The organism is Confluentibacter flavum (genome assembly GCF_002843175.1).
GTDB lineage: Bacteria > Bacteroidota > Bacteroidia > Flavobacteriales > Flavobacteriaceae > Confluentibacter > Confluentibacter flavum.
In genome coordinates, this window is sequence record NZ_PJEO01000031.1 from 1 (window position 1) to 54,479 (window position 54,479).

Sequence of the window (54,479 nt, forward strand, 5' to 3'; positions counted from 1 at the left end):
ACCCGTTGTGCATTATGATTTAAAAGAAAAAAGTTGTCCATATTACTGATAATCAGTAAATTGTTTTAGCGATAAAACATTAATTATGAACAACTTAAATGCAAATTACGAAAGAATATTGGAAGTATTACAAAAAATATCAAAAGAACAACTTTTGGACTATCAAAGACGTCGACCGAAGCTGAGTGATTTGGAACTGATTTGTTTAAGCTTAACAGCTGAATTTATGGGAATAGATAGTGAGAATGATTTATTTAGAAAGCTCCCTGTCATTATTGCCTCAAAAATAGACAGGAGCGTCTACAATCGAAGAAGACGGAAATTAGTAGGTTACATGGATGATATCCGATTAAGATTAGCCTCTCATTTTAATGAATTTGAAGATTATTTTATAGTGGACAGTATGCCTTTAGAGGTTTGTAAATTATCACGAAGTTCCCGTTCGAGAGTCTGTAAAGAGGATGCCTATGCTTTTCCTGACAAAGGCTATTGTGCCTCCCAAGGTTCCAATTATTATGGTTATAAGCTGCACGCCGTCTGTTCTATTAAAGGTGTTTTTCAAAGTGTCGATTTGAGCCCTGCATCGGTACACGATGTCAATTACCTTAAGGACATTAAAGCACAAATGGGCGATTGCACTTTAATTGGAGATAGAGGGTATCTATCAGCAGAAATACAGCTCAATTTGTTTGAAACCTGTAACATAAAGCTAAATACACCTATGAGAAGCAATCAAAAAGATTATAAAAAACAACCTTACATTTTCAGAAAAAAGAGAAAAAGAATAGAGACATTGTTCTCACAATTATGTGACCAATTTATGATAAGACGTAATTATGCCAAGTCTTTTCGAGGATTTAAGACTAGGATCCTATCTAAAATAGCGGCCCTTACAACAATTCAATATATCAATAAGTTTATTTTTGATAGAAACATCAACAATATTAAAATTAGCATTATTTAAAATGCACAACGAGTAATTTATATTTATTTTTTATAAAATTTCACCTGTTGAATTCCATCTACTCAGTTTATCTTTTTAAACTCTCTAATATTTTTGCTTAAATCCCTTAATCCCACAGTTTTTGACTTTATCCGACATGATCCATTAGTTGGTTTTATTTGATAATGTCAAATAAAAAGATTGATATGCTTTTATTTCGGGAAGGAAGGATTACTCCCTGCGGTCGTGATCCTGAATAGGGGGTGTTGCTCACCAAAATCCTTTGAGCTACGCTCTGAGTTATTATTTGTTTTCTAAACTTTATGAGCTAGCTCAACGGTTTAAAAACAAAAAATCCCTCCCACAAAGTGGAAAGGATTATGGTGGTCGGGGTGGCAGGATTTTCAATAAATCCATAACCCGTTTATTATCAGCATTATAAACACTTTTAATTTAGTATGGTTCACCGAATTGCACACTAAAGCCAAAAAGAACTATTTAAAAACAAAATTTGTTTGTTTTTGAGTTTGTAAATATACAATTAAACTTAAAAATATTATTTAAATTAGTGTTTTTTGATATCACAAAAACTGAGTTAAAAACAATATTTTTAGCGCAGCTCTTTACTGTAAGTTATTTTTTAAAAGGTCATTGTTATCCCAATTCCTTTTCCGTTCATTATAATTTTAAAATTTAGCGTAAATTCATTGTGTGTTGTTGAAGTCAGAGACGAATTATATAACTCCACAGCTTGTTTCCTTTTTTTATCAGCACTCAAAGAAATTGGAATTCCAACGGCGATCTCTTCCGTAAGCCAACCACTTGGGTCTGTACACTTGGACGGGAGTCGGAGACATTAGTACAGCAATCTCTAGTTTTAATAACGCTTTCCTTTTAAGGAACTCTTCGTAGAGTGGGGTGATACTAGCATTGGACAAAGCATTAAAAATAATCAAAGCCAATAAAAACTATAAAAAGGTCTTCTTATAGTTTTCGGGATTAACTCTGGGCTACGTATTTCGGACATTTTAAAACTTAATCATAAAGATTTAAAATGTGATTCGATTCTTTGGTGGAGTCAAAAAACCAACAAGAAAATAATAAAGAGGAGAAGAATCGAAAAAATCACCTTTTTAATGAAAAATGCCCCTTAATAACCCTACCGCCTTCCAGTTGTATGGAATACCAATAATCTGTTGCAGGCATCTGTTGTCCATTAAATTTTCCATCCCAGCCTTGGGTTAACGGACTGATTTGTTTAACTAATTTTCCATATCGGTCAAAAATGTAGATTATTGTTTTGGCATTGAAGGAAGCATTTATGCCTTTAATGTTCCAATAGTCGTTATATCCGTCTTCGTTTGGAGTGAAAAAATTCGGTATTCCCAGCACTGCCACTTCTTTGGGAACCACGCCACAGCCATTCAAATCTTTTACATAAACCGTGTGGATTCCTGCCGAAACATTGGTAAAAACACTTTCTTTCTGATAAGTTCCAAATTCACTATCCAAACTATAAACATAATCCCCATTTCCAGTTACGCTAATTGAAATACTGTTGGATTCTGCCAAGTCCACTATAGTCACATCCGTGATTTTGGCACTATCTGAAGCCGTAACCGTAATGGTTCTCGTACTGGAACATCCTTGATTGTTGGTTACTTCAACCGTATAAAGTCCCGCGGTGTTTACCGTTAAAGTGTAGTTCGTTTCTCCTGCAATTGGATTTCCATTAAAAGACCATAAGTAACTATAATTTGCTGTTGGTGAACCATCCAAAAGCCCTGCATCCAATACTTTGGTAAAAGTGGGCAAGTTGCTGCAGACCAATTCATCGCCAGTTAAAACAATTTTGGGCACTGGATTTACAACAAACGGAAGAACCACCATTGCATTACAAGTTGTGTTTATTGGATTAACAACTTCAACTTTCACGTTTTGGGTTGCGGTAACAAACGGATTAGGTAAAGGACTGGGAAGCAGATTATTATTTCCGTCAAAATATTTGACCAACATTCCGGTTTGTGTTCCTAAAATAGTTTTTTCGAATGTTGATGTGTCAAACGCATACTTTCCGTCTTGGTTTAAAGGATTTGGTTCGTCGTCACACACGGTCGTTAAAGCTGCCGAAACAGCGAAAGCTTCCGGCAAGTCATCCACGACAAATGCAATAGTTGTAGTATAAGAACAAGCTTCTGGCGTATTATTGGTCACAACCGCTGTGAGGCTTTGTGAAGCAGTCACAAAAGGATTGGGTAACGGACTTGAAAGCGCGTTGTTATTTTGGTCAAAATAAGTCACGATGACATTGGTCAATCCATTCAATAAATGGGTTTGGATTTCTGAGGTATCAAAGCCAAATTTTCCATCCTGATTGTCGTCACAATGATTTATTGTTATCGGTTGAACAATAGGTATTTTTTCGACATTCAGCGTGATGTGGCTTCCCAGTCCCAAGCAATCGTTGTTCAATCTGCTGTCCACCCGAATGTAGATATTTTGGGTATTAGGATAACCAATGTTTCTGTAATTCGAAATATCAGTAATGGCATTTTTTTCGGCAAGGGCATCATTCAAATTGCGATAATACGTGATGTCCAACTGCTGTCCTGCCGGGAATATGTCTTGGATTTGATTCGTCACGGCACTAAAATCAAAAGAGGCAATACCGTCCGTATTTGTGCCTAATATGGCATCGTCACATGCGGTAAATGACCTTGTGTAAGTCTGGGGAATTTGCGTGGTGGAAACAGTCAAATTGAGTTGTGCGATCCTAAAACATCCATTGCCGTTGGTGACTCTTGCATATGCCTCATCGTTGCTCACGGTTTGATTCGTGTAAGTGGTGGTATTTACAATGGGATTGCTGTTGTTTTGCGCCTCAGTTAGGGTTTTAAAAAAAGTAATGGTTTCGGTAGCAGCGTTTGTCGTTATTTTGTTTATGGCTTCTTCCAAATTAAATGCGCTAAAACCGTCAATATCATCGTCGCATTGTTGCAAATCAACAACATTCGTGATGACGGGCAAAGCCAAAACTTCGATTGGAAAGGAGGTCGTGGCAAAACAAGACGCATTGTCCTTTTTTTCCATTTTTACATAAATGGTTTCCGAAGGATTCGTGTTTTGATAAACCGTTGGCGTTGCAATAATTTGGGTTAACGCTTCATCTTTATAGTAAGAAAGTAAAAACTGGCTTGCCGATTGACCGTTTAAAATAGTTGTGGCTCTTTGGGTCAAATCAAAAGCCATGCGACCATCAGTATCCGTTCCCACACTGGTATTATCGCAACTGCTTATTTTTGGAACAATAGTATTTGGTTTTGGCGAATCGAAAACATTAATTACAAAATTAGTACTGCTTTTGCATTCGGAATTCGCATTATTACTTACTTCTGCAATAATGGTTTGAGATTGATAATCCGTTGTATTTATATAATTATTGGGAGATGCAATGGCAACATTATTGGCATATGCCGTTGCATTGGCAAAATATTTTATCGTGTATAAATTTGGATCTTGACCGTTGAGAATTACTGTGTTTTGAGTTGTCAAATCAAAATTGTACAAACCGTCATTATTGGTGTCGCAAACCAAGATATCTTGAGGTTTTGTAGCGGTGGGAACTTCTGAAATAATAATATCTCTGGTTTTTACACCAGTGCCACTTGCTCCGGTTGCCGTTACCGAAACGGTATAAGTTCCTGCATTTGCATAAGTATGTGTAGGACTTATATTTGTTGATGTGTTGCCGTCTCCGAAATTCCAATTTGCCGACGTGATGTTTTGTGTAGCTGTTAAAGTAAATTGGGTACTTTGATTGGAGCAAGAATTAGTTAACTGAATTTCTGGATTAAAGAAAAAGGAACTTACAAAAGGAGGCAAACCCATATTACACATTCGACCAGCTAAATCGACTGCATCCATTTGGAGATCACATCCAGCACCTATGGTATTTGGATTATTAATAACTCCTAATTTCAGTTTTCCATATTCAGCTATATAAATCTTGCCATTGGGACCGAGTTGGAGTGCGCAAGGAAATATACTTGGAATTAAAGTCGTAAATGCTGAACCAACAATATTACTTGATGTCAAATCATATTGTATTACTTTATAAGGTGAAGGATTGGTTACCGAAAGATATAAAACAGCACTATTTGTCGAAAATTCAACACCATACATACCATCCCCCGTTCTTAATACTAAAGGGTTCGAAACCAAACCTGTGGCATTATCAAAATCTAATAATTCAAAGTTTTGTAAAGCGTGACAAATCGCTAATTTTGACCCATCAGGGGATATTTTCATGTAACCCCAAACATTTTCGGCTGAACCACCCACAAATAGACCTACGTTGGATGGTACAGGACTTGCACTTAATCCTGAAGAAGACAACAGGTAACTATAAAAAGTATTACTATTCCAACCGTGGGTAACTACCCAAAAATCAACCCCGTTTTTGTGCTTTACTATTGATAACTTTTCATCAGAAGGAGTATAGATTAATACATTTTTATCGGAGGTAACAGCTCCAAGACCGCCATCTAAATTAATATCAACAATAGAATATCTAAAACCATTGGGATGCACTTCATAGTCTAGTGTGAAAACATAAAATAAATTGGAAGAGCCAGGTTTAGGAACTATGGTTGCCGATTGGGTACTGGAACTATGCCCCATTAAACCTGTACCATTTGGCATCACTTGATGGTTCTTGTTCCAAATAGTTAATCCATCCGTATAAAACAACAAATCTCCATTGCTATTTGACAAACTGGCACAGCCTTCATTTGTTTTTAATTTTCCGTCACTTAATGGTGTTACTGAGCCATCTGGATGAAATTTAAGCCCTGCATGGTCCCCAAAATACCAATTACTCGCTTCTTGTTGCGAGAAAGCAAGTGTACTGCATAAAGCAATCAAAAAAAATAGGATAAGTTTCATAAATTTATGGGGATTCAAAAAATAGTCATGGCCATTCCACCGTCAAGATAAATTGTAAATTTACGTCAGGTAAAGAATAAGTTTTAGTATTGAGTTTAGAAACCAGATAATCAGCAAATGAAAAGTGCTTACTCTAGCTGGCGTATCTGGCGAGTTGTTAGGGGTCACAGCCCAACAAACCAAGGCAAAAGACACTGATAATTATAACATTTTTCATTTATTGTTTTTTATATTTATTTTAACCCGTTGAGTGAAATTATCAAAAACGTCAGTTCGCTTTCTATGACACTACAAAATCTTTTTAATAAATAGTTTCATTTTATTTTCAACTGAAACAAGCGTGAAATCGGAGACATTCGTACAATTTCTAGTTTTAATAGCATTTCTCTTTTAAGGAACTCTTTGTAGAGTAGGATATTGCCATCTTTGACCCCAAATCTAATAACATCAAATTTTTCAGCGAGATCCCTCAAATTTTATTTTAGTTCAAAGGCACTTTATTAGTACTTATTTGTCCTCTAAAAATTGTATAGTTTTCTTTACGCATTTTAGAAAGAATCTTCTTTTTCTTGATATTTAAAGAACCTGATTGATAAAAATTTAAACTAATACTTAAATCACTATTTAAAAGCATTACCATTCCTACCCCTATTTCTTCTGCTACTGAAAGATAGTCATTTAAACAAAAACTAATAGTTTCACTTGTATTGCTTTTAATAAAAAAAACATCATACTTTTTTATATTATTGTTTCGTTTTGGTAAATTTTCAAATTTAACATCCGCTATTCTTATTGCAACGGAGTCATCTTTAAATATATTAACTTTTGTATAAGAACCAGAAGAAAAGTCTGGAGCCTTGTTTTTAAAAGTAAAGTTTTTATTAATCACATAATTTTCATTTGTTTTATTGCTCAAAACGATTTCTAAAATTATTTTTTTATTTTCATCCAACTTTGCATTTAAAATCTTGTATTCAATATTTTGAGCATAACCCATACTAAAAACAAACAGTGCAATTGATAAGAATTTCAGTTTCATATATATTATTTTTTAAGTAAGTTTTGATAATAATTTATACTTGCTTGAGCATTTGGGTCCCCGCTAGCGCGGATTTGTAATCCGTGCCTACCACTATTATCAAAACAAATTAAGCACTAAAACCTCCAATTCATAATCTAAATTTAACAGCAAATATAAACAAGTGTATCACTTGTAAATGCATTTTCTTTGAGGGCACGGACTACAAGTCCGCGCTATCAACCTTTGAACATATCCGAGCTATCGGGTCTGTATAACTTAAAAACCTTTAATTTCATCAAAAAAAGAACATAATAGACTATTATGAGGCGTCTCTGAAAAAACAAATATTAAGCTATTTTCTTTTTCTAGAAAAATAAATTTTGTTAAAACTTTTAGTTTGAAATTAGTTCTTTTTGATTCTTCAACAATTCTTTTAGCATTTTTTAAATCAAAACTAGAATTAAAAGTAATTTCAATAATTCCCAATTGTAAAGAGTTTTCTGAATACTTTACTTGAAAATTACATCTTTTTAAAGAACAGAACTGACTAAAAGCATTAGTATTAAAATCATTATTAAGAAATTCTAAATTCAGTTTAGAAGTAGTCTCATTATCAACAATATCATATGAATTTAATTTACTTAAATATTTTGTTGTAAAATCGTTTAATATTTCTTTTGTATAATTTGATGGGACATCACATTGGTAATTAATACTATTAATAATCATTTGACTATTAGCATAATTAACTGTAAATAAAAGAAATAAAAAAATAATTATTATTTTCAAAGTATAAATGTTTTATGGGTTATATAGTCCGCGCTATTCAACCTTTGAATATATCCGAGCTATCGGGGTCATACGTTTTTAAAAGTCAATATTCCAATTAGCATAAAACCACTTATAAAAACCAACAAATAGAGAAACTTATCTATATCCTTTAAGGATTTGCCTTCTTTCAATATCAGCTTACTGAAGTCTTTTGAAATTAATGAAAGTATTGAGATAAGAAAGAGTGTTGCAAGTGCGATTGTCGCTCCATTACCCAATGGCATAACTTTCTTGTCAGAGGCAGAAAAATTAATAAAGTCTGAGAGTAACAATAAGTTCAATAAGACAATTACTCCAATTGCAACGGATTTCTTTATTGGAAAACCTCCTGCCTGTTGTTGTTTGATGACCAATGTGTCATTATCAGAAATTTTGCCGTCAATATTCTCAAAGAAACCTGTCTGCTTTATTTGATTTACTAAAGTTGAAGGGTCTTTAAATGTCCAGAAAATAACTTTCCTATTGTAATTTGCAATTCTGTGATTTATTTTTATTCCTTGTCCCAGTAGGGGGATCTGTGTGTAGGTTTCAATTGAAATAATGTCCTTTGGTTGGAAGACAAGATTTCCAGCAATTGAAGCATTCAATTCCAATTTATCCTTACTTACTTTCAATGTCGCAAAGGGCCAAGTTGCATTTGCCATTCCTATTCTTGCTCCGCCAGTAATTTCTAATTTATCCATATTTACGTTGTCTTTTACTATGCCCTATAACGTTATTGTAATTTCGAGTGTTCCGTTATTGTACATCTTCCAATTGAAGCCTTTTTGTGGAGATGATGCATTCCAAAAGTATGCACCATTAGAATAATCTGTACCACTTAAAGCCATTATTGCCCCTGAAATTCTATTGGCATACTGGTTGTTTGGGTTAAGAATATCAGTCCAAGAGCTATTCATAATCGAATTATATATTTTACCACCTATGGCATCGTATTGATCAGCACCGCCAATTTTATTAACGAAGCCATCAGATAGTGTTTCATTTTATAATTTAATCTATTCATCATCACACTTCCAATGATATAAACCCCATATTTAATTTCAACAACTAGGCTATCATTATTAAAAACAATTCTTTAGTCATCTGAAGCGTCTCTTGGGGAATCATAATATTGTACAAATTTTAGTTTTAATAACGTTTATTTTTTAAGGAACTCTTTGTTGAGTGGGTTTTATCGTTTTTACTTAACCAATATAAATGTTTAATTTGACAAAAGTAATGAGATTTTGCTCCCATATTTTTCAACAAATATAGTATCGCTATTTCTGTTCTTACTAATTGTGAATGGTGGTTTAATATCAGAAATTTTAGGATAATATTTTTCACTATTAGGTCTCCAAATTGCTTTGTCTTCTGCCAATCCATCATCCGAACCCAAGACATAGGCAGCACCTTGTATGAAATATTTATTGTTTAGAATATAAATGCCTCTTTCATTATATGCCTCTTCTACATGAATATTAATAATGCTTTCTTTCTTTATTTCAATTAATTGTGATTGAAATTTCAAATCTTTAGACCCTAGATAAATTGATATTAATAACCCCAAAAACATCATAATAATAACTAAATAATAATTTTTCCAACGTATCATTTTATTTATTTTTTTAAATTTATCTTCTAAATGGAGTTTGGTCTTCTTCTAGCAACGCTCCTTTATTAATATTTCCAGAGAGCCCAAAGGCACTAAAACCTATTCCTAAAGATATTCCTTTACCATATACAAAATTTCCATCAGGGAATGTAGAATATGATACTGTAATACCTGCGTGTCCTAAAGCTTTCATACCAAAATTAGCTTCAATTCTATTCCCATAAAAAACATCTTTTGTTACAGTACTACCAGAATAATATAAAGCAACTGCTTCTACTGCTCCTGAAAATTCTACACCTCCTAAGCCTATGCCAAAATCATCAGCGCTATAAAATCCTTTATCTTTACCCCTTAAAATTACAATTACTCCTTTTTCATAACCCTCTCCTAAAAAAACAGACACATCCTGAGTAAATGCGAAATATAACGCATCCGGGTGAATTAAATGTCGTAAAAATGCCAGCGGATCTGGACCCTCTTTTTTACTATCCCTTATCTGATTCATCCCGTAATTCAACCCATTATTATACTCATCCCGATTTTGATTAACATAGCTATTATACATCTGGGAAGTTATTCCCGCTCCTCCCAGGTTCGCCCATTGCTGGTTGGTCAGCCCATCTGCGCCAGCGGCTAACTGCTGTCCATACCATTGAGCATACCCTTGGCCATAATCTCTTTTTATTCGCTCTTCTTCGTCCCTTTGTGCTTTCTCTGCTTCCGTAAGCCAACCACTTGGGTCTGTGTACTTCAATGGGTTGTTCAATACATAGCCATACCTATTATAGTTCTGGGTATTACCAGGATCCTGCACATAATTATCCGTTTGCAGGAAACGATGCAACTTAGGGTCGTACAAACGCCCGTTCATGTGTATGAGTCCTACGCTTTGTAAATGTTCGTGGCCTGTGTAGCCTCTATCAAAAGCCCCCCAACCCCCAAAGGGGGCGCCACTGGCGCTGTAATAATTTATCAAAGAACCCCAGGCATCAAAAAGGCGTTTTTCTACAACTGCTCCTGCGGCATCCGTTATTGCCAGGATACTGCCTTGGTAATCCCTGTGTAAATATAAATAATTTTGGGTAGTGCCGTCGCTTTTTATTATAACAGGTGCACTGTAACCATTTCCTCCTATATAGGTGACAAATTCTACGGCACCTGTTAATATATTGTGCTTAATTTCCATACTGCCATCGGCACTGTAGTGTTTACGGTATTGGCGTTGTAGTTTATTGGTTTGCAAGCCGCCGTAAAACATGGTACTTCGGCTATTGTTATCATTGTAGGTAAAACCTATTTTATCCTTTCCTACTTCCTCTATTTGGTAGGGACTTTTAAAGGCGTTGTAGCTTATGTTTTGTGTTGGGTAAGCTTGATAATGCGTTAAAGCCCCTGGAGTTGCCGTTATCGAGGTATTTTGGTACGCCTTAGCGGTATTGGTGTAATTGTAAGTGCCCAAATCATTTTGGGTTATCCTGCCACGGCCATCATAAGCTTGGGTCACCACACTTCCGGAACCATCTTTATAACTAGTCAGGCGATCCAAGGCATCGTAGGTAAAAGGTTCGTTCCAATTAAACAGACTGTTGTAACGAAAGGTCAGGTTTCCTTTTTGTGCGTCAAACGCAGTGCCAAGTATCATTATATTCACACCTGTACTAGTTTTGTCGTGTTTGAACGAGGTTAAAAAACCATATGTATCATAACTATTGGTTATGGCAATGCCATTGCCTAAATTGGCCGTTAGCAACTGCCCACGAGCATTAATAGTATTGGTTTGCCATAACACTTGTTGTGTCGTATTATCTTTTAACTGCCAATGCGAACCATTTTTATAAGTATGGAGGATGGTTTTACTACTTGTTTTTCCAACTGCACTGGCTATAGAAGTTTCAGTATTCACTCTGCCAAAAGCATCATAAGTGAATTGTTTGGTAAAAGTGGCATAAGGTGTGGTTTCAACAGAACTGGCCAGTCTTTTACTGCTATCATAAGTATAGTTTGTTGTTGTAGTCGCATTACTTTCTAAGGCATCCAAAAAAGTACTGGACGTTAGTAATTTAGTGGTGCTGTTATACACATAGGTCGTCGTGCTATTGGTATTGGTTCCAGTAATTTTTTTTTGGGTTAGCTTCCCTATGGCATTCAAAGTATACGTTGTGGTGCCATTGGGCGAGGTTTCCGTTAAAACTTCCCCAAAATCATTGTAGGTATACGTATAGGTTCCTGCCGATGGGTCCGTTAGTTTGGTTTTCCTGCCCCAACCGTCCTGCTCAATGGTTGTGGTTACGCCATCATAATTTGATGATTTGAGATTACCATTGGCAAAATAGGTATAAGTAATAGTTCCTCCCGGAGTATCGGTTAGGCTTACCACATTCCCTATGGCATTTTTGGTTGTAATTTTGGTTTTAGTACCGTCATTTACCGTAGTGGTCAATCCGGAATAACTGATATTAGTGGTTTTACCGGTAAAGCTGATATTTTGGGTTGGCCTTCCATAGACATCGTATTTGGTTTCATTCCACTGGCTAGGGCTACCTCCAGAATATGGTTCGCTTACTTTTATATTGCGACCATAAATATCGTATAAATAAGATACACTGGAGATATTCCCATTGAGATCTTTAACACTAGCCGTTAGTTTTCGTCCCAGATCATCATAGAGTTCTTCGCTATAGCTGCCGTCATCTCCGGTTACTGTTGTTTTTGATTTCTCATTACTTCTGGTATAGCTGTACGTATTGCTTTTACCTAAATAATCGGTAGTTTTTGTTTTTTTTCCCCAGGTATCATACGCATAACTCGTTTTGATAGCATTGTTCCAGGAATTCAATTCGGTTTGCTTATTTTTGAAACTTAAAGTTCCATTCATTAAGTTGTATTCATATGCTGTTTTAAACCCTTCTACATCTGTGCTTTCGGTCAGGAAACGCCCGTAATAGGGCATCATTGTTTCGTATTTATAATATGTGGTTCTTGGGTTTGATCCAGCAGTGATGGTTTTTTGGATAATGTTTCCAAGGCCATCATATATATTGTCTTCAGTGATATAATTGGTATTATGTCCTTTCTTTTTGATTTGAGTCAACAAATTATTGGTATAGGTATATAATTCCTCGCTGGTCATCGTGTCACCAAACGCCGTAACGCTTGTGGTTTTACTTATAGGCCGCCCAATATAATAAGTGGTTCCTGAGGGTTGGTTATTATAACCCACATTGTTTACCGTAGTTTGCTGGGTAGTTCCTCCGTTTTTTAGATAGGTTGTAGATGCCGTGGGGTTATTATAACTATCATAAGTTGTAGTGGTTTCACTACTGGTATTGTCTAAACCATTATACTGCTTCGCCATGGTGTTTTTGAGTTTGAAAACCTTATTCGCCAACAATTGGCTTTCATACGTCAGCACCGATTTTGTTATAAAAGTAGTGGGTGTATTGGAGGAAGGGGATGCGTATCCCAATGCCGTATAGTTTTCAATATTTGCCCCTCTCAAATTGATGTCGTTTTTAGCTACGCTGGAAATAATGGGGTTGCTGTCATCATGCCAATTGGTACGCATGGTAGCCCGAAAACCAAGAAAACCTAATCCTTGCACATTGGAAACGGCACCGTAATAGCTAAACAATTGTTTTTTATAATCGGCGGCACTTTGTTTTTCGAGCTTGGTTACTACGTGAACTGATGAGGCTGACTGGATATCTGTATTGGGATAATTTTCGGTAGAGCCGCTAGGACTGTATATTGTATTGTTGTTCTCGTTAGAATCGGTATTCAACGGTTTGTACGTAATCGATTCTTTTACACCGTTGCCTGTGGTAATCGATTTGAGTAATTGCTCTTTAGTATTGTCCTTATTGGAATTAAAATAGAAAATTTTATTATTACCCAAAAAGGCAATTTCCAAGGCTGGATTATAGGGTTTGTCTTTGCTTGTAATTCCCTTACCAGTAGGCAAATAAATAGGTAATGAATTGAGATTAATATCAGCCACATAAGGACTACTAGCTGTAATATAGTAAGCGCCATTAAAAATTCCATTTATGTTTTTATAGGATGTAATTGTTAAGCTCCCTGCCGTGTTGCCTGTATTTCGGTTGCTTTTTATTTCAATTAAATCCGATTTTCCGTCTTTGTCATAATCGGATGCCATATAACTATACGTATTTGTGGAGTTATTCTGCCTATAATCTAATCCATGATAGATTTCTGTTTTTATAAAACCGGTTCCTGTTGAAGTGTATTTATACCAATTATTAGATCCATATCCACTAGGAATAATAAAATCGGTCTTAGCATCTCCATTATAATCTCCTAATAGAATTGTTTTACTGCTATCTATCGAGATGTTTGTATCTGAATAATTCCATAATAAAACCAATTGATTGGCATCATTCAGGGTATAACTAGTTACCTTCCCGTTTTCAAACACCATAAAATCTGATTTTCCGTCTCCATTCACATCGGCTACTTCTACTTTTGAAGAGGCAGTTATTACAGCTGATAATTCCCCCGAATAGGTTAAAAAATTAGCAGTATTGTCTCTTTTTAAATCTACAAAATAGACTTTTTTAGAGCTGCATGTATTATCAATAGCAATCACATCAGTAAGTCCATCACCATTAAAATCTCCTGAAAGAATGTTTTTTGGAATAATTTTATTAGCGTAACAGCTGCTCCCGGATGGCTGAATTGGAAAATTTACCATTCTATTATATTGTTCAAGTACAGTATATACCGGATCAGCTGAATAAATGGTGAAAGTATAATTGGTATCTGTTTTTTTAGCGACAGTCCATCCTTGTTTAGGCATCAATTTGTTATCCGAACTCAACAAGGTAATAGGGAAAATTGATTCAAAGGCACCTACATTATGTTCGTAACCTATGTTTGAATTACTATTTGAGAACAACCAATATTTTGCTTTACTGCTCGTTCCTGTAGTAGGATAGAGTATAAACTCCATTTTTTCATCCCCAGAAAAATCCCCGGAAATAGTTCCGGTATTTAATGACGTAATATTTCCAACATTTAAGTTTGCTGTAATAGTAGTATAAGACATGGAATCAGGTGTGTCTTCATAAGCAAAAACTGTGGGATTATAGCTGATAGAACTGCCCCCTGCTTTTTCGGTTACACTTATTAATCGTTCGTAACCTAAAGGATTGCTGTTATATGCCAATTGATAAGTCCTGTAAAGCGGACCCAGACTGTATATCTGAATTTGATCAAGTATTTTATCATTAATAAAACTCTGGCCTCCTATATAGTACTGCTCTGGTCTTAGACGCGTTTTATAAATAAACTTTGCGAAATTTATGGACGGAGTTGTATTTTGGGATCCATAGCCTATAGTAGCTATATTGAGAACATTATTGGTCAATAAATAGGTGTAATTTACTCTCAATCCCTGTGGGTTTTCCCAATAGGTTACCCCATATTCCATTATACTTATCGAATCTGTTGAATTACCATAATAGGCTTTAGAGCCATCAGGGTATTCTACTAAAAAGTATGCAGGCCCATAAGCAGCTCCGCTGGGATGTACACCATAAGAGGTAATTTTTATATTTGAAAAATTTTCCGTTTCATATATGGCCCCATTTGCTCCATAAGTTCCAGTTTTAACCATCAATCGTTGTCCGTCTAAAGCAAAGCGATCTAAATTGTCAAAATCAACCGGATCTATGGTTCCATCATGGTATTTTGTTGAGGCTATTCGGGTAATTTTAGAAACTCCACCAATGTTCCAGCCATATCCTGCCATTCCATTGCCTCCCTGGCTATTGTAAGTTAAACTTATCTGAGGGGTAACCCCATTAATCCCGGGGGGAACCACAATTGGAATAACATAAGTCGCTGCGCCAGAAAGCGAAACCGATAATTGCCCATCTGTAATACCAACTTCTGCTGAAGATCCAGTAGGAGTTTGAGCGTTTGTAAACAAACTGAATCCTAAAAATAAGAATGCAAAGTAAAATTGTTTCATAAATGTGAAATTTATTTTTTAATGATTTTAATCGATTTTTGTTCGCCATTTTTATAAAACAATACCACCGCATACATTCCTATAGGATACGTTTGAAAAGCAATGTTTTGGTTGTTTTTCCTCTCTAGATTAGAGAATGATTGAAGTACTTGCCCATTCAATCCATATACTTGTATTGAGGAAACATCATTGTCCTCAATTAACTCCCATTGAAGATAGAGCTCTTCTTTCACGGGATTTGGATAATAGGAAATAACATCTTCGGAGGAAAATTTTTGCAAATCTTCTTCTTCCAAAGCAGTTATCTCTTTCGTTTTCTCATTAGCTGTTTTGGATGTTGAGCAATTAATGCATAACGATCGTTGTATTTGGTTGCCTGCCAAATCATATTCAAATTTAATTTTGTCTTGAGCCTTAGCCAAAATAGAGCACCCAAGTAGTAGGCATAATATAAACTGTTTCATGTATTTTGTGTAAAAAAATTTGACGAATGTAATAATAAAAAAATTACAAATAGAGTACGATTTGTATCAAATTACTGTACGAAATGTTGTAATCGGTCTGATTAACCCAATAAAGCCACCTTGTTTATTTCATTATTGCTATTATTAATGGAACAAACAATCATTTTAATAATAAAGATTTTTGTGCTTTTTTTACAGATTAAACAGTGATACTGATTTGCCTGTCTTAAGATACCTTCAGAACCTGTCTGTGTGAGAAAATGCAATGACAAGGTTTGGAGGTTCATTGCAAGTGCTTTACAAAACAATATCATATAAAAATGCTCTAAGTCTTTTAAACCAATAGCGTGAAATGGCACTAAAAACCTGATCTCTATCATTAACTGTTCGATACTCAAAAGGCTTTGTTGTTTGTGCCCCCTATCCTGTCATCAATCCTTTTTTTAAAGAAAATAATAGCCCGAGCCAACTGCCCAATCATTAGATCTGATTTTTGAGATGGAGAATCAAAAAAACATTTTCAATCAAAAAAGAATGTGGGATATTTGATGAGTAGAAACAAAATGAGTATTTTTAACCTGAGCCCTATTAAAACAGACAACTGATCAATATACCTGCTTGTTATTTTTTAATTGAACTCAAGTTTATATATTTAGGGGTTAGCTCATTGATCCTGCTCCTGATGAGTCCTATCATCACTATCAAAATTTTGTTGCCATTTCAGTGGACTTATTGCTAACTCCATTCTATCCTGTGGCAACTCAGTACGCACAGCAAGAGGGTAACACGCTGCGCGATGTTACGTTAATACAACTTTCTGTTTTTCAATAACTTAATCATGTATGGGATTATGTTTTTCCGTGAATTTTTAGTAAAAAAGCTTTGTAACCCCCATAAAACCTAGAATCTTTTAGTAAAAAATCACGGAATTCCTAAAATTTGACCCTATTTGGTATCTTTTGATAGTATTGAAACCGAAGGTTAAAGGCTACCGCACTCGCTTTAGGGCGAGCTTGGTTCATTTTTAAAGTGATGGATTCCCCTCGCTCAATCTTGAACTAATACAAAGAATCGTTTTTAGAAAACCAGCCCCTGAATCCATCGCTTTAAAAACGTAAGCCCATACATGCTGCTGAACACTTTACCCCTTGCCGAACATGGGCAGTGCCTTACTCGGTGTCCGTTGGCACTCTTGTGATGATTTTCTCTTGGCTAATTTTAATTATCTGGCTTTTTATCCTTTGAAAGGATTTCGGTGATCTTGTCCAAGCAAAACATCTGGTCATGCGGCAAGAGGTCAATGACCATTTCCAGTACCTTGGTCACACTGGTTATCGGTGTCTTATTGCTATGTTTGGGATAAATGAAAGTACCATTGCCATCAAGGGCGAAATAGCACACTTCCAAGAGTGCCGAAATACTGCTGGTGATGTCCTCATGGTCAAACACCTCAAAACCGATGGTCTTTCTTGTCCTGGTCCCATGGGATTCCGTGCTTAACCCAGGGAAGTTTTCAAAGTGCTTCTTGATTGCCTTTAATTTGTCTTTATGTTTCTTTTTCCCTTTCATTGGCTGTTTGTTTCTGGATATAAAGCTAAATCCCTGATGGTGTCCAATAGTTCCATTTCGTTATGGGGTATCATGTCCAAGATATACCCCAAAACTTCCTTAATGTTATGTTCCGGTTCGGGAATGGAACGTGTTGAACAGTCCTCTGCTTCCATGGCGATGATGCAAACCTTTAAAAGGTTCGATATCATAAAAGAGGTTTCCAAATAGCCTTCCGTAACCATTCCTATATTATAAAGTCCTTTTTTAAAGGGATAAGGCTTTAAGGATGAAAAATCCTTTTCGGACAGTGATTTTATGAAGTTCAATACCTCTGTGTCATTTGGTTGGGAACTTTGATGTTTTGGAACTTTGATTTCCCTTGGTTTTGAAGCTTGAACGATGCAGGCATTCAATTTGCTTTTAAATAATAATGTAGCCAATGATTCCATTGTATTGGCTTTCTCCTTTATTTTATGGATTTGTTCTAGGTTGATATGATAATTGTTCTCATAGCGGGTAGATATATATGCATCATCCAGTAATCTCAAAAGGGATTGCTCCTCCTCTATTTCGGCATTGAAAAGGTTGCCTAATTCTGGTGCAAAAGATTTTATATAGGTTTGGAGCTCCTTAATGCTATGGCTTTTACGTTCCTTGCCCATTGTAAAAAGAGCGGCATACCTAAACCACAGTTCTATATATTGGTGCAGCATATAAGCAGCATGTGAAAGATTATTTTTTTCGATAAAAAATGTAGCACCATCTAAAAAGGCGTCCATTTTATGGCGCTCTCTTTCAAAAACGGATTGAATATTGCTCAAGATTTTTTCTTGTATGTAGTACTCCTGAAAGAAGTCCAATTCAACATCAGTATTATGAAAGACTATTTTATCCCAAGCGCAACCATGAACAAAGAATAAATTTTCTTCTCTTAACTGTTGATGGGCATATTCAGAAGAGAATATTCGGTACAGAAACTCCGTTTCTTCCTGAAATATTTTAGCAACCATAGAAGATAATTCATGTGTTAACGAAGAACAGTTTCCTTCTAATAAAACAATAAATAAGACTTGATTATTTTCAGTAGTTTCTGAAATTGATTTATAAACATATTTTACTTCAAGAAGCATAGTAAGTTTATTTAGAATATTGTGTTCTGATTTGTTTGTTTGAATGTTCATGTATTAACAAATATTTGATTTCTTAACATTTCTTTAGAATATCTAAACAAATCTATATATAATCTATCAAAATTCAAAATAAAACTTTAGAAATTCTACAATTTTCTATATTCAAAGTATATTTATCTATATATATTCGAAATATTTATGACATCATTAGGTTTATATCTTACAAAGAAATCTGTGAATAGAGCAATGGTTTCAAGGCGTACTGGAATAAGTCAGGCTAGACTTTCTCAATTGAGTTCTAATGAATCAACTAAGCTGCGAGCTGATGAACTTTATTTAATTGCTTTGGCTATTGATGTCGATCCGGGTGAATTATTAAAGGAAGTTTATAAAGATCTTGAGTTACCTAAAGAATAAATTCCTACCAAGCTTTTATGGTTTCGGTTGGAATACATTTTTAAGAGTAGTAATTTCAATTTTAGCATTTCTCCGCCAACCCTTCGAACCATAAGAAAATGACTAAACAAATTGATTTAATTGGAAATCATCCAAACGCAGAACATCCTCTTGGAGCTTGGCTAAAAGCGAATGACATTCCTGCTACTGCTACCAAATGCCATAGAGAATTAACTGAAATAAATAATGAAGAAAATGAAGATTTAATTTTATGGATGGCAAATAAATTAATCAGTCATCACTATTCTACTTTTCGACTAGAACAACTCAAGAAAAAATATGGAGAATTAGGTTTTCCAAAATACGCTGAACAAAATAGAAAACTACCAATAGTTGATAAAGTAAAAAAAGGAAATGCAACAGAAATTTTACTTACCGAATACATTCAAAGTACTTTAAATCGAGAATTAATTAAAGTTTTTAAACTTAAGTACAATCCTAATGTTGACCAAGCAATTAAAGGAGATGACACATTAATGGTTGACCTAATAGAACAAGAAGGCGGAGATGATTTAAAAATTTATCTAGGAGAGTCCAAATTTAGAGGCACACCTTCAAAGCAAGTTGTTGATGATGTTTCTTCATCTTTGGAAAAAGAAAAGATGCCTCTTTCCTATTCTTTTTTAGTTGAAGAAATAGCTAAAAATGATAATGAGTTAGCATCAAAACTGGACGATTTTATAGTACAAGATATAAAAGACAAAGGACAATTAATTTACACAGGTTTAATACTAAGCAATGAACATACTTCAAGGTTCGTAGAGAATAATCTTAATAATGATAATCCAGAATTAATCTTAATTTCTATCGGTATTCAAAATCCAGAAAATTTCATAAATCTTGTTTTTGATAAAGCAAATGAACTAATTGCTAATCCATCAGCTTTATGACAATTGACCAAATTCAAGAAAAATTAGATAGAATTGAAAAAGACTCGACTCTTCAAAATCTAATTGCTCAAGCAAATGCTAGATACATTCTTTATAATACTGCCGAAAGTGTAGATAACTATCCCAAATACACTATTAAAGATGACAAGTTAAATCTTCTCGCATTTCATTATCTTAATTTAGGATGTAGGTTTATTGAAAATGAACATTTAAAAAATGGAATATTCCCTTTAGAAAAAGGAGCCTCAATATTAGAAAACATTCACGGATCGCCTGAAGTTAAAACTAATCTAGGCAATTACTATGGTCTTATTTCAGCTTTGTCTTATTACGTTTGTTTTCAATACTCAAAAGCATTCATATTAATTAAGAAAATTGAAAATGATACTGTTATTTCAAAAATCGTTTCATTATTTATTAGCCGAAATTATCAAGAACTTCAGGAGATAATAAATAGTATGATGGTAAATAAAATTTATACTGACGACTATTTATCAGAAAATAATGAGGAGATAGATTCAAGTAAAAACATCTATGAAATAACTATTGCAAAATCTTTAAATAACTTCATTAAATACTTCTACACAGGAGATAAATATCTTTTAGAGTTAGCCAAAATCAATCTTAAAAATTTAAAAATAATTGCAGAGATTAAAAACGAACCTGATGTTTGGTGGGTAGTTAGATTATTGATAATAATAACAGATGGTATTTCAGAAGCTTCTTTATGGGATTCACTTGAAAAATATTTCGACACTAGCGATGAACTAGTTCGCAATTATATCCATGCGTTAACGTATAAAAAATATGGAAGGATTTATGAATTATTCATAACTCAACGCAATTCATTATATAAAGTAATTAGCGAAGAAAATAATGGATGTGTGGTAAGTATACCAACAAGTAGTGGGAAAACAAGAATTGCAGAAATAGCAATATTAGACTCTATTTCGAAAAACAAAGGAAGTAAAGTTTTATATATCGCACCATTTAAGTCATTAGCTTATGAAATTGAAAATTCATTAGACGAAATATTTCATAGTATCGGTATTTCCGTATCACACCTTTATGGTGGTAGCTTATTTAGTAAACTTGACGAGAAAGCCATTGATGAATCTGATGTAATAATAGCTACACCAGAGAAAGCAAAAGCTATGCTTAGAGGTAACAATGAAATTCTAAATCAAATCAAACTTGTTGTTATAGATGAAGGTCATTTACTGGGAGCAAATAAAAGACTAATTGTTAATGAAATTTTTTATGAAGAATTAAGGTATTTTATTAAACAAAATACAGGCAGATTTTTACTGTTATCAGCTGTTCTTCCAAATGCAGAAGATTTAGCAGAATGGTTAACTGACTCAAGCGAAAACGTTTTTAAAGCAAATTGGAGACCTTCGGATGAAAGATTAGGTATACTTCAATGGAATGGTGATTCCGTTGATTTAAACTGGAGAAGTACTGATACAGAAAGGAACTCTTTCAACCCAAAATTTATATTAAGTCAAGAACAGCCCTTAATAGGTAGACAAACTAGAATAAGATATTTTCCTGAGACAAAAAACCAAGCAATAGCAAGCACAGCTTATAAACTTAGAACCTTTGGACCTGTTTTAATTTTTGTTGGACTAAAGGGCTCTGTTTTTACTATAGCAAGAGAATATGATAAATGTCTTACAGACGAAACACCTTTTGTTTTTAAAAATCAAAATGATTGGAATGCATTTGAGCTAGCTTGTCTAGAATCATATGGAGAAGAATCTGAATGGATTTACTTTGCTAGAAAAGGAATATTATGTCATAATGCTGATTTATTATCGGATGTCAGATTACCTCTTGAAAGATTAATGAATAAAGAAAAACCTAGAGTTATAATTGCTACTTCAACTCTAGGTCAAGGTGTTAATTTAGGTGTTTCTACAGTTATATTCTCAACATTATATCAAGCTGGTAATCTAATTACATCTAGAGATTTTTGGAATATAGCAGGAAGAGCTGGAAGAGCATTTGTAGACCACGAAGGGAAAATTTTAGTAGCCTTAGATACAGTTAATAAAAATTCAAAAAAAGTTAATAGGGAAAGGAATCAAATATTCAACTACTTTGACAAATCAAAAATTGACAATGCTCAAAGTGGATGCTTAGAGTTAATTAAATATTTAAAAAGAGAAGCCGAATCGAATGATATTTCTTTCGTGAAATTAATTGAATTATTAGCTGACAATAATATTTCTGAGATTAAAAGTGATTCCGAAGAAACAAATAATTTACTTGATTGGATTGATGATGGGTTATTATCATTACACGACATTAATAGTATTGATAAAAATTACGAATGGACAGATGATTATTTCAGGAACTCTCTAGCTTATATTCAAGCTGAACACTCTGAAGACATTACAGGAGACCAAGTTATTCAGTTTTTAAAGGCAAGAACAAAAGGAATTGTTGCAAAAGTAGGTGAAGACAGAAATAAATGGAAATCAATAATTAAATCAGGAATACCTTTAAATAGTGACTTGCAAATCGAAGACAAATTAGAGTCATTAATTAGTATTATTCAAGAGTATTTATCAAATGAAAACAATATTGATAATAAAATAGAATTACTTAAAAATATTGAAAACGAAATTAATGATATAAATGTTCTTTCTGAAGAGTTTATAGAAAGTGTAAATCAAGATGAAATAAGGGAAAAATGGTTAAAAGCAATTCCTTTATCAGAAATAGCAACTCTTGAGAAAGCAACTAGTATTGTAACAAAATATTATTCATATAGTCTTCCTTGGGTTTTAAATGGAGTCTCAAAAAAATTAAAAAGCAAGGAACTCAACGTAGAATCAGAAACAATTGAGGAATTATCCATTTTAGTTGAACTCGGTTTACCAAATTTAGTGAGTGTCAAGATTTATCAATCTGGAATTAGGTCAAGGTCTTCCGCTAATGAAATCAGTGAATTATACGATTATGAATTATGGGATAAAAGCATTAAATTCTATAAAAATGATTTAATTGAAAACATAGAAATATATAAGGATTTAGTATCTGATGGAGCATCGAAATGGCTTGTATTATTATCTAAATTCTCAAAAAGAGAAATTAGTGTTTTACAACCAATACCAGATTTTACATTTCCAAATAGGCACAAAAAAACTACTCGCTTACTTGCTGAAAAAATTAATGGAGTACAATATTTAACAAGCCCTGATTATAAATTTATTGAAGACATTAGTACTTCTGAAATTGATTTTTCATCTGTAAATAATATTAATGGTGTCTTTTTTGACTATGATGAAAGTGATGGACTTTGGAAAATGAATAATTTAAACCCATATTTAAAATTTGAGGAATGAAGCTGTCACAAGCAGGTTTGCGGAATGTAAAATCAGTAGGTATCTTATAGCTAAACCTAATTTAATTGTATGTATATAAAAGTTAGCAGCAGATTAATATGAATTACAATGATATAAAATCAAGATTAAAAAGAACCTTTGTTTCATTGAATGACAGATTCGATGAAGACATAGACAAGCATATAAATGTAGAACCTTGGGAAAATGGAATGGGAGAATCATGGACTTTTGGTAGTTCCGACCAAGTTTCACTGTATAATAAGGTTATGATTATACTTTATAATCTGGCATCGTTAAAGGATAATCTAAAGAATAGCCTAAAGAAAAATGGGTATTCTCCTCAAATTATAGAAGAAGAGATAAACAATTCTATCTATTTAAAAGTGCTAATTGACATAGTTAATCAAGATAAACATGGAAGCCCATTAAGAAAACCTCGTTCCAATATCAATCCATATATTTCTGATTTAAATCAAGGATTAAGGTTAGGTGATAAAAGAGAAGGATTTGATGGACCTGTAATTCTTATTGATGGATATATAAGAAATATAGATGGTCAAATAATTTTTACATTAGACCAATTAGTAGAAACCTGCTATGAAAAATTTTCAGATTTATCTAATAAATATAATTGTTAAAAAACATGCTGCTAGCCATATTTAATATTCTTAAAAAGGTGATTTAAAATCTAAACTATAATTTATGTATTGAAATTATGAATGAATTTACCTCTTATTTAAAAGTTGATTATCGAGAAGTCAGTCTGGAAATCATAATTAATGGTTTAAATGATGCTATTAACACTTTAAAAAAACAAATTGATGAAATACATTGGTATGATGGAGATTGGTTTATGGAAGAAAGTGAACCAATATACGGATTAGCATTTATTGCGTTTCAAAATTATATTAATGGGAGCATACAGGATTTTAAGGGAAATCTACTTAGTAAGCAAGAATTGTATAAAATTGAAAATAGCAAAAGTAAATATCCAAAAACAAAAATAGAATTGATAATTAGCCTTGCTAATTATACAAAGCATAAGGATGATGGAGTACCTCATAAAGGAACAAAAGAAGTTTTAGATTGCTTTAAATTGAACTACCTAAATGTAACATATTTAGATAAATCACCAATTTTTCAAGGACTTACTATATTGAATAAAAATTGGGATTTGTTTAAAATTAAAGCAATAGTTACAAAATGGAGAAAATTGCTCTGGAATCAAGAAATTGAATTGAACATTTAAAAAGGAAGTGGGAAAATAAAATATATGAAAAATTTAAGCAAGCTTGAACATTGAACATTTCACCTTACATATATGAACCTGAAAAAAGTATTGAAGTTTACAAAAAGACTTCCAAATACTTATTGGAGAATTCTACTATTAAGGATAAAATAGGTGAATTAGGTTGGTTCTATCATATAATTGGAATGACAATTCCGCAAAATTGGGACAATTTGTTCTCGGGACATATTTTTCCCTTTACAGAATCTTGGGAAGAACTTCAAATTTCTTATAATCTTATCTGTTTTGGATTATATAAACAAGCCTTTGTATCTTTAAGAAGTGCATTAGAATTGGGTATGTTGTCTGTTTATTACAATATCAATGATGAAGGACATAAAATGGTAAAGGATTGGCTTTCCTCTAAAGACTCTAACGATGCTAATACACCAAGGGCAGATGTAATTTGGAAAGTTCTTTTAACAAACGATAATATTAAAAAGTTCGACATTGAATATAGTTTAAAGAATAAATTTAAAGAACTCGAATTTTTACATAACTACGTTCATACTAAAGGGAATAAATACTCAAATAAACTTGGAAGATTTAAAAGTAATTCTCAGACTTTTGAACCTGACCTAATAGATTCTTGGATTAATACATATGAGAAAATTGCTTCTATTGTTTGTACTCTTCACTTACTTAAATATCCATTAGCAGTAGTAAAATATGACTATTCAAAAAAATTTGGAATTGATATTCCAAGTTTTGGTGGTTTAGAAACTTTTAATATCGAGAAAATAAGAAAAATTTTACCTGACCATTATGTGAGTAGTATTGAAAAAATTGCTGAAGATGATATTCCAACACAAGAAACTATAAGAGAAATAAAGTCATTTCCGGACAAAACTGATGAAGAAGTAGAAGAACAAGTGAGATTTATAGAAAAGATGATTATAGAAGGTTGTAGTTTCAAAAAATGGCTTAAGCAACAAAAAAAATTACTCATCTTATGTAATGAAAATGAATTTAGCACAGTGATGCTAAATCGTATAGAATATCTAAAAAAATGGTCAGTAGAAAATGACTTTTATGACAAGACAGTACTTGATAAGTATAGAAAAGAAGACAATGAATTTTAATTTAAACAAAGAAGTTCAAGTTAGCGAAACAGAACAGTTTAAAATATTTGTTGAGGAGTTTGATAAAAATATCGATTTCCTTGATGAATTTACCACTCTAATTAAGTGGAATAGTCGAATTATTTCATTTAGAACGGACAAAAATTCTTACTTTATTGACACAAATTTAATAGACAATTCAATTCAAACTTTGCGGAGCATAAAATTGTGTTGTTCAATTGGAAGTTTCTCAGACTCGAACACTTTAATTAGAAGACTAAGAGATGACTTACTTTTGTATATTTTTATTCTTGATATAACAAACCAAAGAAAAACATTTTTAGATGAAGATATAAAAAATCTGAACTTTGAGAATCCAGAAAGTTTTGTTAAAACATTTTCCAAAATTCATTTCAATCCTAATTTAACTGATAATGAAAAAGCAGTTGATGCTTGGCTTGGAAATAGAGTACAGGAACTTCCTAGAAATATTAAAATGAAACTTAGTTTTGAAAATTACATGAAATTCTTAAAGCAGAATGAAAACATTAGTAGAATACTTATAGACTATAATCTGAACAGTTATTGGAATGAATTAACAAAGAGATTGAATAATTATGTACATAATAACGGTAGAGAATTTACCAATCATAATTTGATTAAGCATAATGATAAAATTTTAAAAACATTTCTTAAGAATGTTAATATTAGAACGTCATACATAACATCTTTTTTTATAGTGCTGATTTCAATGGTTGAATCGGCTTTAATGTGTTCAACCGATACTATTGACCATTTAGATTGCGGAATTGAGCCACCTGAAGATTCTCAATATGAAATTGCTCCATTTATACAAACATTTATCGATGAAAAAGTTGCAAAACTGCATCCAGAACTGAAACAATATTTAATTAATAATAATAATTACGGAATGAAAATTAAATAATTCAATACACAGCCTCTAACTCTTTACGTAATTAATTACTGGTACTTGACGGCCTACTAAAATCTTTACGGATTTCTCTTCGGTTTGCATTTGCCAAATTAGTGCTTAAACTCTAAGCTTACACCAACATAGTGTGCAATAATGACCCTTTCTGCTTAAAGGCTACAGTTTTTATTAAATAATAATAAATACTTTTAATAGACTCTCGTTGCTCCTTGCGGAGTTTAATAAAAGAAAGTTTTTAAATCTTTAAAATTATTGATTTAATTAATTGCCTGACATTGTTCTTTTTTCGTTTCCAACCTTAATAATAGATTTTGTATATCCTCGCTTATCTTGGCCTCCACTACCCTTGCATAGATTTGTGTGGTCGATATCTTGGTATGCCCCAAAAGCTTTGATACGGTCTCTATGGGGACACCATTTGAAAGCATGACGGTCGTGGCAAAGGTATGCCTTGCCACGTGGAAGGTCAGGTTTTTGTGGATGCCGCAGTCCATCGCTATTTCCTTTAAATAACTATTTGTTTTTTGGTTTGAGCTTAAGGGCAATAATGTTTCCATTTGGTTGTCCTTGTATTTCTCCAGTATGTGCATTGCTGGTGGGAGGATGGGTATTTTAACCATTTCATCTGTCTTTTCTCGTTTGGTGAATATCCAACGCTTATTGTCAATACCTATGATTATTTGGTCAAGCGTAAGTTCCTTGGCATCAACATAGGACAGTCCTGTATAGCATGAGAAGATGAAGCAGTCCATGACCCTTTCCAAGCGTTCATTTGTGTAATGGGTGCTTTCCAAAAGTTCCAGTTCCCTTTGCGTTAGGTAGTGCCTATCGAACCTGTCATATTTAAGCTGGAACTGGTCAAAGGGGTTCTTTGGCATCCACTCCAATTTTACCGCGAGGTTTATCATTTTCTTGAACCGTTCCAAATGTTTCATCACGCCATTATTGGAGAGCATCAATTGTTTATTGGTATTCCTATAGCCTCTCAAATACTGTTCAAAATCCAAAATGAACCCATAGTTCAATTGTTTTAAATAGATATCCTTAACCTTTTGTTTATGGTTTAGAAATTTTTGTAGATACTTTTCTGTGGTGTAATAGTTTTTCATCGTGCCATGTTTCAGCACCGTGACCATATTGGTATTATGGTAGGCTATCAAGTCCTTTAAGGTCTTATGGGTATCGTCCTCTCCCAAGTATCTTGACTTAATTGTGTTGGCGGTCACTATTTTGGATTCTTCCAAAAGTTGTTTGTGGCAATCCAATAACCTGCTGTATTCTTGGTCAAGGTATTTGTTCAAGGTCTGTATGGGATAAGAGCTGCCCCGCCCCCTGTTTTTGGAAGAGTCCCAATTTTTTTGTTGGACATGTCGTTTTAGACTGATCTCGGAACGCTTGCCATTGACAGTAATACGTGCGTAAATGGATAGTTCCTGTGGCTTGCTTCGGGACTTTCTTGTGAAGAGAACCACCGAAAAGGTGTTGTTTGTTTGCATTTTAAGAAGCTTTCGTTAAACAATTATTGTCAAAAACAAAAGTCAAATCATTCTTAAATGTTCCTTAAAACTACAACAATTCCAGTAAATAAGTGTTCACCGATTTGCACACCTTTTATATGATTTCAATTGGTTTTATTTGATATCAAACAAAATGGCTAAAAACAAAAAACACTGATAATCATACGATTAACAGTGTTTTGATACTACCTATTTCTAGGTTCGTCGGGGTGGCAGGATTCGAACCTGCGACCTCCTGCTCCCAAAGCAGGCGCGATAACCGGGCTACGCTACACCCCGTAATGAACGTTAAGAAAATGTCCTGTGACATTTTAGTAAAAGGGCCAACTGGTGTTAGGCTCTTCCAACAACGTGTTCAATTCGTCTTTTTTGTTGCATGAAAAAATCAAATAAGTTAATTTTTCAAGTTCCAAAAACAAGTGTGCAAATATATGTAATTATTGATGTTTTGCAAGATGTTTTATTTTTATTTAAAAAAATAAACTCATCCTATTTTCAATAAGACCACAATTAACATTCTTTTATAGTAAATCAACAACAAGAATTAAATATTTAGTAATAGTTTTATGGCTTTATAAAAAACCAAACTAAACGCAAAAAATGAAATTTGTTTTTAAAACCATTTTAGTATGTATTATACTTCCAATTAATACAATTATTGCACAAGAAACATTTACAGGAAAAGTAATCGATATTGAAAATGGTACCGCCTTAACTGATGTAAGCATTTCCAGTGTAACAGATAATCAATCCTATGTATCAAATGCACAAGGCGAATTTGAAGTGCCACAATCTGGCAATTACATGTTTAAAAAGTCAGGATATAATCCCGTTGAAATCAACTTGAATGAAGGCTACCAAATCATTCAGCTTAGCATCAACCCTTCCGAACTTAATGAGGTTGTCATCAATGCCAATCAGCTACCAAAAAGATTAAAAACAGCTACATCGACAGTGAATGTTATTTCAGCAACCGATATTGAAAGAGCCAACAGCACCAATATAGCACCAACTTTAAGTCGTATTCCAGGTGTTTTAATGCAAACTGGGGCTCTTAATACCAATAGAATTACCATAAGAGGTGTTGGTTCTAGAAATCTGTATGGTACGGCTAAAATCAGGGCGTATTTTAAAGACATTCCTCTAACCAATGGTAGTGGAGAAACCAATATAGAAGATTTTGAACTTACATCCATTGCCAGAATGGAGATTGACAAAGGCGCCTCTTCCATTTACGGTGCAGGTTTGGGTGGAACCATTCACCTAACCCCACAAAATGCCTACTTAAACCAAACAAATGCCAACGGCGAATTTTCTTTTGGTTCTTTTGGGTTGTTCAAAGAGGTACTGAATGTAAACCATGGTACTTCCAAAAATAGTTTTAGGGCCATCTATAGTAATACCCAAAGCGATGGTTATAGGGATAATGGTGAATATGACCGACAAACATTTACCTTAACCACCAATCATTTTTTAAGCGAAAAAGATGAACTCACATTTTTAATGAGTTATGTTGATTTATTTGCTTACATACCCAGCTCCATAAGTCAAAATGCCTATATAAACAATCCTTCCTCTGCAGCATTTACTTGGAAACAAGCAAAAGGCTACGAAGATTCGCAACGTGGTATTTTTGGTCTATCCTGGAACCACGAATACAACGACCATTTAAAGCAAAGCACAAGTGTATTTACTTCCTTTTCAAATGGCTATGAACCAAGGCCTTTCGATATTCTAGAAGATGACGTATTTGCTTTAGGAATTCGCAGTAGGTTGATAGGCAATACAACATTATTTGATAAAAATTTAGATTGGACAATCGGTGGTGAAGTGTTTAGGGATAATTATAAATACGGCACTTACGAAAACCGTTATCAAGATTTCCCGGAAGGCACGGGCAGCGTACAAGGAGACCGATTGATCGATTTTAAAGAGGACCGATCGTATTTTAATGTGTTTATAGAAACCAATTATAGCCTAACAGAAAAAACCACGCTGTCACTTGGCTTAAATTATAATCAAACGTCATATGACCTTGATGATAGGTTTATGGTTTCTGATGAGGATCCAGACCAATCAGGCTCTTATGAATTTAATGGTATTTTGTCCCCTAAACTTGGAATTTCCCATCTTGTTTCAGATAATATTGCGGTGTATTCCGATATCAGCCACGGATTTTCTCCCATTACGCTTGGGGAAACCTTGATGCCCGACGGACAAATAAATCAAGATTTAAAACCAGAAACGGGTTGGAATTTTGAAGTCGGCACCCGAGGAACGGTTATCAAAAACAAATTATTCTTTAATCTGGCACTATACCGATTGGATATTAAAAATCTGTTGGTTTCAAGAAGAACAGCTTTAGACCAATATATAGGCATCAATGCTGGTAGAACCCAACACGATGGTCTTGAATTGGCATTAAATTATAACATATTCAATAAAGAATCGTTTACACTTGGCTCTTTTGTTAGTTATTCGCTAAACGATTACACGTTCAAGGAATTTGTAGATGATACAAATGATTTTTCTGGTAATGATTTAACAGGTGTTCCAAGCGATGTGTTTAATGCTGGTATCGATTTTAACTCCAAAATAGGATTTTACGGAAATATCAACTTTCAGTATGTGGGGAGTATCCCAATGACCGATAGTAACAGTTTATATTCAGATAATTATAAATTAACGAATTTAAAAGTGGGCTATAGATTAGATATAACCCAAAAATTAAAAACAAATATATTTTATGGTCTTGATAATATTTTTGATGAAAAATACGCGTCACAAGTACTTATAAATGCTCCAAGCTTTGGATCCACGCCAGCGAGGTATTATTATCCTGGCAATCCAGTGAATTATTATGCTGGAATTAATGTTAATTATAATTTCTAAGAAATTCTCACTAACTTTAGAAACAATATTATATGCTATGAAAAAACTTATTTTTATTATTCCGTTCATTGCAATAGCGCTTTCTGCATGCGCACAACAACCCGAATCGTCTGTTAAAGCCGAAGACCCTATTGCTCTTACCTATACTACTGAAGTGATAGTTTCAGACATCCCTATTGCTTGGGGATTGGAATTTCTACCAGATGGCAGCATGCTTATTACCGAAAAAGCGGGTGAATTGATTCATTTTAAAAATGGCGTAAAAACCAATATTGAAGGCGTCCCCGAAGTGTATAATCGTGGGCAAGGTGGCTTATTGGATGTTAAATTACATCCAGATTACAAAAATAATGGCTGGATTTATATCTCTTACGCATCGCCAGAAGGCGAAGGCACTGGTGGCAATACCGCTATTATGAGAGCTAAATTGAGTGGAAATTCGCTAACAAATCAGGAAGTTTTATACAAAGCAGGTCCGAATACCACAAGAGGCCAGCATTTTGGTTCTCGTATTGTTTTTGATAACGATGGGTATTTGTTTTTCTCTGCTGGAGAACGTGGTGACCATTTTGTAAATCCGCAAGACATTACAAGAGATAACGGTAAAATCTACAGATTGTATGATGATGGCAGAATACCTGAAGATAATCCCTTTGTAAATACACCAAATGCGAAAAAAGCTATTTATAGCTATGGTCATAGAAATCCGCAAGGCATGATAAAACACCCTGTTACTGGCGAAATCTGGGCACATGAGCATGGCCCACAAGGTGGTGATGAAATTAACATCGTACAGAAAGGAAAAAATTATGGTTGGCCTGTGATATCTTATGGTATTAATTATGACAATACCATTCTTACAGAAATAACCGAAAAAGAAGGCATGGAGCAACCCCTATTCTATTGGGTACCCTCTATTGCGCCTTCTGGCTTTGCGATGGTGACCTCTGATAAATATCCAGATTGGAAAAACAATCTTTTGGTTGGTTCTTTAAAATTTGGTTACGTGGAGCGCCTTGTACTTGAAAACAATAAAGTTGTGAAGCGTGAAAAACTTTTTGAAGGCATAGGGCGTGTTAGAAATGTGATGCAAGCACCAGATGGTTTCATTTACTTAGGTGTAGAAGGAAAAGGTATTGTTAAAGTTATCCCTAATTAGTCGTTGATGAAATTATTTTGGTTTATACTATTCTCGCTCACTTTCAATACCATCTATAGTCAGAATAAAGACCTAGATGAAAGCATGAAACGAGGAAGCGATATCTATCAAGATTTCTGCATAACCTGCCACATGGGCAACGGAGAAGGCCTCGCTGGGGCTTTTCCGCCTCTGGCGAAATCAGATTATTTGATGAACCATCGTGCAAAAAGTATTCACGCGATTAAGTATGGTTTGCAAGGTGAAATAACCGTAAACGGAAAGAAATACAATGGCTTGATGGCTTACCAAGGGCTAACTGACGAGGAAGTTGCCGATGTGATGAACTACATTACAAACAGTTGGGGCAATAAAAATAATATGATGGTGACAGTAAAGGAAGTTTCAGAGATTAAAAAATAATGAATATACCTTCATTAAGTTGTCATGCTGTCCCGATAGCTATCGGGATTGTTTCAGCATCCCATATCCATTGATAATCATCATTTTATTAATGAGACCCTGAAACAATCAGGGTGACAGTTATTATATAGTTAGTTAGCGACAATCATTAAAAAATAAATCCTTTTAAGATTTAAACTCACTTACTGTTTAACTAACTTTGTATGGTTCGTAAACCGTTTTTATGCTTATCATTGGTATTGCAGGTGGTACAGGTTGTGGAAAAACAACTGTTGTCAATCAGATTTTAAATGAACTTCCAGAAGGGGAAGTCGGCATTATTTCTCAAGATTCCTATTATAAAGACACCACGTATTTAAGTTATGAAGAGCGCATTACTATTAATTTTGACCATCCAAGGTCTATTGATTTCGATTTGCTTGAAAATCACTTAAAAGAATTAAAAAAAGGTAATCCCATACACCAACCTGTATATTCGTTCGTTAAGCATAATAGAACTGGCGATACCCTTGTAACGCATCCTAGAAAAGTCATGATTGTTGAAGGTATTTTAATTCTAACAAATCCAGAATTACGAAAAATGTTCGACATTAAAATATTTGTACATGCTGATACGGACGAACGATTGATTCGCCGATTAAAACGTGATATTTGTGAGCGTGGACGGGATTTAGACGAAGTATTAACAAGATACCAAAACACCTTAAAGCCCATGCACGAGCAGTTTATTGAACCCACTAAAGAATATGCGGACATTATCATACCAAACAATAAACATAATACGGTTGCGATAGATATTGTACGCTCCATAATACATCAAAAATTATAACATGGCATTTAATAAAAAAGCATTGCTAAAACCTTTTAAGAATATATTTGTTCTTATCCTGTTTGTGTTCTTCATTTGGATGCTGTTTTTTGATGCCAATTCCTGGCTAATCCACAGAGAGTTAAACCATGAAATTGATGATTTAGAAGCCCAAAAAGAGTACTACAAAAAAGAAATTGAAAAAGATAACAAAGCCCTAAAAAAGCTAAACAACGACGAAGGTTTGGAAAAATTTGCACGTGAGGAATACTATATGAAACGTGACAATGAGGAGATTTTCATTATTGAATATGAGGATAGTTTGAAAACGAAGGATGATGAATAGTCAATAATTAATAGTGAATAGTTAATAATTAATAGTGAGTAATGAACAATGAGTTATTTAATGAATTTACGCCTGTTACTTCCAAACAATGGAAACAAAAAATACAATTCGATCTTGCTGGAGCCGATTACAACAACACCCTAATTTGGAAAACCAATGAAGATATTTCGGTAAAACCGTTTTATCATGCTGATGATGTCACAGAACTTCCTGAGGCATCAAACACCAAAGCAACCCACTGGCGCATTTGCGAAACCATTTTTGTGGCAGATGTTAATAAATCAAACTTAAAGGCTTTAAAAGCCATTAAGAAAGGGGCGGACAGCATTAAATTCATCATTCCAAATCCCTCTGTATCCATTGAAGCCTTGTTAAAAAATATGGATACAACCGTTACGCCTATTCATTTGGAACTTCAGTTTCTTTCAGAAGATTTTCTTGTCATTCCCACGCAGGCTGGAATCTACATCCACACAGACATTATAGGCCATCTAGCAAGAAACGGGAACTGGTTTACAACTTTAAACACTGATTTTACCCAGTTTGAGAGCATTGTAAAAACAACAAACACGTTTAGTATCGATGCCTCGCTGTATCAAAATGCAGGTGCTAATATGGTACAACAATTGGCCTATGCGTTGGCACATGCTAACGAGTATTTAAATCGCTTAGATAACGTCATTGCGAGCATAGCGAAGCAATCTTTTACATGTATCTTCAACGTTTCCCTAGGAAGCAATCACTTTTTCGAAATCGCCAAACTAAGAGTTTTGAGACTCCTTTGGAAAACCTTGGCATCAGAATACAATTTCAATACAGATTGCCATATATACACAACGCCCACCAAACGCAACAAAACACTATACGATTATAACACCAATATGCTTCGCACCACCACCGAATGCATGAGTGCCATTTTAGGAGGCAGCGACACCATTTGTAATTTACCTTATGATGCTATCTACCATAAAGTGAATGCCTTTGGAAATCGTATGGCACGTAACCAATTATTAATTTTAAAGCATGAAAGTCATTTTGATAAGGTTAATAACCCTGCCGACGGTGCCTATTATATAGAAACAATTACCAATCAACTAGCCGATAAAGCTTTGGAATTATTTAAAAATATAGAGACGAATGGTGGTTTTTTAAAACAACTTAAAGAAGGGACTATTCAGCGAAAAATAAAAGAAAGTGCCGAAAAAGAACAGCAACAGTTTAACGCGGGAGACATTGTTTTAACAGGAACCAATAAACATGTTAATCCAAGTGATAAAATGAAAGATGAATTGGAAATCTATCCGTTTGTAAAAATCAGTCAGCGAAAAACCTTGATCGAACCCATTATAGAAAAACGATTATCAGAAACTTTAGAACAACAACGATTAAAAAATGAAACCTAAAATGAATTCAAAATTTAACCTTATTGTACTAGCACTTGTAGTTACATTATTCAACTGTAAAAAAGAAACCATCGTATCAATATCAGATTATAAATATGCTGATAAAGGCCTTGTACTAAACTGTGATGGTATGGATTCAAAACTCATCAATGAGGCTCTTTTTGCTTTTGAAGATGACATTAGTAGCTTTTATGGGAAAACGTCTCCTAACCCAAACTTGCAATTGGCTTATGCACAATTTATGCGTGATGCTTTGAGTGATAAAGCAAACTTTTCACAAATTGCAACGCCACATACCGTAGAAGTATTTAATGTTTTGAAAACCAAAAATGACTTGTGGAACATGAATAACTCTGCTAGTAACTTAGACTATAATAGCCCTTTTTTTAATTGTATCGCAAACAATATTCAAGACAAAAATTTAAACACAACACTTCACGCACTTATAAAAACAAACAGTATGAGCCCTAAATTATTTGGTGCTCCGTTATCGAGTAGATATGTGACAGTCTTGAATGACAAATATCTAGCGGCTTATTTCGCTTTCGATTTGTTTTATGCAAAGCTTTTTAAAGTGGATTTAACTCAAGTCAAAGAAAGAGAACCACAGAAAGTAGATTTTAACCTGCTACCTAAATAAAACCAATAATTATACCTAAGCCATTGAATTAGATGCTCATGTTCGTTAGCTTTAGCTAATTAGCAAATATATGGTCTACATAAAAGGATAAACTAACAGAGATTAAAAGAAGACGGAACTCTGACAATAATGGAAATTTAAAAAATAAAGTCAGTCCTTTGTAATGAAATATGTTGGTGTTGATAAATAAATATACGTTAACTAAAACGTCGTAAAAATAATTGCTTAGTACTTGCCTACTCAAAAAACTCCGCCTCAAAAAGTTCAGAAAAATACTTAATCAATTTTTCTTTAAGCTCAGTTTCATCCACTTTTTCCAAACCTAATTCCACATGAAGTGACGTCACAGCTTTACCTCGAATGCCACAGGGAATGATGTTATCAAAATAACCCAAATTGGCATTCACATTGAGGGCAAATCCGTGCATGGTGACCCAACGGCTAGCACGAACACCCATGGCGCAAATTTTACGGGCAAATGGGGTGCCTACATCCAACCAAACCCCTGTTTCCCCATCGCTGCGCTCACCTTTTAAACCATAGTCTGCAAGCGTAAGAATAATGATTTCCTCTAAAAAACGCAGGTATTTATGGATATCGGTAAAAAAATTATCTAAATCTAAAATAGGATATCCAACAATTTGTCCGGGACCGTGATAAGTAATATCCCCGCCTCTATTTATTTTATAGAACGTGGCACCTTTTTCGTTAAGTTGTTTCTCGTTTAAAAGTAGGTTAGACATATCGCCACTTTTACCGAGCGTATACACGTGTGGATGTTCTACAAATAAAAAATAATTGTTGGTTTCAATATGGGTGTCCTCTCGCCTATTCTTAATTTTAACATCAACAATGGTTTTAAACAACTGCTCTTGGTAATCCCAAGTTTGTTTGTAGTCTTTTAAGCCTAAATCTTGCAGTGATATGGTCTTATTCATAGACTGCAAAATTACGATTTTTTTGGGTTTGAAACGATATGTCAGTTCGAGTGTTTTTCTGAAATATCATGAAATAAAAATGTATCGAGAACATTACTATTTAAATGATATTTTGAACTACTAACTAATTCTTAGGATTATTAAGTATAACCAAAGCGGCAATAACCCCTGGTACCCAACCGCAAAGCCAAAGTAAAAAAACAATAATGATTGAACCACAGCCTTTATCTATAACGGCTAAGGGCGGACAAATAATAGACAACAAAACTCTCCAAATACTCATGATCTTTTATAATTGATTGATGATACTAATTGGACTTAAAAATACACATTTTGTTACATTTAATAGTCACTCATTATAAATCAAGAAGCGACTTTCCTTATAGTTAGCAGACTAAAAGTCTGCTTCGTGAAATTAGGAAGGCTAAAATTATAGAATTGCATATTCGTGATAATATGTGTAATTCGTGGCTTAAATTTTAGAATCTAAATCAAAGTACACTAAGGTATGTAGTTTTGACTGTTTTTGAGACTAATAAAACGACAAAAATCGTAATTCGTAAGTCGTAATTCGTAAATCAAATGTTTATCTTTGTGCCTTGAAAAAAATCACATTCAGAAATTAGAATATGTCGCAATTATCAGAACACGAACTTGTACGAAGAGAAAAATTAACAAAATTACGCGAATTAGGGATTAATCCATATCCCGCGAATTTATTTCCTGTGTCGCATAATTCCAAGCAAATTAAGGACGATTTTAAGGAAGGTGATTCTGTAATAATTGCTGGTAGATTAATGTCCCGACGAATTCAAGGAAATGCTAGTTTTGCTGAATTGCAAGATGGTGAAGGCAGAATTCAAGTGTATTTTAATAGGGATGAAATTTGCGCAGGTGACGACAAAACCAAATACAACGACGTTTATAAAAAACTTTTGGATATAGGCGATTTTGTGGGTGTTGAAGGCATTTTATTCACGACCAAAGTAGGCGAAAAAACGGTTAAGGTGAAAGACTTTACCTTACTTAGCAAATCGTTAAAACCGCTACCATTACCAAGAACGGATGCCGAAGGCAATGTACATGATGCTTTTACAGACCCAGAGCAACGTTACAGACAGCGTTATGCCGATTTAGTGGTAAATCCTCATGTGAAAGAGGTTTTTGTAAAACGCACAAAACTCTTTAATGCCATGCGTGGTTTTTTTAACGATGCTGGGTATTTTGAGGTTGAAACACCTGTTTTGCAACCCATTCCTGGAGGTGCCGCAGCGCGCCCGTTTATGACGCACCATAACGCATTGGATATTCCATTATACATGCGAATTGCCAATGAATTGTATTTAAAACGATTGATTGTTGGTGGCTTTGAAGGTGTCTATGAGTTTTCTAAAAACTTTAGAAATGAGGGCATGGACAGAACGCATAATCCAGAGTTTACGGCTATGGAAATTTATGTCGCCTATAAAGATTACAACTGGATGATGGATTTTTGTGAGCGCTTATTGGAACATTGTGCGGTGGCTGTAAATGGAACCACTATAGCTACTTTTGGAAACCATCATATTGATTTTAAAGCACCGTATGCCAGAGTGACTATGGCAGATTCTATAAAACAGTTTACCGGATTTGACATTACAGGAAAAACGGAAGATGAAATTAGATTTGCTGCCAAAAATATGGGTATCGAAGTAGATGATACCATGGGAAAAGGCAAACTGATTGACGAGATTTTTGGTGAAAAATGTGAAGGCAACTACATACAGCCCACGTTTATAACCGATTACCCAAAAGAAATGAGTCCGTTATGTAAAGAACATCGCGAAAATCCTGAATTAACCGAGCGTTTTGAGTTGATGGTTTGCGGTAAGGAAGTAGCGAATGCCTATTCCGAATTAAACGACCCAATCGACCAACGAGAGCGTTTTGAACACCAAATAGAATTAGCCAAAAAAGGTGACGACGAAGCTACTGGTGTTATTGATTACGACTTTTTACGAGCTTTGGAATATGGTATGCCTCCAACATCGGGCATGGGGATTGGTATGGACCGATTGATTATGTTTTTAACTAACAACCAATCCATCCAAGAAGTATTGTTCTTTCCTCAAATGCGCCCAGAAAAGAAAGCCGTTGCCCTTAGTGATGAAGCTAAAGTTGTTTTTGAATTATTGAAAAAGGCTGAAAAATTAGAACTTAACGATTTGAAGATTCAATCTGGTTTGTCTAATAAAAAGTGGGATATTTCTATTAAAGAATTAACAAAAAACAATCTTGCGAAAGTTGAAAAAGTAACTGATGGAAGTCTTTTTGTGGCAATTATTGTTTAATATTTTTAAAAATCGTCAGAATTACAGTACCTTTAGGTGTAGCAACCCTAAATTACTGCAATGCCAAAAGGTTTTATTAAAAAAAGATTTTTAAATTTCCTGCCTATCACCTCTTTTTTGGTTCTTGTAACATTAATTCTTATCCTATACAAAATATCTCTAGATAGACATCATTCTTTAATAAAAGCCCAAGTCTATGAAACTGGTGCATTGTTGTCAAAAGAGTTTAAGTATATCATTAATGGAGATATATCCAATCTTGAAAATCTTAAATACAGGTTAGAGTTTACAAATGGCAGCTATTATGAGAACTGGGAACATGATGCCAATTTATTATTAAAACAAAATGCCTCTTTTATATTTATTGAATGGATTGATAGTTTAATGGTCATCAAAAAGATCAATCCTTATAAAGGCAATGAAGAGGCCCTAAACTTAGACATATCAAATCTTGATTACAGAAGAGATGAATGGCTTAAACATGCCGAAAACGGCAAAACCAATATAACATCCTGGATAAAACTAACACAACAGGGACACTCCTTTCTTGTTGATGTCCCTGTGTATTTCAATGATCGGTTTCAAGGGACCATTACAGCAGGTATGGATTTCAGTGTAAACTTCAATAGGTTTGTTGATTACCTAGAAAACCAATACAGTATTGAACTCTACGACGATAAAGGAAATTTATTTTATGATGTAAATAGAGGTATAAAACTCAAAACTAAAAGGGAAATTGTTTATACTACAACAGTAGAAGTAGATGAATCTGACAAACAAACATGGCGCTTAAACGTATTCCCGACAGAACAATTACTATTGACAGAAGCATTATATATTAAAAATATGGCCCTTATTGTTGGTTTGTTTTTATCTATTGTTGTTTCCCTTCTTGTCCATTTTTATTTAAAAGCAGAAAAAGGCAGCATACTTGCAAGGAAATCCAATTTAGCTTTAAAAAGAGCCAATAAGAACCTTAACAATGCCCGAAAAAAAGCAGAAAAAGCGTCACAAGCAAAAACAGATTTCCTGTCGAATATGAGTCATGAAATAAGAACTCCTTTACACGCCATTCTAGGATTTATTCAACTATTAAAAAACAGTAAACTAAACAAAACTAATAAAGAGTACATCAATTTAATGGATATGTCTTCCAACAACCTTTTAAATCTTATAAATGATATTTTAGATATAGACAAAATAGAATCTGGTAATATTGAGTTAAACGAAATGGTATTCAATCCTTTAGAGAAAATAAAAGAACTAATAGAGATTAACCAATTTCTCTTCTTGAAAAAGAACCTATATTTAAAAACAAATTTTGAAAATACATTAGCTGTAAATGTATTAGGCGATCAAAACAAATTGCTTCAAATTGTAAGCAACATCCTTAAAAACGCCTTAAAATTTACCAATAAAGGAGGGGTTGTATTGACGTATAGCGAAATAGAAATGGAAAATGAGTTACAAACACTTATTACTATCGAAGACACGGGAGTTGGTATTCCTGAAGATAAAATTGACACTATTTTTAACAGGTTTACCCAAATTGATATCAGCACAAAAAAACAATATGGAGGTAGTGGCTTAGGATTGGCTATTTCTAAACATTTAGTAACCATGATGGGTGGAGAAATAACTATTGAAAGTGAACTCAATAAAGGCTCAAAATTTAAAATATCCATCGCATTTAAGATTGCCAAAAATCAGGAAAAGGAAAATTTATCAGTCGTTAAAAAAAATATCAATCTATCCGATTTAAAAGTTTTAATAGTTGATGATAATAATGTCAATATCATCGTTCTAAAAAAACTTCTTGAGAGTATGGGTGTAAAATCTGATACAGCAGCAAATGGGAAAATTGCTTTACAAAAAGTAGAACAAAAAGACTATCAATTAATTTTTATGGACATACATATGCCAGAAATGGATGGTTTTGAAGCAACAAAATTGATCAGAAATCAAAATAAAGAAGTTATTATTTTTGGTCTTTCGGCCAATGTAACCACTGAGGCCATCAATAAAGCCATCTTTAGTGGCATGAACAATTACCTTCCCAAACCATTTGAAAAAGAACTTCTATATAAAATGTTACTTTTTCATTTCAACAAAAATTAATTCTATTGTCTGTTGTCTGTTTTCACAAAAAAACCCCGTAATTCAAGAATCACGGGGTTTTTACTAACTAACCAACCAAACTTTACTAATCTACTATTAAACTAAATAATTTTATTAACTATTCTATGTTTTAAATAAATTACACTACAAATAGACGTAATAAGTTTCATGTTCTAAAATGAATTTAGAAATGTTTAACATTGCTCATCAAAACTTTACATTTTTTTTAAGACAAAAATTTACAAGTGTTAAATTCTTTAAGGAATTATCAATTATTTGCTTAATGTTCTCACTATTTTTAAAGAGCATTTTGGCTGAAACAACCTCATAACATATCCAATTTAAAAAAGTTAACGCGTGTTAATCAATAGTTAAAATAGTAACCCTTATTAAACCTTTATAAATTCATGAAGTCATATTAGCAAACAAACCCATAAAACAATAAGCATGAAAAAGGCACTATTAATCTTAATAGCTTTAATCTCGATTGAAGCTATTGCACAACAAAGAATGGAACGTCCAGATAGAAAAGAAATGGCTCAAAATATGAGTGCATTAACACCAGAAGAATCTGCTGAACTGCAAACCAAAAGAATGACTTTACGTTTAGATTTAAACCAATCTCAACAACAGGAGATTTATAAAATAAATTTAGAAAACGCTAACAAACGTAAAGACATGATGACTGCTCGCAAAGCTAAAAGAGCAAGTGGAGATATGGAAAGACCTTCTAAAGAAGAACTTTTAAAAATGACAAATGAAAGGTTAGACCATCAAATTGCCACAAAAGCGAAAATGAAATTGCTATTAGATGCTGAGCAATACACAAAATGGGAGAAAGGCCAATCTGAAATGACAAATGGATTTAAAAAAGGCATGAAAAATAAAAAACGATTTTCCCAAGACAGAACCTCTCTTAATAAAAAACGATTTTAAATTGAGTTATTGATTTTAGTTAGATTCTAGTGATTAGTGATTAAAGCATTTCCTATCGGAAATGCTTTTTTTTTTATAAAGTCTTAGCCACATTATTAACAGCATTAATAGTAAAATCTAAATCTTCATAAGATAGCGCATCTGTGATAAACCAAGTTTCAAAAGCGCTAGGTGCAATATAAACGCCTTCATGCAATAAACCGTGAAAGAACTTTTTAAAAGTATCATTGTTACCATTAGCAGCCGTTTCAAAATCAACAACAGCATCTTTGGCAAAGTGAACGGAAATCATAGAACCAACTCTGTTTATGGTGTGAACAACCTCGTTTTTATTCATTACATTAGCAATCCCTGTATGTAGATATGCCGTTTTTTTATTCAATCGATTAAAAACCTGGGCATCCTGATTTAATTGTGTAAGCATAGCCAAACCTGCCGCCATGGCTAACGGATTTCCACTTAGTGTTCCTGCTTGATAAACAGGTCCGCTTGGTGCTAAATAATCCATTATTTCCTTACTAGCTGCAAAAGCACCAACGGGCAACCCCCCACCAATAACTTTTCCGAAACACACGATATCCGCTTTAATATTATAAAGCTCTTGGGCACCACCTTTAGCCAATCTAAAACCAGTCATCACCTCATCAAAAACCAATAATATGTTATTGGCATCACACAAATTTCTTAATGTTTGTAAAAACCCTTCATTTGGAGGCACACAACCCATATTACCAGCAACAGGCTCTATAATAATACAAGCAATTTCATTGGGGTTGGCTTCAATTAATTGTTTGACGTTTTCAATATCGTTATACTTCGCAAGTAAGGTGTCTTTTGCCGTGCCTTTTGTAACACCGGGACTATTAGGTGTTCCAAAGGTGCTAGCACCACTGCCTGCTTGGATTAAAAATGAATCGCTATGTCCGTGGTAACAACCAGCAAACTTGATTATTTTATCTTTATTGGTGTAACCTCTTGCCAATCTAACGGCACTCATACAGGCTTCAGTTCCTGAGTTAACAAAACGAATTTTATCAATATTTGGCACCATAGAAACGGCTAATTCCGCTATTTTGGTTTCAATTTCTGTAGGCATACCAAAGGATGTTCCTTTTTTTGCTTTTTCTATCACAGCATCTACAACGGGTTGGTAAGCATGACCTAAAACCATAGGGCCCCAAGAATTGATATAATCAATCAAACGGTTACCATCTTCATCATATAAATAAGCACCTTTTGCCTCTTTTACAAAAATGGGAGTCCCTCCTACGCCTTTAAAAGCTCTTACCGGTGAATTGACACCTCCTGGAATAACGCGTTCTGCCTCAGAAAATAAGGCACTACTTCGTTTATAAATCATAAATTATAGTGGTTTTATTAATAATTCCTGGCCGATGCTCAATGCATTGTCTCTCAAACCATTCATATCTTGAAGTTCTTTAACCGTCATATTATATTTTTTAGAAATAGAATACAATGTATCTCCTTTTACCACGGTATAGGTTGTATTTCCCGTTCTATTTGAAGCAACCGTTTCTTCATATTTATATCCAACGACGGCTTCATCGAATTTATCTAAATCGTAGCGTTCTATTAAACTAATTAATTTGTCTGGATACTTTCTATCGGTTGCATAACCTGCCGCTTTTAATTCCTTGGCCCATCCTTTGTAATCATTCTTCTTCAAATCAAACAATTTTGAATACCTTGATCTAGTAGTTAAAAACAGAGAATGATCTCTATAGGAATATTTGGCATCTATATATTTTCGGAAACATTCTTGGGATGCATCATCATCGTGATGAATTCTATCGCCCGTCCAATCGTGACATTTAATTCCAAAATGGTTATTAGCTTCTACAGAAAGTCTTCCTTTACCAGAATTAGATTCTAAAATACCTTGCGCTAAGGTGATACTAGCAGGAATGCCATACAAACGCATTTCTTCTTGGGCTATCGCACTAAATGTGGCTATATAATCTTCAGTAGAACTTATAGGCATATTAGTTTCTGTGGTGGTGGTGTGTTCTTGGGGTTCTCTAATTACAGGTTTATCCTCAGACTTTTCCTGAATGACAACACGCTCCGTATTGGTTTTTCTAGGATCCTTTTTTCTAGCTGCCTCTTTTTTAGAACCACAACTAAACACCATACATGCTACTAATATAAGCACTACTTTGTTCATATCTTTATTCAATTAACGGTAAGTTTTTTTGTTTTAATAAATTATTCATGCCTTCTATACCTTGCAATCCGCCCGTATGAATGGCTAAAATTCTTGACCCTTTTGGAAAATAATCTTTTTGAATTAAATCGAAAATTCCAAACATCATTTTTCCAGTATAAACGGGGTCTAACGGAATATGTTGCTTTTTTTTAAACTCATTTATAAAACGAATTAACTCTAAATTAATTTTAGCGTACCCTCCAAAATGGTAGTTCGTTACTAGTTCCCAATTATGTTTCGATACAAATTTACTAATATCTTCTTGTAAAAAGGAACCTTTTAAAGCCGGAAAGCCTAAAACTTGTTGACTAGGTTGTGAACAATTTATGAGTCCGCTCATAGTCCCACCCGTTCCAACAGAGGTGCATACATAGTTAAAATCTACATCCGTTTCAGTTAGTATTTCTTCGCAACCTTTTATTGCCAAAGCATTGGTACCACCTTCGGGAATGATGTAATAATCTTGATATTTCTCTATTAATTTGTCAGTTCTATAAGCTTCCCTAGTCATAAATTTAAATTGCATACCATGCTTCTTTGCAAATGAAAGCGTCGCATTATCGTCCACTTTATCTTTTAGCTCGTCGCCTCTAATGATGCCCAAGGTTTCAAAACCAAACATGTTTCCTGCAAAAGCCACAGCAGCGATGTGGTTTGAATATGCCCCACCAAAAGTCAGCAGTTTTTTATATCCTCTTTTTTGTGCTTCTTCAATATTATATTTTAATTTTCTGTATTTGTTGCCAGATATGAATAGATGGATTTGGTCCTCGCGCTTTAAAAATAATTCAACTCCATAATGAGAAGGTAAACTAATTTGCTGATTAACGCTTTTATGTAATTGGAACATCATGGTTGCTAATATACTTTAAAAAACACCAAAAAGGTCTGTGTCTTAGGTATGCTAAATTGGATTCGTTATTATAAGCCTCACGCTCAAACGAAATATTTCGGTAAGCCAAATGCCATCTTTTATATTGATATAATCTCACTAAAAACTCAATACCATAAAACACATAAAAGGGAACAATCAATAACTCTAGTTGCTGCCTTAAATGAATTTTTTCATGGTTCAACAAACAAGTATCTTCCTTTAAATATGTATGCTTCACAAACACAAATGGGAAAAACGCAAAGCCTGTGTAACCTTTGGGCACTAAATATTTAGAAACTATAATCATACGTTAACACGCTTAAAAAATAGTCGAATTTACATTATCTTTGTTATATTATGAAGAAAATAATACCTGTTGAAGAAGGTGATTTTTATCTAACGCCAGAAGGTTATAGATGTTTTACGGAACAATACCTTTTAAAACGAGGGTATTGTTGTGAAAGTGCTTGCAGGCATTGTCCTTACGGCCATGATAAAAAAAATAGTTATAGAAATTAGATTCGGAATCTCCTAAACCCCTGTCAGTTGGTATGATTCTTGATGCTAATACTAATACTGAAAAGTTCTATAAAACCAATGCTATGAGTGTTTTAACCTTAAGATTTCAGGGAAAAAATTGTTGAAAAGAAAATTTAAAACTAAACTTTTATGAAAAATGTATTTAAAACCATACCGCTTTTAGTAATTCTATTTGTGGTAACATCATGCAGTTCTGTGCGTGTAGCGACCGATTACGATAAAAATGCCGATTTTGGTGCTTACAAAACATTTGCTTTTTTTAAAAATGGCATAGATAAAGCCGAAATCAACGATTTAGACAAACGCAGGATTCTTCGAGCGATAGAAACTGAGCTTTTAGCCAAAGGTTTTACAAAATCTGAAAACCCAGATTTGTTAGTGAGTATTTTTACCAAGTCCAACCAACGTGTTGATGTTTACAACAACAACTGGGGCATGGGCGGCTGGGGCTGGGGAGGCTTCGGTCCATGGGGCATGGGTGGTTTTTACGGTCCTGGTTGGGGCTGGGGATGGAACCAACCCAACGTATCTACCTCTACCGAAGGTGTTCTGTTTGTAGATTTATTGGATGCCAATAAAATAGAATTGGTTTGGCAAGGTATGGGATCTGGTTTTTTAAGCAGAAATATGGAACAAAAAGAAGAACGTATTAAAGAGTTTGTTTCAAAAATCATGGAAAAATATCCTCCGGGAGCGCAGCAATAATTACAAAACAAAAAAGCAACTTGAGAAAGTTGCTTTTTTGTTTTTAACATATTTCTAATCTACCTAAATCGTTTTAAAGTTGATTTTGTAAAATCACTTAAAACCAAAACACCACTAATTTTTGCTCTTTCAATCAGCAAGGTATCCCAATGTTCGGTACCTTCCCAAAACACGGTTTTCATTTGTTTCAAAGCATCAGGATTATAAGCACTTAGTTTTTCTGCTAAAACTTTCACGGCGTCATCTAAAGCTTCAACTGTTTCAAATACATCGGCATATAAACCTTTTTCTTTTGCCCATTCTGCAGAAAAAAACGTTTCCGCATCTATACTCATTTGAGACATGGCCGCCAAACCTATTTTTCTTGAAACAGCTGGCTCTATTACAAAAGGCCCGATACCAATACTTAATTCACTTAGCCTTATAGAGGCATATTTGGTTGCCAAACAATAATCTGTTGCCGCTGTCAAACCCACACCGCCTCCAACTGTTTTCCCTTGAACACGGCCTATTATAAGTTTAGGACACCTACGCATGGCATTAATAACATGGGCAAAACCAGAAAAAAAAACTTCTCCGGATTTAGCATCATTTACAGCGATGACCTCATTAAAACTCGCCCCAGCGCAAAACGTTCTATCACCGCCACTTTTTAAAACAATGACATTAAAAGCGTCATTTTTACCAGCTTCAATGATGGTTTCTTCTAACTGGGATAAAATATCACTAGGCATGGAGTTTCGGTTTGGATGGAAGAATTCTATATATCCAACCGTGTTTTCAATAGAAAGTTTTACGTAAGATTCCGTTTCCTTTTGCATGTTTCAGAATTAAAAATCGAAGATACTGAAAAAAATGGTGGTAACTATTGTTACATTAAGTTTGTAATTAATAGACGAATTTTGTAAAAAATAAAAATTATGGGACTATTGGATTTTTTTCTAAAAAATAAAGAAGAAGACATTAAAGGTTTTCTAAATAAGGGTGCTATTATTATTGATGTTAGAACAAAAGCCGAATATAGCCAAGGCGCCATAACAGGTTCTAAAAACATACCCTTGCAAATAATCGATTCTAAAATAGATGATATTAAAAAATTAAACAAACCAATTATAACCTGTTGTGCCAGTGGTATGCGCTCTGGAAATGCGGCAAGTATTTTAAAGCGCCATAACATTGAAGTTATAAACGGCGGCGGCTGGGCAAGTTTGAAAACAAAACTATAACCGTAACAATTGGGCACAAAAAAACATTAGTTTTCTTCGACAAAGAAGTCTAACTAATGTTACTGACTAATTCAAATATTTATACAAATATAGTGTCATAAACTCGAACACATATTATCTAAACGTTAAACTAAGTTTATTAATATTGTTCTTTTTGGCTTTTCTACAGCCTCCAACTTATTGTGCACCTGTAGTTTTTTATAAATATTTTCAATATGTTTTCTAATAATTCCTGTAGATAAAAAAAGATGCTCTGCAATGACATTATAACTCAAACCTTTGCTTAATTGTTCTAGCACTTGCACTTCCCTATCCGATAGTTTTATATCATCTAAAGTGCTCGTAAATAACTAGCATAAAAAAAACACCAATCGCAAATAATTTTTTAAATGATTATCGCAACTGATGTTTATTTTCAACTGATTAATAGCATCTTAAAAATAATTTAATATGTTGAACCTCAACTAATTTTTCGATTAAGTGTTATAAAAAAAGATTAAGCGTAATAGTGTTAATATCACACTTAATTTAAAAAAAACCTCAACACAGGATTAATTTTGAAAGTTATAAGCGTAAATGATATTGGCACTTGCTTTATAATACAAAAAGCCTCCAAATTCCTCTACTCTATACTCTGGTTTTCTATCATTTAACACTAATTCTTTTATCAACTTTACCTGAATCCTTACTCACTTTACTAACCCAACACCATCATTTATCTTTGTTAAAATTAATTGATTTAATTTTTCATTGTTGAATTTGTTTTATGGTTAATAGCAAACCAAAAATGCAACTTAGAATACATGAAATCAATAAGATGAATTACGTATTTTAATAGCTAAAAGATTAAAAAATAAAAGGTTGCCTTAAATTAAGACAACCTTTTAAAAACTGTGCGATAAAATTATCAATCAAAATTAAACCCCTCAATAAATAAAAAAACTGATAATAGCATATCAACAAATCTCTATATTTGAGAAAATAGAGTGTTTTAATATTTCGTAAATACTATGTAAACATATTGATAAAAAAGCATTTTATAAAGCTTGCGTATAATTACGAAGGGGTTTTTGATCGAATCAGTAACAATTTTAATAAATCAATAACAATTAACAAGGGATAACTTAAAATAAGATAACCCTTTCTGCATATTTTATAATTTGTTCCTTAAAGTTTTTTTAAATCAACTTTCTATCTAATCCAAGTTGAAAATCATGCATCTGTCAGATTGGAACTTTTTCTTCTAAAGCCGTGTTGATCGACTGACGATTGCGCACAAACTTGAAGAAATCTAAATAGGACTAAAACTAGTAATGGGAAAAGTGTTAATTTCATTTTTAATTTTTAGGGGATAGTGGATATTGAATTTATTTAGTATAAAGGCCAAATTGCGCGACCATAATACTTAACATATATTAATACCCATATTACTTCACAATCCACATTATTTGTACTAGGAACCTCCATTAGTGTAATGGTTTCATAATTATTGTTAATAAAAATGTTTGGTGTTCCAGATATCATATCAAACCCACTTGTGCTTAATGTTATATTATTTAAAGAAGCATTATAAACCATATTTTGATTTTACGGCATTGTAGTTTTGTTGGATTTCTTCAGCGGTAAGCACTCTATTATAGATTAATACCTGGGCAATAGTTCCGTTAAAATAATAACCAGTTCCAGCTCTAGAGGATATATATAGCTTATGACTTGTAAAATTTCCGCTGTTGTCATTAGCAAGGCTAGGATCAATTACACTATTTGGAGCATCACCATCAATATAAATCACAGTTTGGTTTGTCGCATTTAGACTTCTATCCGTAGTTGCTGATAAAACATGCCAATTATTATCATTTATAGTCGCTACTGAATTGCGTACATTATAACCTAGATTATGGTCTGTAAATTGCATTTTATTGTCTGCGGCAAGAACGCCATAAGCATTATTAGAATTCCAGTCAATGCTATGTTCCATAATCATTTTTCCGTTAGTAGTTGCCGTTTTTAGAATGATTTGAACGGTTAGTTTATCTGTATCTGAGAGATTTAAATTGTTATTTGTTACAAAATAATCATTCAAGCCATCAAAAACTAAAGAACCACTGTTAGCACTATTATATGTTACACCATTCACAAGAGTTCCATGATTTCCATTGCCACTTATATCAGACCAGTTATTTCCTGTTCCTGAGTAACTAGATGTACTACCCGCATCCAGATGCATGATTAAGCCCGATGTAATCAAGCTATTTGGTGTGTCCATAATTTCACCATAAATGCTTACACTCTTTCCAGTACCTATTGCACCATACTGATTTATAGAATTGGCAGGATTTGAAATTTTAAGCCCGTTTTTAGTAATTCCATAGTTTCTTACGTTTATACTATTTGAAGATGTTGCTGTGGCACCCACACAATTATTTGAATTGGTATAGTTAATTTGAATCGCTTTACTCCCCATGTTTAACCATTTTAAAACAACAGTATTATCAGAGGAAGTGCCACCCGAGCTTATTGAATAATCGGTATTTACAATACCAGGGATTGTCCAAACATAATTAGATTGGCCCGATTGAGTAGTATAGCTTACCTCTGAATCAATTACAATATCGTCCGGTTGTGCCGTAAACGTTGGTATTGGCAATGGATTTACGGTTATTAATGAGGGTAGACTATAGTTCTCTGTACATGAAACATCTGTAACTACTGCTCTGTAATAAGTATTAGCAGTTAAATTGGGAGTTGTGTATATAGACTCAACAAACTCAGGAACAGTAAAGCTAAGGGTTAAAGAACCATTTCCGGTTGCAGCTGTATCTCCCTGAACATTCGTTGTAATCGTACCTGTTGTAAAAGATGAGCCACCACCACCACCACCACCAGATCTATCAGATTTATGACCGCCGCCGCCGCCGCCATAGTAACCGCCGCCGCCGCCGCCGCCAGTTCTAGAGGTTGTTGCACCTAATCCACCTTGACCAAGGCTACCTGAAGTAGCACCATTTCCGCCAGATGCACTACCTCCAGCTAATTGCGAACCACCACCACCACCAATACCACCACTATTGCCATATATGTCAGGACCGCCATTAACGCCAGTAGCTCCTGTTAAGCCGCCTCCATTTCCACCGTTACCACCAGAATCTGAATTTCTTCTTTGATTACCTCCTCCGCCTCCAGAACCAACTACAAAAATTCTATCTGACAAAGTGTTACCATTCTGTCTTATGTCTGTAGAACCACCACCACCACCAGAGCCAGATGTTGCATTACCTCCTCCATTAAATCCTCCTAAACCATCACTTCCTATCCATTGATTATCTGGTTGTGAATTCGTACCTGGATTTCCTATTGTGTTATGTCCCTGCTCTCCTATATAAATAGAAAGAGTTTCTTCTGGTGTTGTTGATAAAGTTGCTTCTAAGCTGCCCCCGAGTCCACCTCGTCCATTAAAATCAGATGAACCATGACCACCAGCAGCTCCATAACCACTTGCAATAATAGAAGTTACTCCCCTTGGTACTATAAAAGTTTGTTCTGAACCTGTATAAGAAAAATTTTTAACCTCAGTCGAGGCAGGTGTTATATTTGTAACACTAGAACCAGAGCTAACATTAATCCAGTTAATGCCATCAGAGGATTGCTGCCAAGCAATAGACCCTTTGGGAACAATTACTGAAATGGTAGTATTAGTTCCAGAACAAATAATAGAATTACTTGCAACAGCTTCTCCTGACTCACAAACTTGTGCATTTACAGAAGAAAGAGTTGTTATTAAAATGGCACAAAAAAAATAAAATTTATTTGTAGCATTTTTAAAAGCAAATTTTGATTGATATGTTCTCATTATATTAAAAATAAGCGAAAGTTAAAATGAATTTTACCCGGACCACTAACCATATCCGGTTGTTGTTTTATTCACCAATTATTTCTCCGTTTGGGGATACCCCCGCATTACCTCCCAATCTTCCATTCTTGTCCAAATTTATAGTATTTGATCCGGCTATCAGCCCAATATGCTTTTTGCCAGATCGGCTGTTGAAGCAATGCACGTGTTACACCAGAACCATCTATATAGGTATCAAAAACGATTCCTCCATGATTGGTCTCTCCTATTTTTGGTTGCTACGGTGTGTTCATAATTTCACCATAAACGCTTAAACTTTTTCCTGAACCTATTGCGCCATACTGATTTAAAGAATTGATAGGGTCTGAACTTTTTTGCCCATTTTTAGTAATTCCATAGTTTCTTACATTAATATTATTTGAAGATGTTGCTGTAGCACCCACACAATTATTTGAATTGGTATAGTTAATTTGAATCGCTTTACTCCCTGTTTTTAACCATTTTAAAACAACAGTATTATCAGAGGAAGTGCCACCCGAGCTTATTGAATAATCGGTATTTACAATACCAGGGATTGTCCAAACATAATTAGATTGGCCCAATTGGGTAGTATAAGTTACCTCTGAATCAATCACAACATTATCCGGTTGTGTCGTAAACGTTGGTATTGGCAATGGATTTACGGTTACTAACTGAGAGATAGCCGTTGTATTGACACTTGGCCCTTTTCTATTGACAGAATAAGTTGTGCTTACTGCTGGCGCAACCGATAGTGATGTTCCGGTGCCTACAATGGGGCTTGTCCCTAGTTGTATAAAATCGATATCCATAGTTACACCTGAAGCCCCAGTGTAATCAAATCTCCACCCGGTAATATTGCTATCTATCCAGCTTGCATTTGCTGACATATCAATAGTTGCAATATGCCAAGCATTATCGGATATCAACGATTTGCCTACTGAATATCCAGCAGTAGCACCTGTTATCGCTGAATTTGTAAAGAAAATTTGAGCCGCTCCTGCTGTTCCAGAAACCACCCTGTATCGAAAATTAATGTATTTATATACTGAGGGGTCGAATGAACCTAGATTATACATGTTTATTTGTGGGTCCCCCCCAGTTGTCGTCACATTTAGAATTCCGTTGTTATTGGAATTAATTGTACTTTGATTTGTGGTATAAGGCTGCGTATCCCAACCTTCAGAAAAAGCTTCATCAAATGCCCCTGAATGCCAAACATCAATTACATTTGATCCAGTAGTTCCGCCAGAGGAGGATAATGTGGTATTGTCACCGGCGCAAATCGTATTATTTCCAGTAATGCTTGTTGGTGCTGAAATAGCTGAAAAAACTGAAATTTCATCAATGCTTCCGGATCTTATGAATATATCCATTCTGTCAAAACTTGGCGAAAATCCTGAAGCAGTTGCCGATGGACTGATTGGATTTGAATAATCAAACGTTGACAAATCAGGATTTATCCACATCTCCGTTTTATTCAAATTATAGTCTATGCGAACCACTACCAGGTTTTGTGCACTCAAACTTGCCGTTGAGGTAGCTGTATTACTAAGAGTAGCATCCAATATGGACATGAAAGAACCACTACTCGCACCAACACCGCCGGTCCGTGTCCCCTCACTGAAAAGTCGAATGGTAGGCGTGCCAAAACCACCAGACGCTTCAAAAACTGAAATGAATTGAAAATAAACAACGCCATTATTTTGTAAAGGAAGTGATCTTCTTAGAGCTGCAATATCATTACAAGTTCCGTAACAAGTGGCATCAAATTCCGCTTTTAACCCTTCAGTAATTAAATCTGTATAAGCAAATCCAGTGTCTGAAGTTTTAAAATACATGTCTTGGTATGCTCTAGACCAAGCACTTGTCCAACCTGTACCATTGTTAGCATTTAGTAAAGAGGTACCACTAGTATAACTAAATCCCTCATAAACAACACGATTAAAACCTGGCGGTGTTTGCGCATTTACCGAAGAAAGAGTTGTTAGCAAAATGGCACATAAAATATAAAATTTAATTGAACCATTTTTAAACGCAAATTTTGATTGATATGTTCTCATTATATTGATAATTCATCTATTTGTAACTTATTAAGTTCTATTTGAATTTCTATACGATAGAAAAAATATTACTTTTTTATATCGAATGAAAGTTGTCATCCTCTGGAAATTCTTTAACTTTTATATTTTAATTAATAATAAAAATCCATTTGAATTCTATCTCCTACCGCAAGCGGACCCCCATTATTATCAGGGTTATAAGTCAGTGTATTTCCACTTACCGAGTAAGCGGTATTGCTAATGCGGATGCCATTGACATACATTTTCACTTTACTATTTGAAGATGGTGTTTGCGTCAAAGCAAAACTTGTCTGGGAAGCTGTAGCTGTAAATTCATCGGCAACTTCTCTAACTAGGCTTGCAGCAGCTGCAACGAAAGCAGTTGTGGCGATTTTTGTGGAATTATCTCCCGCTGTAGGGGTTGGCGCTAATGGTGTTCCAGTAAAAGTAGGTGAATTAGCAAAAACAACTGTTCCTGTTCCTGTCTCATCCGTAACTGCACCTGATAAATTTGCTGAAGTAAACGAACCCAAAGAAGCCACGTTACCTACTGAAGTGACCATGCCGGTTAAATTAGCGTTAGTTGCATTTGCAGTAGTCACAAAAGCAGTGGTAGCCAGTTGAGTAGTATTTGTACCCGCAGTAGCCGTTGGCGCAACTGGTGCACCCGTAAAGGTAGGAGAAACAGATAAAACAACATTTCCTGTTCCAGTTTCATCTGAAATAACGCCCGCCAATTCTGCCGATGTTGTTGATGCCAGAACATTTAATTTATCCGTTGTTACAACCAATGTTTTTGAGGTTGGAATCGTTGTTCCATTCACGCTCGTTGCAGTGGCTACCCCTAAAACTGGTGTCACCAAGGTTGGAGAGGTGTCCATTACGAATTTAGATCCTGTTCCAGTTTGGGAAGCTACAGAAGTGGTATTTCCTGAACTTGTAATCGGCCCGGTTAAATTAGCATTAGTTGCATTTGCAGCCGCAACGAAAGCAGTGGTAGCCAGTTGAGTAGTA

Annotated in this window: 43 protein-coding genes and 1 tRNA gene; 21 read left to right on the forward strand and 23 right to left on the reverse strand. The window is 34.3% G+C overall.

Features of this window, described 5'->3' with window-relative positions; all coding sequences use genetic code 11:
- The first annotated feature begins 85 nt into the window (after positions 1–85).
- Positions 86–964 carry an IS982 family transposase gene (locus CSW08_RS09180; RefSeq protein WP_106658080.1) on the forward strand — a complete coding sequence of 293 codons (879 nt, stop codon included), beginning with the start codon at positions 86–88 and terminating at the stop codon, positions 962–964.
- Between the two features lie 1,104 nt (positions 965–2,068).
- On the opposite strand, the gene CSW08_RS09185 is transcribed toward CSW08_RS09180, so the two are convergent.
- The 10 genes from CSW08_RS09185 to CSW08_RS09235 all read right to left on the reverse strand — a co-directional run bounded on the left by CSW08_RS09185 (position 2,069) and on the right by CSW08_RS09235 (position 18,524).
- The gene (locus CSW08_RS09185; protein WP_106659596.1) at positions 2,069–5,887 is read right to left on the reverse strand and encodes a T9SS type B sorting domain-containing protein; all 3,819 of its coding nucleotides are present in this window, start codon (positions 5,885–5,887) and stop codon (positions 2,069–2,071) included.
- Positions 5,888–6,368: 481 nt separating this feature from the next.
- Entirely contained in the window at positions 6,369–6,926 is a 558-nt protein-coding gene (locus CSW08_RS09190; RefSeq protein WP_157831451.1) for a hypothetical protein, read from the reverse strand.
- A gap of 258 nt (positions 6,927–7,184) precedes the next feature.
- Positions 7,185–7,697 carry a hypothetical protein gene (locus CSW08_RS09195; RefSeq protein WP_157831452.1) on the reverse strand — a complete coding sequence of 171 codons (513 nt, stop codon included), beginning with the start codon at positions 7,695–7,697 and terminating at the stop codon, positions 7,185–7,187.
- A gap of 68 nt (positions 7,698–7,765) precedes the next feature.
- Positions 7,766–8,422 (reverse strand): hypothetical protein, encoded by a 657-nt coding sequence (locus CSW08_RS09200; protein ID WP_106659599.1) that lies wholly within the window; start codon positions 8,420–8,422, stop codon positions 7,766–7,768.
- 24 nt (positions 8,423–8,446) lie between these two features.
- Positions 8,447–8,638: a hypothetical protein gene (locus tag CSW08_RS09205; protein ID WP_106659600.1), complete on the reverse strand. Its 192-nt coding sequence runs from the start codon at positions 8,636–8,638 to the stop codon at positions 8,447–8,449.
- Between the two features lie 305 nt (positions 8,639–8,943).
- Positions 8,944–9,336: a hypothetical protein gene (locus tag CSW08_RS09210; RefSeq protein ID WP_106659601.1), complete on the reverse strand. Its 393-nt coding sequence runs from the start codon at positions 9,334–9,336 to the stop codon at positions 8,944–8,946.
- Positions 9,337–9,355: 19 nt separating this feature from the next.
- Positions 9,356–15,328, reverse strand: a complete 5,973-nt coding sequence (locus CSW08_RS09215; RefSeq protein ID WP_106659602.1) for an RHS repeat-associated core domain-containing protein — start codon at positions 15,326–15,328, stop codon at positions 9,356–9,358.
- Positions 15,329–15,339: 11 nt separating this feature from the next.
- On the reverse strand, positions 15,340–15,792 hold the full coding sequence (locus CSW08_RS09220; protein WP_106659603.1) for a T9SS type A sorting domain-containing protein: 453 nt from the start codon (positions 15,790–15,792) through the stop codon (positions 15,340–15,342).
- Positions 15,793–17,010: 1,218 nt separating this feature from the next.
- Positions 17,011–17,361, reverse strand: a complete 351-nt coding sequence (locus tag CSW08_RS09230) for a hypothetical protein (RefSeq protein WP_106659605.1) — start codon at positions 17,359–17,361, stop codon at positions 17,011–17,013.
- Positions 17,358–18,524: a HEPN domain-containing protein gene (locus tag CSW08_RS09235; RefSeq protein WP_106659606.1), complete on the reverse strand. Its 1,167-nt coding sequence runs from the start codon at positions 18,522–18,524 to the stop codon at positions 17,358–17,360. The genes CSW08_RS09230 and CSW08_RS09235 overlap by 4 nt, the downstream gene beginning before the upstream one ends.
- A gap of 147 nt (positions 18,525–18,671) precedes the next feature.
- Between CSW08_RS09235 and CSW08_RS09240 the strand changes: the two genes are divergently transcribed.
- The 7 genes from CSW08_RS09240 (at position 18,672) to CSW08_RS09270 (ending at position 26,467) form a co-directional block, all read left to right on the forward strand.
- Positions 18,672–18,890, forward strand: coding sequence for a helix-turn-helix domain-containing protein (locus CSW08_RS09240; RefSeq protein ID WP_106659607.1), 219 nt, complete (start codon positions 18,672–18,674; stop codon positions 18,888–18,890).
- A 98-nt stretch (positions 18,891–18,988) separates the two neighbouring features.
- Positions 18,989–19,819 carry a Hachiman antiphage defense system protein HamA gene (locus CSW08_RS09245; RefSeq protein WP_106659608.1) on the forward strand — a complete coding sequence of 277 codons (831 nt, stop codon included), beginning with the start codon at positions 18,989–18,991 and terminating at the stop codon, positions 19,817–19,819.
- Positions 19,816–23,172, forward strand: a complete 3,357-nt coding sequence (locus CSW08_RS09250; protein WP_106659609.1) for a DEAD/DEAH box helicase — start codon at positions 19,816–19,818, stop codon at positions 23,170–23,172. Before CSW08_RS09245 ends, CSW08_RS09250 begins: the two co-directional genes overlap by 4 nt.
- A gap of 146 nt (positions 23,173–23,318) precedes the next feature.
- A complete protein-coding gene (locus tag CSW08_RS09255) occupies positions 23,319–23,810 on the forward strand; it encodes a hypothetical protein (RefSeq protein WP_157831453.1) in 492 nt (163 codons plus the stop codon).
- 77 nt (positions 23,811–23,887) lie between these two features.
- Positions 23,888–24,421, forward strand: coding sequence for a hypothetical protein (locus CSW08_RS09260; RefSeq protein ID WP_106659611.1), 534 nt, complete (start codon positions 23,888–23,890; stop codon positions 24,419–24,421).
- Positions 24,422–24,471: 50 nt separating this feature from the next.
- Complete coding sequence (locus CSW08_RS09265; RefSeq protein ID WP_157831454.1) at positions 24,472–25,542, forward strand: substrate-binding domain-containing protein; 1,071 nt, start codon at positions 24,472–24,474, stop codon at positions 25,540–25,542.
- Complete coding sequence (locus tag CSW08_RS09270; protein ID WP_106659613.1) at positions 25,532–26,467, forward strand: hypothetical protein; 936 nt, start codon at positions 25,532–25,534, stop codon at positions 26,465–26,467. Before CSW08_RS09265 ends, CSW08_RS09270 begins: the two co-directional genes overlap by 11 nt.
- 263 nt (positions 26,468–26,730) lie before the next feature.
- Here the strand turns inward: CSW08_RS09270 and CSW08_RS09275 are convergent, their stop codons facing one another.
- Positions 26,731–27,969 (reverse strand): site-specific integrase, encoded by a 1,239-nt coding sequence (locus tag CSW08_RS09275; protein WP_106659614.1) that lies wholly within the window; start codon positions 27,967–27,969, stop codon positions 26,731–26,733.
- Positions 27,970–28,194: 225 nt separating this feature from the next.
- A tRNA-Pro gene (locus tag CSW08_RS09280) sits at positions 28,195–28,269 on the reverse strand.
- A gap of 321 nt (positions 28,270–28,590) precedes the next feature.
- Here CSW08_RS09280 and CSW08_RS09285 point away from each other — a divergent pair.
- From CSW08_RS09285 to CSW08_RS09315, 7 genes are all read left to right on the forward strand, one after another.
- Entirely contained in the window at positions 28,591–30,882 is a 2,292-nt protein-coding gene (locus CSW08_RS09285; RefSeq protein ID WP_106659615.1) for a TonB-dependent receptor domain-containing protein, read from the forward strand.
- A 37-nt stretch (positions 30,883–30,919) separates the two neighbouring features.
- Entirely contained in the window at positions 30,920–32,041 is a 1,122-nt protein-coding gene (locus CSW08_RS09290) for a PQQ-dependent sugar dehydrogenase (protein WP_106659635.1), read from the forward strand.
- Positions 32,042–32,047: 6 nt separating this feature from the next.
- Positions 32,048–32,443, forward strand: a complete 396-nt coding sequence (locus CSW08_RS09295) for a c-type cytochrome (RefSeq protein WP_238987236.1) — start codon at positions 32,048–32,050, stop codon at positions 32,441–32,443.
- A 223-nt stretch (positions 32,444–32,666) separates the two neighbouring features.
- The gene (gene udk / locus CSW08_RS09300; protein ID WP_106659616.1) at positions 32,667–33,272 is read left to right on the forward strand and encodes a uridine kinase; all 606 of its coding nucleotides are present in this window, start codon (positions 32,667–32,669) and stop codon (positions 33,270–33,272) included.
- Position 33,273: 1 nt separating this feature from the next.
- Complete coding sequence (locus tag CSW08_RS09305) at positions 33,274–33,597, forward strand: FtsB family cell division protein (RefSeq protein WP_106659617.1); 324 nt, start codon at positions 33,274–33,276, stop codon at positions 33,595–33,597.
- 41 nt (positions 33,598–33,638) lie between these two features.
- Positions 33,639–35,000 carry a methylmalonyl-CoA mutase subunit beta gene (locus tag CSW08_RS09310; RefSeq protein ID WP_106659618.1) on the forward strand — a complete coding sequence of 454 codons (1,362 nt, stop codon included), beginning with the start codon at positions 33,639–33,641 and terminating at the stop codon, positions 34,998–35,000.
- 1 nt (position 35,001) lies between these two features.
- On the forward strand, positions 35,002–35,640 hold the full coding sequence (locus CSW08_RS09315) for a hypothetical protein (protein WP_157831455.1): 639 nt from the start codon (positions 35,002–35,004) through the stop codon (positions 35,638–35,640).
- A 236-nt stretch (positions 35,641–35,876) separates the two neighbouring features.
- On the opposite strand, the gene lipB is transcribed toward CSW08_RS09315, so the two are convergent.
- Positions 35,877–36,578 carry a lipoyl(octanoyl) transferase LipB gene (lipB, locus tag CSW08_RS09320; RefSeq protein WP_106659620.1) on the reverse strand — a complete coding sequence of 234 codons (702 nt, stop codon included), beginning with the start codon at positions 36,576–36,578 and terminating at the stop codon, positions 35,877–35,879.
- Between the two features lie 124 nt (positions 36,579–36,702).
- Positions 36,703–36,861 carry a YqaE/Pmp3 family membrane protein gene (locus CSW08_RS09325; RefSeq protein ID WP_106659621.1) on the reverse strand — a complete coding sequence of 53 codons (159 nt, stop codon included), beginning with the start codon at positions 36,859–36,861 and terminating at the stop codon, positions 36,703–36,705.
- 346 nt (positions 36,862–37,207) lie between these two features.
- On the opposite strand from CSW08_RS09325, the gene lysS reads away from it, so the two are divergent.
- The 3 genes from lysS to CSW08_RS09340 all read left to right on the forward strand — a co-directional run bounded on the left by lysS (position 37,208) and on the right by CSW08_RS09340 (position 41,962).
- Positions 37,208–38,908: a lysine--tRNA ligase gene (gene lysS, locus CSW08_RS09330; RefSeq protein WP_106659622.1), complete on the forward strand. Its 1,701-nt coding sequence runs from the start codon at positions 37,208–37,210 to the stop codon at positions 38,906–38,908.
- Positions 38,909–38,968: 60 nt separating this feature from the next.
- A complete protein-coding gene (locus CSW08_RS09335) occupies positions 38,969–41,026 on the forward strand; it encodes an ATP-binding protein (protein ID WP_106659623.1) in 2,058 nt (685 codons plus the stop codon).
- Between the two features lie 447 nt (positions 41,027–41,473).
- A complete protein-coding gene (locus CSW08_RS09340; protein ID WP_106659624.1) occupies positions 41,474–41,962 on the forward strand; it encodes a hypothetical protein in 489 nt (162 codons plus the stop codon).
- Positions 41,963–42,035: 73 nt separating this feature from the next.
- Here CSW08_RS09340 and hemL read toward each other — a convergent pair whose 3' ends face one another.
- Genes hemL through CSW08_RS09360 form a run of 4 tightly spaced genes read right to left on the reverse strand, consistent with a single transcriptional unit; the run spans position 42,036 to position 45,370 of the window.
- Positions 42,036–43,322 carry a glutamate-1-semialdehyde 2,1-aminomutase gene (gene hemL / locus CSW08_RS09345; RefSeq protein WP_106659625.1) on the reverse strand — a complete coding sequence of 429 codons (1,287 nt, stop codon included), beginning with the start codon at positions 43,320–43,322 and terminating at the stop codon, positions 42,036–42,038.
- A 3-nt stretch (positions 43,323–43,325) separates the two neighbouring features.
- Positions 43,326–44,147 (reverse strand): glucosaminidase domain-containing protein, encoded by an 822-nt coding sequence (locus tag CSW08_RS09350; RefSeq protein WP_106659637.1) that lies wholly within the window; start codon positions 44,145–44,147, stop codon positions 43,326–43,328.
- 4 nt (positions 44,148–44,151) lie between these two features.
- Positions 44,152–45,042 (reverse strand): 1-aminocyclopropane-1-carboxylate deaminase/D-cysteine desulfhydrase, encoded by an 891-nt coding sequence (locus CSW08_RS09355; RefSeq protein WP_106659626.1) that lies wholly within the window; start codon positions 45,040–45,042, stop codon positions 44,152–44,154.
- The gene (locus CSW08_RS09360; protein ID WP_106659627.1) at positions 45,023–45,370 is read right to left on the reverse strand and encodes a hypothetical protein; all 348 of its coding nucleotides are present in this window, start codon (positions 45,368–45,370) and stop codon (positions 45,023–45,025) included. The genes CSW08_RS09355 and CSW08_RS09360 overlap by 20 nt, the downstream gene beginning before the upstream one ends.
- A gap of 50 nt (positions 45,371–45,420) precedes the next feature.
- Here CSW08_RS09360 and CSW08_RS18090 point away from each other — a divergent pair, with 50 nt between their 5' ends.
- Together CSW08_RS18090 and CSW08_RS09365 are read left to right on the forward strand one after the other, a co-directional pair.
- Positions 45,421–45,582, forward strand: coding sequence for a DUF5522 domain-containing protein (locus CSW08_RS18090; RefSeq protein ID WP_157831456.1), 162 nt, complete (start codon positions 45,421–45,423; stop codon positions 45,580–45,582).
- Positions 45,583–45,732: 150 nt separating this feature from the next.
- On the forward strand, positions 45,733–46,308 hold the full coding sequence (locus CSW08_RS09365; RefSeq protein WP_106659628.1) for a DUF4136 domain-containing protein: 576 nt from the start codon (positions 45,733–45,735) through the stop codon (positions 46,306–46,308).
- Between the two features lie 59 nt (positions 46,309–46,367).
- Here the strand turns inward: CSW08_RS09365 and CSW08_RS09370 are convergent, their stop codons facing one another.
- Complete coding sequence (locus CSW08_RS09370) at positions 46,368–47,129, reverse strand: enoyl-CoA hydratase/isomerase family protein (RefSeq protein WP_106659629.1); 762 nt, start codon at positions 47,127–47,129, stop codon at positions 46,368–46,370.
- Positions 47,130–47,228: 99 nt separating this feature from the next.
- Here CSW08_RS09370 and CSW08_RS09375 point away from each other — a divergent pair, with 99 nt between their 5' ends.
- The gene (locus tag CSW08_RS09375) at positions 47,229–47,534 is read left to right on the forward strand and encodes a rhodanese-like domain-containing protein (RefSeq protein ID WP_106659630.1); all 306 of its coding nucleotides are present in this window, start codon (positions 47,229–47,231) and stop codon (positions 47,532–47,534) included.
- Positions 47,535–47,659: 125 nt separating this feature from the next.
- Here CSW08_RS09375 and CSW08_RS09380 read toward each other — a convergent pair whose 3' ends face one another.
- The 4 genes from CSW08_RS09380 to CSW08_RS09400 all read right to left on the reverse strand — a co-directional run.
- Positions 47,660–47,860, reverse strand: a complete 201-nt coding sequence (locus CSW08_RS09380) for a response regulator transcription factor (RefSeq protein ID WP_106659631.1) — start codon at positions 47,858–47,860, stop codon at positions 47,660–47,662.
- 1,241 nt (positions 47,861–49,101) lie between these two features.
- Entirely contained in the window at positions 49,102–51,384 is a 2,283-nt protein-coding gene (locus CSW08_RS09390; RefSeq protein ID WP_106659633.1) for a glycine-rich protein, read from the reverse strand.
- Positions 51,385–51,662: 278 nt separating this feature from the next.
- Positions 51,663–53,465: a hypothetical protein gene (locus CSW08_RS09395; protein WP_106659634.1), complete on the reverse strand. Its 1,803-nt coding sequence runs from the start codon at positions 53,463–53,465 to the stop codon at positions 51,663–51,665.
- Between the two features lie 131 nt (positions 53,466–53,596).
- Positions 53,597–54,479: hypothetical protein (locus CSW08_RS09400; protein WP_203226867.1), on the reverse strand; the 883-nt coding region annotated here is incomplete at its 5' end.

Excerpts from the sequence above, each read along its gene's own strand:
- CSW08_RS09180 (WP_106658080.1), top strand. The coding sequence starts at position 86 with ATGAACAACTTAAATGCAAATTACGAAAGAATATTGGAAGTATTACAA.
- CSW08_RS09185 (WP_106659596.1), bottom strand. The coding sequence starts at position 5,887 with ATGAAACTTATCCTATTTTTTTTGATTGCTTTATGCAGTACACTTGCT.
- CSW08_RS09190 (WP_157831451.1), bottom strand. The coding sequence starts at position 6,926 with ATGAAACTGAAATTCTTATCAATTGCACTGTTTGTTTTTAGTATGGGT.
- CSW08_RS09200 (WP_106659599.1), bottom strand. The coding sequence starts at position 8,422 with ATGGATAAATTAGAAATTACTGGCGGAGCAAGAATAGGAATGGCAAAT.
- CSW08_RS09205 (WP_106659600.1), bottom strand. The coding sequence starts at position 8,638 with ATGAATAGCTCTTGGACTGATATTCTTAACCCAAACAACCAGTATGCC.
- CSW08_RS09210 (WP_106659601.1), bottom strand. The coding sequence starts at position 9,336 with ATGATACGTTGGAAAAATTATTATTTAGTTATTATTATGATGTTTTTG.
- CSW08_RS09215 (WP_106659602.1), bottom strand. The coding sequence starts at position 15,328 with ATGAAACAATTTTACTTTGCATTCTTATTTTTAGGATTCAGTTTGTTT.
- CSW08_RS09220 (WP_106659603.1), bottom strand. The coding sequence starts at position 15,792 with ATGAAACAGTTTATATTATGCCTACTACTTGGGTGCTCTATTTTGGCT.
- CSW08_RS09230 (WP_106659605.1), bottom strand. The coding sequence starts at position 17,361 with ATGAAAGGGAAAAAGAAACATAAAGACAAATTAAAGGCAATCAAGAAG.
- CSW08_RS09235 (WP_106659606.1), bottom strand. The coding sequence starts at position 18,524 with ATGAACATTCAAACAAACAAATCAGAACACAATATTCTAAATAAACTT.
- CSW08_RS09240 (WP_106659607.1), top strand. The coding sequence starts at position 18,672 with ATGACATCATTAGGTTTATATCTTACAAAGAAATCTGTGAATAGAGCA.
- CSW08_RS09245 (WP_106659608.1), top strand. The coding sequence starts at position 18,989 with ATGACTAAACAAATTGATTTAATTGGAAATCATCCAAACGCAGAACAT.
- CSW08_RS09250 (WP_106659609.1), top strand. The coding sequence starts at position 19,816 with ATGACAATTGACCAAATTCAAGAAAAATTAGATAGAATTGAAAAAGAC.
- CSW08_RS09260 (WP_106659611.1), top strand. The coding sequence starts at position 23,888 with ATGAATGAATTTACCTCTTATTTAAAAGTTGATTATCGAGAAGTCAGT.
- CSW08_RS09270 (WP_106659613.1), top strand. The coding sequence starts at position 25,532 with ATGAATTTTAATTTAAACAAAGAAGTTCAAGTTAGCGAAACAGAACAG.
- CSW08_RS09275 (WP_106659614.1), bottom strand. The coding sequence starts at position 27,969 with ATGCAAACAAACAACACCTTTTCGGTGGTTCTCTTCACAAGAAAGTCC.
- CSW08_RS09285 (WP_106659615.1), top strand. The coding sequence starts at position 28,591 with ATGAAATTTGTTTTTAAAACCATTTTAGTATGTATTATACTTCCAATT.
- CSW08_RS09290 (WP_106659635.1), top strand. The coding sequence starts at position 30,920 with ATGAAAAAACTTATTTTTATTATTCCGTTCATTGCAATAGCGCTTTCT.
- CSW08_RS09295 (WP_238987236.1), top strand. The coding sequence starts at position 32,048 with ATGAAATTATTTTGGTTTATACTATTCTCGCTCACTTTCAATACCATC.
- udk (WP_106659616.1), top strand. The coding sequence starts at position 32,667 with ATGCTTATCATTGGTATTGCAGGTGGTACAGGTTGTGGAAAAACAACT.
- CSW08_RS09305 (WP_106659617.1), top strand. The coding sequence starts at position 33,274 with ATGGCATTTAATAAAAAAGCATTGCTAAAACCTTTTAAGAATATATTT.
- CSW08_RS09310 (WP_106659618.1), top strand. The coding sequence starts at position 33,639 with ATGAACAATGAGTTATTTAATGAATTTACGCCTGTTACTTCCAAACAA.
- CSW08_RS09315 (WP_157831455.1), top strand. The coding sequence starts at position 35,002 with ATGAATTCAAAATTTAACCTTATTGTACTAGCACTTGTAGTTACATTA.
- lipB (WP_106659620.1), bottom strand. The coding sequence starts at position 36,578 with ATGAATAAGACCATATCACTGCAAGATTTAGGCTTAAAAGACTACAAA.
- CSW08_RS09325 (WP_106659621.1), bottom strand. The coding sequence starts at position 36,861 with ATGAGTATTTGGAGAGTTTTGTTGTCTATTATTTGTCCGCCCTTAGCC.
- lysS (WP_106659622.1), top strand. The coding sequence starts at position 37,208 with ATGTCGCAATTATCAGAACACGAACTTGTACGAAGAGAAAAATTAACA.
- CSW08_RS09335 (WP_106659623.1), top strand. The coding sequence starts at position 38,969 with ATGCCAAAAGGTTTTATTAAAAAAAGATTTTTAAATTTCCTGCCTATC.
- CSW08_RS09340 (WP_106659624.1), top strand. The coding sequence starts at position 41,474 with ATGAAAAAGGCACTATTAATCTTAATAGCTTTAATCTCGATTGAAGCT.
- hemL (WP_106659625.1), bottom strand. The coding sequence starts at position 43,322 with ATGATTTATAAACGAAGTAGTGCCTTATTTTCTGAGGCAGAACGCGTT.
- CSW08_RS09350 (WP_106659637.1), bottom strand. The coding sequence starts at position 44,147 with ATGAACAAAGTAGTGCTTATATTAGTAGCATGTATGGTGTTTAGTTGT.
- CSW08_RS09355 (WP_106659626.1), bottom strand. The coding sequence starts at position 45,042 with ATGATGTTCCAATTACATAAAAGCGTTAATCAGCAAATTAGTTTACCT.
- CSW08_RS09360 (WP_106659627.1), bottom strand. The coding sequence starts at position 45,370 with ATGATTATAGTTTCTAAATATTTAGTGCCCAAAGGTTACACAGGCTTT.
- CSW08_RS18090 (WP_157831456.1), top strand. The coding sequence starts at position 45,421 with ATGAAGAAAATAATACCTGTTGAAGAAGGTGATTTTTATCTAACGCCA.
- CSW08_RS09365 (WP_106659628.1), top strand. The coding sequence starts at position 45,733 with ATGAAAAATGTATTTAAAACCATACCGCTTTTAGTAATTCTATTTGTG.
- CSW08_RS09370 (WP_106659629.1), bottom strand. The coding sequence starts at position 47,129 with ATGCAAAAGGAAACGGAATCTTACGTAAAACTTTCTATTGAAAACACG.
- CSW08_RS09375 (WP_106659630.1), top strand. The coding sequence starts at position 47,229 with ATGGGACTATTGGATTTTTTTCTAAAAAATAAAGAAGAAGACATTAAA.
- CSW08_RS09390 (WP_106659633.1), bottom strand. The coding sequence starts at position 51,384 with ATGAGAACATATCAATCAAAATTTGCTTTTAAAAATGCTACAAATAAA.
- CSW08_RS09395 (WP_106659634.1), bottom strand. The coding sequence starts at position 53,465 with ATGAGAACATATCAATCAAAATTTGCGTTTAAAAATGGTTCAATTAAA.